At 46.9% G+C, this 57,671-nt stretch carries 52 protein-coding genes, 2 tRNA genes and 1 pseudogene; 47 read left to right on the top strand and 8 right to left on the bottom strand.

Annotated elements, in window-relative coordinates:
* Positions 1 to 324 precede the first annotated feature (324 nt).
* Positions 325 to 1,152 (bottom strand): C39 family peptidase, encoded by an 828-nt coding sequence (locus tag ARB69_RS14645; RefSeq protein WP_050641678.1) that lies wholly within the window; start codon positions 1,150 to 1,152, stop codon positions 325 to 327.
* Between the two features lie 115 nt (positions 1,153 to 1,267).
* The gene (locus ARB69_RS14640) at positions 1,268 to 2,287 is read right to left on the bottom strand and encodes an NAD-dependent epimerase/dehydratase family protein (RefSeq protein ID WP_055153923.1); all 1,020 of its coding nucleotides are present in this window, start codon (positions 2,285 to 2,287) and stop codon (positions 1,268 to 1,270) included.
* Between the two features lie 383 nt (positions 2,288 to 2,670).
* On the opposite strand from ARB69_RS14640, the gene ARB69_RS14635 reads away from it, so the two are divergent.
* The 9 genes from ARB69_RS14635 (at position 2,671) to ARB69_RS14595 (ending at position 9,135) form a co-directional block, all read left to right on the top strand.
* Positions 2,671 to 3,255, top strand: a complete 585-nt coding sequence (locus tag ARB69_RS14635; RefSeq protein WP_050641676.1) for a TetR/AcrR family transcriptional regulator — start codon at positions 2,671 to 2,673, stop codon at positions 3,253 to 3,255.
* A 78-nt stretch (positions 3,256 to 3,333) separates the two neighbouring features.
* Entirely contained in the window at positions 3,334 to 4,095 is a 762-nt protein-coding gene (locus tag ARB69_RS14630; protein ID WP_050641675.1) for a polysaccharide deacetylase family protein, read from the top strand.
* A gap of 139 nt (positions 4,096 to 4,234) precedes the next feature.
* A complete protein-coding gene (locus tag ARB69_RS14625; protein ID WP_050641674.1) occupies positions 4,235 to 4,483 on the top strand; it encodes an HPr family phosphocarrier protein in 249 nt (82 codons plus the stop codon).
* A gap of 212 nt (positions 4,484 to 4,695) precedes the next feature.
* Positions 4,696 to 6,027: a glutamine synthetase family protein gene (locus ARB69_RS14620; protein WP_050641673.1), complete on the top strand. Its 1,332-nt coding sequence runs from the start codon at positions 4,696 to 4,698 to the stop codon at positions 6,025 to 6,027.
* Between the two features lie 66 nt (positions 6,028 to 6,093).
* Positions 6,094 to 6,642 (top strand): ANTAR domain-containing response regulator, encoded by a 549-nt coding sequence (locus ARB69_RS14615; RefSeq protein ID WP_050641672.1) that lies wholly within the window; start codon positions 6,094 to 6,096, stop codon positions 6,640 to 6,642.
* Positions 6,643 to 6,666: 24 nt separating this feature from the next.
* Positions 6,667 to 7,518, top strand: coding sequence for a diaminopimelate epimerase (gene dapF, locus ARB69_RS14610; protein WP_050641671.1), 852 nt, complete (start codon positions 6,667 to 6,669; stop codon positions 7,516 to 7,518).
* Position 7,519: 1 nt separating this feature from the next.
* Positions 7,520 to 8,734: an LL-diaminopimelate aminotransferase gene (locus tag ARB69_RS14605; protein ID WP_050641670.1), complete on the top strand. Its 1,215-nt coding sequence runs from the start codon at positions 7,520 to 7,522 to the stop codon at positions 8,732 to 8,734.
* A 193-nt stretch (positions 8,735 to 8,927) separates the two neighbouring features.
* Positions 8,928 to 8,998 (top strand) — tRNA-Gln (locus ARB69_RS14600).
* A gap of 63 nt (positions 8,999 to 9,061) precedes the next feature.
* A tRNA-Pro gene (locus ARB69_RS14595) sits at positions 9,062 to 9,135 on the top strand.
* Between the two features lie 409 nt (positions 9,136 to 9,544).
* Here the strand turns inward: ARB69_RS14595 and ARB69_RS27735 are convergent.
* Positions 9,545 to 9,640: a putative holin-like toxin gene (locus ARB69_RS27735; RefSeq protein ID WP_242843882.1), complete on the bottom strand. Its 96-nt coding sequence runs from the start codon at positions 9,638 to 9,640 to the stop codon at positions 9,545 to 9,547.
* 205 nt (positions 9,641 to 9,845) lie between these two features.
* On the opposite strand from ARB69_RS27735, the gene ARB69_RS14590 reads away from it, so the two are divergent.
* From ARB69_RS14590 to ARB69_RS14520, 15 genes are all read left to right on the top strand, one after another.
* Positions 9,846 to 10,715, top strand: a complete 870-nt coding sequence (locus ARB69_RS14590) for an aminoglycoside 6-adenylyltransferase (protein WP_055153921.1) — start codon at positions 9,846 to 9,848, stop codon at positions 10,713 to 10,715.
* 51 nt (positions 10,716 to 10,766) lie between these two features.
* Positions 10,767 to 11,396: a DUF4317 family protein gene (locus ARB69_RS14585; RefSeq protein ID WP_050642734.1), complete on the top strand. Its 630-nt coding sequence runs from the start codon at positions 10,767 to 10,769 to the stop codon at positions 11,394 to 11,396.
* A gap of 74 nt (positions 11,397 to 11,470) precedes the next feature.
* On the top strand, positions 11,471 to 11,965 hold the full coding sequence (locus ARB69_RS14580; protein WP_242857608.1) for an 8-oxo-dGTP diphosphatase: 495 nt from the start codon (positions 11,471 to 11,473) through the stop codon (positions 11,963 to 11,965).
* Between the two features lie 308 nt (positions 11,966 to 12,273).
* The gene (locus tag ARB69_RS14575) at positions 12,274 to 13,758 is read left to right on the top strand and encodes a rhamnulokinase (RefSeq protein ID WP_055153917.1); all 1,485 of its coding nucleotides are present in this window, start codon (positions 12,274 to 12,276) and stop codon (positions 13,756 to 13,758) included.
* Between the two features lie 41 nt (positions 13,759 to 13,799).
* Positions 13,800 to 14,498: a class II aldolase/adducin family protein gene (locus ARB69_RS14570; RefSeq protein WP_242857607.1), complete on the top strand. Its 699-nt coding sequence runs from the start codon at positions 13,800 to 13,802 to the stop codon at positions 14,496 to 14,498.
* Positions 14,499 to 14,637: 139 nt separating this feature from the next.
* A complete protein-coding gene (locus ARB69_RS14565; protein WP_055153915.1) occupies positions 14,638 to 15,978 on the top strand; it encodes an ABC transporter substrate-binding protein in 1,341 nt (446 codons plus the stop codon).
* Between the two features lie 152 nt (positions 15,979 to 16,130).
* Positions 16,131 to 17,045: a carbohydrate ABC transporter permease gene (locus ARB69_RS14560; RefSeq protein WP_055153913.1), complete on the top strand. Its 915-nt coding sequence runs from the start codon at positions 16,131 to 16,133 to the stop codon at positions 17,043 to 17,045.
* Between the two features lie 3 nt (positions 17,046 to 17,048).
* Positions 17,049 to 17,879 carry a carbohydrate ABC transporter permease gene (locus ARB69_RS14555; protein WP_025654909.1) on the top strand — a complete coding sequence of 277 codons (831 nt, stop codon included), beginning with the start codon at positions 17,049 to 17,051 and terminating at the stop codon, positions 17,877 to 17,879.
* 158 nt (positions 17,880 to 18,037) lie between these two features.
* The gene (locus ARB69_RS14550) at positions 18,038 to 19,243 is read left to right on the top strand and encodes an ROK family protein (protein ID WP_157355648.1); all 1,206 of its coding nucleotides are present in this window, start codon (positions 18,038 to 18,040) and stop codon (positions 19,241 to 19,243) included.
* A gap of 177 nt (positions 19,244 to 19,420) precedes the next feature.
* A complete protein-coding gene (locus ARB69_RS14545) occupies positions 19,421 to 20,698 on the top strand; it encodes a uroporphyrinogen decarboxylase family protein (protein ID WP_055153909.1) in 1,278 nt (425 codons plus the stop codon).
* Positions 20,699 to 20,712: 14 nt separating this feature from the next.
* Complete coding sequence (locus tag ARB69_RS14540; protein WP_055153907.1) at positions 20,713 to 21,702, top strand: ABC transporter permease; 990 nt, start codon at positions 20,713 to 20,715, stop codon at positions 21,700 to 21,702.
* A gap of 18 nt (positions 21,703 to 21,720) precedes the next feature.
* The gene (locus ARB69_RS14535) at positions 21,721 to 22,812 is read left to right on the top strand and encodes a sugar ABC transporter substrate-binding protein (protein ID WP_055153905.1); all 1,092 of its coding nucleotides are present in this window, start codon (positions 21,721 to 21,723) and stop codon (positions 22,810 to 22,812) included.
* A 47-nt stretch (positions 22,813 to 22,859) separates the two neighbouring features.
* On the top strand, positions 22,860 to 24,374 hold the full coding sequence (locus ARB69_RS14530; protein WP_055153903.1) for a sugar ABC transporter ATP-binding protein: 1,515 nt from the start codon (positions 22,860 to 22,862) through the stop codon (positions 24,372 to 24,374).
* 70 nt (positions 24,375 to 24,444) lie between these two features.
* Positions 24,445 to 25,479 carry an NAD(P)-dependent alcohol dehydrogenase gene (locus ARB69_RS14525; protein ID WP_055153901.1) on the top strand — a complete coding sequence of 345 codons (1,035 nt, stop codon included), beginning with the start codon at positions 24,445 to 24,447 and terminating at the stop codon, positions 25,477 to 25,479.
* Between the two features lie 483 nt (positions 25,480 to 25,962).
* Positions 25,963 to 27,087: an ROK family protein gene (locus ARB69_RS14520; RefSeq protein ID WP_055153899.1), complete on the top strand. Its 1,125-nt coding sequence runs from the start codon at positions 25,963 to 25,965 to the stop codon at positions 27,085 to 27,087.
* Positions 27,088 to 27,673: 586 nt separating this feature from the next.
* Here the strand turns inward: ARB69_RS14520 and ARB69_RS14515 are convergent.
* Entirely contained in the window at positions 27,674 to 28,384 is a 711-nt protein-coding gene (locus ARB69_RS14515; protein WP_050641658.1) for a FadR/GntR family transcriptional regulator, read from the bottom strand.
* A gap of 290 nt (positions 28,385 to 28,674) precedes the next feature.
* Here ARB69_RS14515 and ARB69_RS14510 point away from each other — a divergent pair, with 290 nt between their 5' ends.
* From ARB69_RS14510 to ARB69_RS14490, 5 genes are read left to right on the top strand one after another with little or no spacing between them, the layout of a single operon-like run.
* The gene (locus ARB69_RS14510; RefSeq protein WP_050641657.1) at positions 28,675 to 29,280 is read left to right on the top strand and encodes a class II aldolase/adducin family protein; all 606 of its coding nucleotides are present in this window, start codon (positions 28,675 to 28,677) and stop codon (positions 29,278 to 29,280) included.
* Between the two features lie 21 nt (positions 29,281 to 29,301).
* Complete coding sequence (locus ARB69_RS14505) at positions 29,302 to 30,099, top strand: N-acyl homoserine lactonase family protein (RefSeq protein WP_050641656.1); 798 nt, start codon at positions 29,302 to 29,304, stop codon at positions 30,097 to 30,099.
* Positions 30,100 to 30,112: 13 nt separating this feature from the next.
* Complete coding sequence (locus ARB69_RS14500; protein WP_055153897.1) at positions 30,113 to 31,327, top strand: Tm-1-like ATP-binding domain-containing protein; 1,215 nt, start codon at positions 30,113 to 30,115, stop codon at positions 31,325 to 31,327.
* Positions 31,328 to 31,331: 4 nt separating this feature from the next.
* Positions 31,332 to 32,732: a GntP family permease gene (locus ARB69_RS14495; RefSeq protein ID WP_082203041.1), complete on the top strand. Its 1,401-nt coding sequence runs from the start codon at positions 31,332 to 31,334 to the stop codon at positions 32,730 to 32,732.
* 11 nt (positions 32,733 to 32,743) lie between these two features.
* Positions 32,744 to 33,766: a uroporphyrinogen decarboxylase family protein gene (locus ARB69_RS14490; protein ID WP_055153895.1), complete on the top strand. Its 1,023-nt coding sequence runs from the start codon at positions 32,744 to 32,746 to the stop codon at positions 33,764 to 33,766.
* Positions 33,767 to 33,874: 108 nt separating this feature from the next.
* On the opposite strand, the gene ARB69_RS14485 is transcribed toward ARB69_RS14490, so the two are convergent.
* Entirely contained in the window at positions 33,875 to 34,267 is a 393-nt protein-coding gene (locus ARB69_RS14485) for an L-serine ammonia-lyase, iron-sulfur-dependent, subunit alpha (protein ID WP_055153893.1), read from the bottom strand.
* Positions 34,268 to 34,296: 29 nt separating this feature from the next.
* On the opposite strand from ARB69_RS14485, the pseudogene ARB69_RS27730 reads away from it, so the two are divergent.
* Together ARB69_RS27730 and ARB69_RS14470 are read left to right on the top strand one after the other, a co-directional pair.
* Positions 34,297 to 34,758: pseudogene (locus ARB69_RS27730) on the top strand (trimethylamine methyltransferase family protein).
* Positions 34,759 to 34,802: 44 nt separating this feature from the next.
* Entirely contained in the window at positions 34,803 to 35,591 is a 789-nt protein-coding gene (locus tag ARB69_RS14470) for an aspartate/glutamate racemase family protein (RefSeq protein ID WP_050641653.1), read from the top strand.
* A gap of 127 nt (positions 35,592 to 35,718) precedes the next feature.
* Here the strand turns inward: ARB69_RS14470 and ARB69_RS14465 are convergent, their stop codons facing one another.
* Positions 35,719 to 36,480, bottom strand: a complete 762-nt coding sequence (locus ARB69_RS14465) for a 4Fe-4S binding protein (protein WP_055153887.1) — start codon at positions 36,478 to 36,480, stop codon at positions 35,719 to 35,721.
* Between the two features lie 311 nt (positions 36,481 to 36,791).
* Here ARB69_RS14465 and ARB69_RS14460 point away from each other — a divergent pair, with 311 nt between their 5' ends.
* The 6 genes from ARB69_RS14460 to ARB69_RS14435 all read left to right on the top strand — a co-directional run bounded on the left by ARB69_RS14460 (position 36,792) and on the right by ARB69_RS14435 (position 43,306).
* Complete coding sequence (locus ARB69_RS14460; RefSeq protein ID WP_055153885.1) at positions 36,792 to 37,826, top strand: cell wall hydrolase; 1,035 nt, start codon at positions 36,792 to 36,794, stop codon at positions 37,824 to 37,826.
* Positions 37,827 to 38,084: 258 nt separating this feature from the next.
* The gene (locus ARB69_RS14455) at positions 38,085 to 38,981 is read left to right on the top strand and encodes a helix-turn-helix transcriptional regulator (protein WP_055153883.1); all 897 of its coding nucleotides are present in this window, start codon (positions 38,085 to 38,087) and stop codon (positions 38,979 to 38,981) included.
* A gap of 238 nt (positions 38,982 to 39,219) precedes the next feature.
* Positions 39,220 to 39,609 carry an RrF2 family transcriptional regulator gene (locus ARB69_RS14450; RefSeq protein ID WP_050641649.1) on the top strand — a complete coding sequence of 130 codons (390 nt, stop codon included), beginning with the start codon at positions 39,220 to 39,222 and terminating at the stop codon, positions 39,607 to 39,609.
* Between the two features lie 119 nt (positions 39,610 to 39,728).
* A complete protein-coding gene (gene cooS / locus ARB69_RS14445; RefSeq protein ID WP_050641648.1) occupies positions 39,729 to 41,612 on the top strand; it encodes an anaerobic carbon-monoxide dehydrogenase catalytic subunit in 1,884 nt (627 codons plus the stop codon).
* A gap of 17 nt (positions 41,613 to 41,629) precedes the next feature.
* Positions 41,630 to 42,076 carry a 4Fe-4S dicluster domain-containing protein gene (locus ARB69_RS14440; protein ID WP_055153881.1) on the top strand — a complete coding sequence of 149 codons (447 nt, stop codon included), beginning with the start codon at positions 41,630 to 41,632 and terminating at the stop codon, positions 42,074 to 42,076.
* Between the two features lie 3 nt (positions 42,077 to 42,079).
* Positions 42,080 to 43,306 (top strand): NAD(P)/FAD-dependent oxidoreductase, encoded by a 1,227-nt coding sequence (locus tag ARB69_RS14435; protein WP_050641646.1) that lies wholly within the window; start codon positions 42,080 to 42,082, stop codon positions 43,304 to 43,306.
* A gap of 54 nt (positions 43,307 to 43,360) precedes the next feature.
* Here ARB69_RS14435 and ARB69_RS14430 read toward each other — a convergent pair whose 3' ends face one another.
* Entirely contained in the window at positions 43,361 to 44,842 is a 1,482-nt protein-coding gene (locus ARB69_RS14430) for a GntR family transcriptional regulator (RefSeq protein WP_055153879.1), read from the bottom strand.
* Between the two features lie 169 nt (positions 44,843 to 45,011).
* Between ARB69_RS14430 and ARB69_RS28120 the strand changes: the two genes are divergently transcribed.
* The 7 genes from ARB69_RS28120 to ARB69_RS14400 all read left to right on the top strand — a co-directional run bounded on the left by ARB69_RS28120 (position 45,012) and on the right by ARB69_RS14400 (position 53,419).
* Positions 45,012 to 46,103 (top strand): cache domain-containing protein, encoded by a 1,092-nt coding sequence (locus tag ARB69_RS28120; RefSeq protein WP_330377688.1) that lies wholly within the window; start codon positions 45,012 to 45,014, stop codon positions 46,101 to 46,103.
* A complete protein-coding gene (locus ARB69_RS28115) occupies positions 46,085 to 47,299 on the top strand; it encodes a GGDEF domain-containing phosphodiesterase (RefSeq protein ID WP_330377687.1) in 1,215 nt (404 codons plus the stop codon). Before ARB69_RS28120 ends, ARB69_RS28115 begins: the two co-directional genes overlap by 19 nt.
* A 184-nt stretch (positions 47,300 to 47,483) precedes the next feature.
* Positions 47,484 to 48,503 (top strand): LacI family DNA-binding transcriptional regulator, encoded by a 1,020-nt coding sequence (locus ARB69_RS14420; protein ID WP_055153877.1) that lies wholly within the window; start codon positions 47,484 to 47,486, stop codon positions 48,501 to 48,503.
* 55 nt (positions 48,504 to 48,558) lie between these two features.
* Entirely contained in the window at positions 48,559 to 49,791 is a 1,233-nt protein-coding gene (locus ARB69_RS14415) for an anhydro-N-acetylmuramic acid kinase (RefSeq protein ID WP_055153875.1), read from the top strand.
* 65 nt (positions 49,792 to 49,856) lie between these two features.
* Positions 49,857 to 50,864, top strand: a complete 1,008-nt coding sequence (locus ARB69_RS14410) for a sugar ABC transporter substrate-binding protein (protein ID WP_050641641.1) — start codon at positions 49,857 to 49,859, stop codon at positions 50,862 to 50,864.
* A 97-nt stretch (positions 50,865 to 50,961) separates the two neighbouring features.
* A complete protein-coding gene (locus tag ARB69_RS14405) occupies positions 50,962 to 52,485 on the top strand; it encodes a sugar ABC transporter ATP-binding protein (protein ID WP_055153873.1) in 1,524 nt (507 codons plus the stop codon).
* Positions 52,478 to 53,419, top strand: a complete 942-nt coding sequence (locus tag ARB69_RS14400; RefSeq protein WP_055153871.1) for an ABC transporter permease — start codon at positions 52,478 to 52,480, stop codon at positions 53,417 to 53,419. The genes ARB69_RS14405 and ARB69_RS14400 overlap by 8 nt, the downstream gene beginning before the upstream one ends.
* An 857-nt stretch (positions 53,420 to 54,276) precedes the next feature.
* Here the strand turns inward: ARB69_RS14400 and ARB69_RS14395 are convergent.
* Positions 54,277 to 54,462, bottom strand: a complete 186-nt coding sequence (locus ARB69_RS14395) for a ferredoxin (protein ID WP_050641638.1) — start codon at positions 54,460 to 54,462, stop codon at positions 54,277 to 54,279.
* Between the two features lie 388 nt (positions 54,463 to 54,850).
* On the opposite strand from ARB69_RS14395, the gene ARB69_RS14390 reads away from it, so the two are divergent.
* From ARB69_RS14390 to ARB69_RS14380, 3 genes are all read left to right on the top strand, one after another.
* Complete coding sequence (locus ARB69_RS14390; RefSeq protein ID WP_055153869.1) at positions 54,851 to 55,645, top strand: nitroreductase family protein; 795 nt, start codon at positions 54,851 to 54,853, stop codon at positions 55,643 to 55,645.
* A gap of 243 nt (positions 55,646 to 55,888) precedes the next feature.
* Entirely contained in the window at positions 55,889 to 56,764 is an 876-nt protein-coding gene (locus ARB69_RS14385; RefSeq protein ID WP_055153867.1) for a carbohydrate ABC transporter permease, read from the top strand.
* Entirely contained in the window at positions 56,764 to 57,597 is an 834-nt protein-coding gene (locus ARB69_RS14380; RefSeq protein WP_055153865.1) for a carbohydrate ABC transporter permease, read from the top strand. The genes ARB69_RS14385 and ARB69_RS14380 overlap by 1 nt, the downstream gene beginning before the upstream one ends.
* Positions 57,598 to 57,671 lie beyond the last annotated feature (74 nt).

The following is a 57,671-nucleotide window of genomic DNA, read 5'->3' as shown; positions in this document are numbered from 1 at the left end:
CTTTCGCGGCTGGCTGCTTCTAAGAATTTCTAAGGCCTGCTTTAGCAATTCGGAACGGCATGTGTGCCCTTAGGAGGCTGACGGCTATCCCTTCATTTTGCTGGGTGCATCCAATCGGCAGTAAAGGTTGTCAACTGGGGGTGGCTTCGTAACGGGGGCAGCGTATTGAGTCGTTTGGTGTTATAGAATAGCAACGGTACATAGAAAAAGAAAGTTATATTTTATTCTGCAGCTCTGCTGCAGACCTGCCCCGAAGGGGCAGGTATTACGGGGTGCCCTTTGGGTATAGTTAATTCCACATTAGGTTCCGCTCGCAGAGCAGGATTACTTTTCCGGGCTGCCGCTGTCCGCAGGCAGCACAGCCAGCGCCTGGCTTCCCATCTCGAGATAACGCTGTTCTGCCACCGCCTTCTCATATCCTGTCACACCCCCGTCCTGGTTTGGATCGTTAAAATAGTAGTACTCCTCATCCCATCCCACCAGCAGCAGACAATGTTCCTCCGCCGGCCACGTAAAATACTTCCCCGTTTCCAGTATGGTCCACCCATTTCCTTCGTAGGTTGGCTGCATATCAATGGTCGCCCAGATGATCACCGGTATCTCCTGTCCGATGTATTTCTCCGTAATCTGCTTAAGGCGCGTTCCGGTCAGATCTTTCACCCGGTCCGCTCCTGCTGCCGCTGCAAGCGCATCATGAATCACCGGTGCAAAACAGCCAAATCCACTGCCGGTCCTTGGATCTCCGATAAAATAATAGTAGGGGCTGTTGCCGTAATACTCGCCGTCCTTTTCATAATAAGTCCCGATTCTCAGGTACTTGTCAATAAAGTCATCCACAGAAACATCAACCCCGGCATATTGAAGCGCCATGACAGCGGTCACGCTCTCACAGCCCGTTGGATAATCGTTCTGGCTCAGAAATGGAACTGGCAGGATCTTTTTCTCTGGCTGTGTTTCTAAAGAGCCGGACGGATCCTGCTTATCGCTTTCTCCCGCCCGGCTCTCCTCGATTGCCGTTTCTTCATTTCCTGCAGCAGCCGTGCCCCTTTGCCCTGCCTTTGTATACAAAATGCTGGCGGCCGCAATGCCTCCGATCAGTATGATTCTGAGCCGCTGCCTCCTATATCTGCTGTCTCTGCCATTTTCTGCCATTGTACACCGCTGTGTTTGCTTCTTATATATATTATAATCACCAGGGATTGTCCTATATTCTGAAGGATCTAAAAAAACGGAATACAATTCTTTACTGTTGACACCCCAGCCGGTTCTATTTTTTGACGGAATGTTCCCGGAGCTGCCGTATCATATCAGCGATGGTCTGATGCAGAGGCCTGGGGTGGTATCCAAGTTCACGGCTGGCCTTCTCATGTGAAAAGTTTCCGTTGGAAGTCAGGGTATACATGGCATAGGGGGTGAACACGGGGGTTTTCTTCCAGCATTTATAGTGGAGCTGTGCAAAAGGGGCCGCACATTTGGCAGTCCAGGCTGGCAGGAAGAGACGGGGTTTTTTCTGTCCGGCTGCTTTTGACATTTCTGTGAATAATTCTTTCAGTGAGATAAAGCGGTTGGAGAGTATATAGCATTCCCCGCTTCTGCCTTTTTGGGCGGCCTTAATGGCCCCGGAAGCCACATCTCTTACGTCCACGAAGTCGTACCCGCCGTGTACGGCCACCGGCATGCCCTTTTTCGTATAATTGGATATCATATGCATCAGGCTTCCCGCCGGGCGCTCTGCGGGGCCTATAATCCCGGACGGATGTACGACGACTGCATCCAGCCCGCGTGCGGCACTGTCCAGAACATACTGGGTGGCCTCTGCCTTGGTCTTTGCGTAATATCCCGTGACGTGTCCGGGGGAAAAGGTCCGGATCTCGGAAATAACCTTATGCTGCGGCGCCTCGGGGATTGCATGGACGCTGCTTACATATACCAGGCGTTTGATATGGTGTCGGATACAGGCGTCCACCACATTTTTCGTGCCCTCCACATTGGCGGCGTATACACCCGGTGTTTTCCCGCCGTAGATGGAGATCAGGCCGGCACAGTGGATCAGGATGAGATCCTCTGCCGGGCCGGAATCTTCCTGCAGAAAAAGAGGTTCCAGCGTATCCGGGAGGCAGACGTCCCCTGTGATCCAGGTGAGGTTTGGGGAAGAAGTACGGATCAGTCCGGCTTCGGAGGGCAGTATAAATGCCCGCACTGTATTCCCCTCTCTGACCAGTTCCGAAACGATATGGCTGCCAAGATGGCCGGCGGCTCCGGTAACGATATATATTGTATTTTTCATAATCAACACCTCCCGATCATGATGGAACATCCCTGATGTTCAGCCGTGAAATACATACCGCCAGGGGCAGGAATATTCTGCTGTCTGGGTGTTACTATTCACGGGGCCGTGCACCCCGCTGCACGGCATCCGAGCCATTAAAGTAATGGAGCCGGGCATCTGGGCCCTCGCCCCAGGCGACTTTAAATGGCCCAGATGCCGTTATTATGCGCGGCCCCTGGGCCGTGAATAGTAACGTCTGGGTAAATCCGGTGAAAGATATACGACACAGCGTTGCTTTTTGTTCTTATTTTAAATATAATAGAGGTATCAGAAAATGGCAACCACCAGATTAGGTGTATCTGTAAGTAATACAACAAAAACGAAAGAAGTGTTGATTGTTTATGAAAAATTCAAATTTAGACCGCAGGATCAAGTATACAAGAAAAATGATCAGGCACAGTTTTCTGCAGCTGCTGGAGGAAAAACCGCTGGGAAAAATCACAGTTAAGGAGATCTGCGAAAAGGCCGACATCAACAGGGCCACTTTTTATGCTCATTATGAGGACGTGTATGACCTTCTCTGCAAGATTGAGGAGGAATTTTATCAGGAGGTACTCTCATTTGCGGGGGATATGGGTCAGGAAAATCTTACAGGAATTCTGCCGGCTGAAATATTAAAAAAAATCAGAGAGAATGAAGAGCTGTGCAAAGCTATGTTCAGCAAATATGGAGATAAAGAATTTCTTGCCAGGATGATGTATTTTGCAAAGGCAGATTCTCTCGTCGCCTGGAAAAGGCTGTATCCGGGAATGGAAGAGGAACGGCTGGAGTGGCTGTATGAATTTATCGTAAATGGCTGTGAGGGAATTATACGGAAATGGGCATTGAACGGATTTGAGGCAGAACCGGAAGAGATCGCAGAGTTCATGGCCCGGATGTTCCGGAGCTGTGTACAGGGGATGGAAACGGGGGAGAGAGGTGCATAGGGGGCTGACCCCTTTGCTTCTATTTTTGTGCCCACACAGCATATACTTATTTTAAGCAAATATACTCTGGAGTTTTTTATGAGACAAAGGCTGTTCAAGGTCAGTTTTAGTGCGTTTCTGGTTATTATGATTTTAGGATGTTCGGTGAAGTATATGGCGGGTCATGCCAAGGTGGCGAGTAATGTAAGCGGAAGGGAGCTTCCCATCTATTCCGTGGACACACCTGAGAAGAAGGCTGCGCTCACCTTTGATGCCGCATGGGGCAATGAGTCTATGCAGAAGCTTCTGGAGATTCTGGCAAAATACAAGATCCATGCGACTTTCTTTACGACGGGGGGATGGGTGGAGAAATACCCGGAGGATGTGAAAGCCATACTGGCGGCGGGACATGACCTGGGAAACCACAGTGAGACACACCCGAATATGAGCCAGCTTTCCGAGGCGGAACAGGAAGCGGAAATCATGGGCGTGCACGACAAGGTAAAGAAGCTTACAGGCTATGATATGCAGCTGTTCCGCGCTCCCTACGGGGATTACAATGATACGGTGATCCGGACTGCCGCGAAATGCGGATATTATGCGATTCAGTGGGACGTGGACAGTCTGGACTGGAAGGATTATGGCGAACAGAACATCATTGATACAGTTCTGGATAACAAATCCCTGCAGAACGGCTCCATTATCCTCTGCCATAATGGCGCAAAGTATACGGCGGACGCGTTGGAAAAGGTGATTACAGGACTTCAGGAAAAAGGGTACCAGATTGTACCGGTTTCGGAGCTGATCTATAAGGAAGACTATCATATGGATGCATCCGGAAGGCAGATTAAAAGCAGATAAAAATTTAACATTAGGACTTTCCTTTTTGTACAAGATAGTGTACAATATTGAATTGGTGATGAAATATTGCCACGTAACAAGCGGTTCCATCAAATGTCAATGGATGGGTGTACTCTATAGCAATCAGGAGGTAAGAACCATGGCGGGGGAAATATTAACAGCGAACGCAGTAAGAGTGGGATTTGCAACTGTTAACGAGATTCAGGAATTTGTACAGCTTATCAAGGAATATAAAGGAGATCTTGATATGGCGCAGGGAAGAATGACCGTGGATGCCAAGTCAATTTTAGGAATCTGCAGCCTTAATATGCATGACGAAATGGAACTCCAGGTACACAGCGGAGAGTTTGAAAAACTCAAAAGTAAAATACGCAAATTCATAAAATAAAAAAATGAAAAAAGTCGGATAAGAAAGTTTGACATTTTTTCACAGGGTCGTTATAATAAGACGAAACAAGGGCGTTTTCTTCAGGGGAGAGAACGCCCATTTTTAAATTCCAGAAAACTTTTCCGCAGGCAAGCCTGTAAACAGAAACAAAATAAGCACGTGAGAAGTATAAAAGATATAAATATGTCAGATAACAGTCAGGAGGGTAATTTATGAATGATTACACGAGAGAAGATATTTTAGAAATGGTAGAGGAAGAGGACGTCGGCTTTATCCGCCTTCAGTTTACAGACATCTACGGCACCATGAAAAATATGGCCGTTACGGTGAGCCAGCTGGAGAAGGTGCTGAATAACGAGTGCATGTTTGACGGCTCATCTATTGAGGGGTTTTCCAGGACAGAAGAATCAGATATGTACTTATATCCTGATTTAAATACGTTTGAGATCTTCCCCTGGAGGCCGCAGCAGGGAAAGGTGGCGCGGTTCATATGCGACGTATACCGCCCGGACGGCACACCCTATGAAAGTGATCCCCGCTGCGTGCTGAAAAAAGTCATACGTGAAGCCCGGGAAATGGGATATACTATGAATGCCGGCCCGGAGTGCGAGTTTTTCCTTTTTCATACGGATGATGACGGTCTTCCGACCACGATCACACATGAAAGAGGAAGTTATTTTGATGTCGGGCCGCTGGACTACGGTGAAAATGCGCGGCGGGATATGGTGCTTACCCTGGAGGAAATGGGATTTGAGATTGAGACATCCCACCACGAAATCGCCCCTGCGCAGCATGAAATTGATTTCCGGTATGATGAAGCCCTGGCCACGGCGGATAATATTATGACATTTAAGCTGGTTGTGAAGACCATTGCAAAACGCCACGGACTGCATGCTACATTTATGCCTAAACCCAAATCCGAAACCTATGGATCCGGAATGCATCTGAACCTGTCACTTTCAAAAGACGGCACGAATATATTCCAGGATAGCAATGATAAAAACGGCCTGAGCCGGGACGGGTATTATTTTATGGGCGGCCTGCTGAAACATATGAAGGCCATTACCTGCATCACGAACCCGACTGTGAATTCCTACAAACGCTTTGTGCCGGGATATGAGGCGCCGGTATATATATCCTGGTCAGCAAGAACAAGGGGGCCGCTGATCCGCATTCCGTCTGTCCGCGGGGAGAAGACGCGGATAGAGCTCAGAAGCCCCGACCCTTCTGCGAATCCGTACCTGGCACTGGCAGTTCTGCTTGCTGCCGGGCTGGACGGCATTAAAAATCAGATTCTGCCGCCGGACAGTGTGGATGAAGACATTCAGGCAATGTCAGAGGAACAGCGCCGTGAGCTCCATATTGAAGCTCTTCCATGGAACCTGATGGAGGCGGTTCGCGAACTGGAGGGAGACGCACTCATCCGTGAAGTGCTGGGAGCGGACCTGACAGCTAAAACGATTGCCTCACATAAAAAGGAATACCATGATTATTGTATGCAGGTGACGGACTGGGAACTTGCGAATTATCTTCATAAAATGTAAACGTCCTGTATGGGGAACGAAAACAGTGTGGCTTGGAATGAAAATGGGCAGGAGGTGTAAGCGGGTATGAGCAGTATTGTGGTAGTATTTCCCAAAAAAGAGACTGCGGCAAATATTCGCAACCTGTTAGTACGGGGCGGCATTGACATATCCGGTATCTGTACCACCGGGGCCCAGGCGCTTCAATATGCAGATAATTTTGGGGAAGGCATTATGATCTGTGGATATAAAATGCAGGATATGTTATATTCAGAACTAAGGGAATGCCTGCCCGAATCCTTCGAAATGCTCCTGATTGCCTCGCCTGATAAGTGGAGCCAGGATCTGGTGAAGGGCGTGATAGGGCTTCCGACGCCGGTCAAAGGCTATGATCTGCTGAACACATTGCAAATGATGATGCAGACCATGCAGAGAAGACGCAGGAAGAGAAGAGAGGCAGCCAGGAACAGGGATCCCGGGCAGCGGGCGCTCATAGGGCAGGCAAAAGCGCTTTTGATGGAGCGCAATCATATGACGGAAGAAGAGGCGCACCGCTATCTGCAGAAGTGCAGCATGGACAGCGGGAACAATATGCTGGAGACTGCGCAGATGGTACTGACGATCATGTCAGAATAGAAGATGCGAAAAGGAGAGACAAGAATGAAGTTTACAAAGATGCAGGGACTGGGAAATGATTATGTTTATGTAAATGGCTTTACCGAGAAAATAGAAAATCCGTCCGAAGTGGCCGTACAGGTCAGCGACAGGCATTTTGGAATCGGTTCTGACGGTCTGATTCTGATCAATCCGTCTGCAGTGGCTGATTTTGAGATGGAAATGTACAATGCGGACGGCTCCAGGGGGGAGATGTGCGGAAATGGTATCCGCTGCGTGGGAAAATATGTTTACGATTACGGGCTCACGGACAAGACTGCGATATCGGTGGAGACGCTGGGCGGCATCAAATATCTGGAGCTTTCCGTGGAGGACGGAAAAGTAGTGCAGGTGAAGGTAGACATGGGAAAACCAGAGCTTAAGGCCGCATTGATTCCGATTATCTCAGAGGAAGAGCTGGTAATCAATGAACCGATTATAGTAGACGGAACAGAATATAAGATGACGGGTGTGTCTATGGGCAATCCCCATACGGTTGTCTACATGGAGGATATCGAGCATCTGGATATAGAAAAGACAGGTCCCAAATTTGAACACCATGAGCGTTTCCCCAAACGGATCAATACAGAGTTTGCGGCTGTCCTCGACAGACATACGGTCAGCATGCGCGTGTGGGAACGGGGTTCCGGGGAGACGCTTGCCTGCGGTACGGGAGCATGCGCAGTAGCTGTTTCCAGTATCTTAAACGGCCTGACAGAGGACGAAGTGACAGTCAGGCTGCTGGGAGGCGACCTGCTGATCAAATGGGACCGGGAAAAGGATACCGTATATATGACGGGCCCCGCGGAAGTTGTTTTTGACGGGGAATGGAATCAATCATCAGCAAAGGAGAACTAGCATGTTCAAAATAAACGACAATTATTTAAAACTGCCGGGAAGCTATTTATTTTCTACAATTGCGAAAAAGGTGAATGCCTTTACCGAAGAGCACCCGGAAAAAACGATCATACGCCTTGGCATCGGGGATGTCACACAGCCATTGGCTCCGGCCATCATCGAATCCCTGCACAGCGCTGTGGATGAGATGGGAAAAGCAGAGACATTTCACGGGTATGCACCGGATCTGGGCTATGAATTCCTGCGGAAAGCCATGGCGGAAGACGACTATCAGGCCCGCGGCTGCGATATTTCCGCGGATGAAGTCTTCATTTCGGACGGTGCAAAATGCGATTCCGGAAATATCCAGGAAATCTTCAGCACAGACAACAAAATCGCTGTATGTGACCCCGTATATCCGGTCTATGTAGACACCAATGTCATGGCCGGCAGGACAGGCGTCTATGATGCGAAGACAGAGACATGGAGCGATGTGATCTACATGCCCTGCACAGCAGAAACGAACTTTGCACCGGAGCTCCCAAAAGAGACACCCGATATCATCTATCTGTGTTTCCCCAACAACCCGACCGGTTCAACGATAACCAGGGCGCAGCTCCAGGATTGGGTAGACTATGCAAACAAGGCAGGGGCAGTCATCATTTACGATGCTGCTTATGAGGCTTATATCTCAGAGGAGGACGTCCCACATACAATCTATGAATGTGAAGGCGCCAGAACCTGTGCAATCGAACTCAGAAGCTTCTCCAAAAACGCGGGCTTCACAGGCGTGCGTCTCGGAGCGGCGATCATACCGAAAGACATAAAATGCGATGGGGTAACCCTGCATTCACTGTGGGCCAGACGCCACGGCACAAAATACAACGGAGCACCTTACATTGTACAGCGTGCCGGGGAAGCCGTATACTCCGAAGCAGGCAAAGAACAGCTGAAAAAACAGGTCGCATATTACATGAACAATGCGAAAGTCATATATCAGGGCCTGAAGGATGCCGGATACACCGTGTCCGGGGGAGTAAACGCGCCATATATATGGCTGCAGACCCCGAAAGGAATGAGCTCCTGGGATTTCTTTGATCATCTGCTTGAGAAGGCAGGTGTAGTCGGAACACCGGGATCAGGGTTTGGTCCAAGCGGAGAAGGATACTTCCGTCTGACTGCGTTCGGCAGTCATGAGAAAACGGTGGAGGCAATAGAAAGAATAAAAGCATTGTAAAATGGTAAGGGGGCAGTGCAATGGGGTCAGACCCCTCTTCAGAGGGGTCTGACCCCATTGCACACCGTATTCAGAATATTCAGAAAAAAGAGTCTCAAAAAACTTTTTGATGGAAATTACAAAAAGGGCTTGATTTTTCCGGGGAGTCTGCTATAATAACCATGTTGCGTCTGACAAGGACAAGACAGGATAATGCGGATTGGTGTAATGGCAGCACAACAGACTCTGACTCTGTTTGTGAAGGTTCGAGTCCTTCATCCGTAGTTGAGAATCTGCGAAAGCAGATTCTTAATTTTCTCTTTAAGAGAAGCAGAGGTTTATACATATCGGAGTGTGGCTCAGCTTGGTAGAGCGCTACGTTCGGGACGTAGAGGTCGCGTGTTCGAATCACGTCACTCCGATTGGTTACAAGGCTGGAGACATAAGGGATTGCAGATTTCTGCGGTCTCTTTCTTTTTAATGAAAATACCGATAATTAAGAATTTTGTTAAGAATTTTTTTGTGACAGGTGATACTGGGGGATAATAATTTTGAAAGAATTTAGAAAAATTTAAAATAGGAGATAGTGTATTTTTTTATGTTTTATCTTTAAGTATGGTTTGGTTGATATTTAGGACTGGGGCTTAGAAAGGTTTCATAGATTGTCTTTTGTGGATTTTTAAGGAATAGAAACTTGATATCAGATGTAAGATGTGTTATATTTAGAAATAAGGAGAGCACCGCCCACAGTGGTGGGAGCCTCACAGTTTAGGATTACGTCCTACATAAGGACGCGCCTACCCCGTTATTGCCGAACAGGGTAGGCATTTTTTATTTTCGCTTATTATGCCTATCTATGTAGGTAAGTAATGCGAGCAGAAAACCGCCGCCTAAAAACAGCAACGACAACACTTCATAAGCGTCCATCCGCACCACCTCCCCTCTTCTGTGAAGTTGGGAGGATCCTACCCTGTACACGGTACTCTTGAACGATTATATCATTATCAGACTGATTCGGCAATAAACAAGAAACTGCTTTTGTCAGGGTGTTCTGTCTGGGAGCAATGGTTATAGTTTAGACCGTGCCGTACACATCTTTAATAAAATGGAAAAGGAAAATCGAACGATACCTATGCGAAACGAACAGGAAATGTACCAACTCTTTTTAGACATAGCAAACAATGATGACAGAATATTAGCGGTATATATGAACGGCTCTCGCACAAATAAAAATGCGCCGAAGGATATCTTTCAGGACTATGATATCGTATATGTTGTAGAAAAAACTGCCGATTTCATAAATGACCTCCTGTGGATAACCCAATTTGGGGATATCATGTACATGCAGTATCCGGATGAAAGCCCGGATTACCCTAACGATAAGGAAAATTTTTATGGCTGGCTTATGCAGTTCAAAGATGGCATCCGCGTGGACTTACACGTCGAATCAACAGAACATGCACTGCAGAATATTGAAAAAGACAAGCTGTGTCAAATCTTATTAGATAAAAAGGGTATACTGCCGCTGATAGGGGAACCCACCGATCAGCAGTATTGGGTACAAAAACCCACAGCAGAACAATATACTGCGTGCTGTAATGAATTCTGGTGGTGCAGTAATAATATAGCAAAGGGGTTATGGCGCAAAGAAATTCCTTATGTGCAGGATATGGCAAATTACGTTGTGCGTAAGCAGCTGGAAAAGATGCTGTCCTGGAAAATAGGATATATGACGGATTATCAGGTAAGCGTGGGAAAATCAGCAAAATACATGTACCGGTGGCTTTCGGGCGAAGAATATCAGCTATACTTAGATACCTATTTCGGGGGGCGTGTTGATGAAGCGTGGAAATCTGTTATGTTAATGTGTGATCTTTTCGAAAACACAGCTCTTTGGGTAGCAGAACATAGCGGTTACGTTTATAATCAGGATGAAGGCAAAGCTGCAAGAGCATTCTTGGTGCATATAAGAAACCTGCCCCCGGATTCAACAGAAATATAGTGACTAATCAAAGCGAGAATAATAATGATAAAAACAAAAAACACAAATAGCATAATAAACAGAGAAGACATGTTGGAACTGACCAGACGTATGACCCTCGCCCGTAATTCGGTTACAAGAATTGCCGGGTGCTATGCAGACAGAGAAGGAATATTCGACGGAAGTTTTAATATAAATTTTTTAAAACTGTCCCCGGCGGAGCGGACAAATAAGCTGGCGCTGGCGAAGGCAATTCCTTACTCCCCTACGAATGTAAATCTGAAAAAATATGAATTTCCGCAGGAACAGCAAAAACCAGGCAGTATGTGGCAGATGCTTATGGCAATAAAAGAATGCGGGTTGAAAAATGATGCCCTGCTGGACACATTTTATGAAACTGTGATGGAACAATACCACGCAAAATCGGATTACGCTGTTCTACTATTTCATGACCGCTATGACATTCCGGCAAAGGCATCTGATCATGAACGCCTGTGGGAGTCCGAGGAAGTATTTGAATATATTATCTGCGCTGTATGCCCGCTTCTTGGGGAATACAATCCCGGGAATCCGGAGTGCGGCTTCTTATTCCCTGCGTTCACAGACAGATGCGGGGATCTGAATCATATTGATGTGTTCCAGGCGGACGCAGACGCCCCACATGATGAAATACTGGAGCTGCTGGGGGTACAATTATTTTAGTATATACAATTTGTTGAAGGAAGGAGATGATCCCGGTGCCACAAAAAAATCATAAAATGTTAGGGGGGAAATTGTTGCAGACAAAGAGAGTAAAGCGATCACTGAATGTAAAATCGGAAAATAAGACAGAAACCGTTTGTTTTATGAATATGTGCATGATCCAGGATGGAAAAGGGAATGTACTTGCGTTGGATAAAGTCAATGACAGTTATACAGGAACAACCTTTCCAGGAGGGCATGTTGAACAGGAAGAAAATTTTCATGATTCTATAGTTCGTGAGATTCATGAGGAAACGGGATTGGATATAGAAAATCCCCGTCTCTGTGGAGTCTATCATTGGAAGAAAGCGGGGATTCGTAATGTGATTTTCCTGTATAAGGCAGATAAATATGCAGGAGAATTAAAAAGCTCAGAAGAAGGCCGGGTCTACTGGATCCCGATGGACGAATTAAAGGAGAAAGAACTTGCAGCAGGGATGGAGTATGCACTGAAGATCATAGAATCGAGTCAGTTCTGCGAATGTTATATGCAGCAGAAAGCAGATGGATATGTGGGGACTTTGTACTGAACAGATATGTTTTAAGTCCTTTACCAAAGAATAGGAATATGCCGTGGAATTGAGTGCTTTCCAGCACATGATTTATCACGGCATATTCCTATTTTTTAATGCCATTTATATTTGGCCGCAAAAGGGCATTGTATCATTTGTGCGTTTTTATAGAGAAATAATAAGATTTTAGAGGGTATTTGTATCGAAAACAATAATAATATTGGGCGAAAATACTAAAAATAATCCATACAGAATTTAAATATTGACATTTAAGTTGTTATTAGCTAGAATAATATTATCGAAAAAGAAAAAATGGGAGGAAAGCAATGAAGAAGCAGATATCTATTGCGGCAGACCTGGGAGCCAGCGGAGGTAAGATGGCAAAAGGATATTTTGACGGGGATCACGTCGAGATTGGAGACTATTTTGACTTTCCAAACCAGCCTTTATCCTTGAACGGAAATCTATACTGGGATTTGTTTGCGCTTTACAATAGCATATTAAAAGGTCTTGACTTTTACTCCGGGGAGCAGGGGGCAGCCACGATTGGTATTGATACGTGGGGGGCAAGCTACGGATTTCTGGATAAAAGAGGAAGGCTTTTGGAGCCGGTTTATCATTACCGGGATCTGCGCACAGAACAGTCTTTGGAGAAATCTTACGAAGTGCTTCCAAAGAGAAAACTGTTTGAACTCACCGGATGCCAGCCTAATCGTTCTTATACATTGCCTCAGCTTTACTCGTACATAGAACATGGGGATAAGATCATAGAGTTGGCAGATAAGATGCTTTTTCTGCCGGATCTGCTGGCATATTTTCTCTGTGGGGAGATGTCAACCGAGCGTTCGATTGCGGGAACATCAGGGCTCATGAAGCCGGAGCAGGATGACTGGGCGCGGGAGGTGTTCCGAAGGCTTGGCATACAGGAAAGGATGCTGACGGGCATTGTGGATACAGGGTCGGTAAAAGGCTGCGTTCTCCCTGAGATTGCTTCTGTCACAAGAAACGGGGATACGAAGGTTATTGCAGTTCCGGGACATGATACAGCGTCGGCGGTGGTTGGAATCCCGGGCTTCGGCATAAACCAGGTTTACATGAGCATTGGAACCAATATTAATATGGGAATCGAACTTTCCCGCTGCATTGTCAGTGATAAGGCCTATGAAGGCGGATTTAAAAATGCGGGAATCATAGAAGACCGGAAGATACTATATCGGGATTTTGCAGCATTCTGGCTCCTGAATGAACTGAGAAGAACCTGGAAGGCCGAGGGACATGATTATGAGTATGACACAATTATGGAAATGGCTCTTTCATGTAAATCAAAGCGTGTGTATGTGGATGCCGATGATACACATCTAAATAATGCGGGCGGCAATGCAAAAGAAAAAATAAATGCCTATCTGGAACGGACCGGGCAGCAGACACTACAAACGGATGCAGAATTTGTCCGCTGTATATTGGAAAGCATTGCGTTGAAAGTCATGTATTGTGTTGAGTACTTGAAAAAGGAGCTTGCGATTCCGGTAGAGAAGGTGTCGGGAGTAAATGGCGGGAGCAGAAATTATGTGCTGATGCAGTTTATCAGCGATGCGCTGGGAATGCCTGTCTATGGGGGGATGCCATATGCAACACTGGCCGGTAATGTGATGACACAGATGTATTCGATGAGGGAGGTGGCATCGGTTAGCCAGATCAGGGAATTAGCCACAAATTCATTCGAAATGAAGGAATACCAGCCTCATACAGAAGAAAAAGAAAGATGGAAAGCGGATTTGCAGAAAATGACAGAAAAAGGGATCTGCAAGTAGTACGGAAAGTATTGTACATGTAAATAAAAAGGAGGAGAAAGATGAGCGAAAATTACATGGAAAAAATGAAAGAACTGGGAATATCTGAGGAGGTGGTAAATCAGGTGCTGGCTGTAGCTAAGCGCATGGACGACAAAGGGCTGGTCAATTCCTTTGCAGGGAATATTTCTGCAAAAGTGGATGGCAAAATTTATATTACGCCAACCGGACAAAATAAAGGCCTTCTCACACCGGAGAAGATTGCTGTTGTGAATCAGGATGGGGAGCGCATCTTTGGGATGAAGGAAACTTCGGAAATAATCATGCACAGTATGGCCTATGATATCTGCGAAGAGAATGGCTGGGATGTGGGAGGCGTTGTTCACAGCCACTCGAAAGTACTTACTGCATTTTCTATGGCGGGGCTGGATGTTGAGACAACAGCGCTTCCGGAGATGATGGGAAACTTCCATAAGATCCCATGTGCGCCATATGGGGCGCCGGGAACAAAGTTCATTATGACGATGGCAGAGCCTTATTTTGCGGAGGGATACAGAATCGTACTCCTGGGAAACCACGGAAGCCTTGCGGTAGGCAGGACTGTGGAGGAAGCCATGAATGTAGTGGAAGCATCCGAATCAATAGCAGAACAGATTTTGATTACAAAATATATTCTTGGCGGAGAAGCTTCATTGGATGTGGATGAAATAGCAAGATTCTTTGACATATATAAGGAGAACCGTTTAGGCAGAGTGAAATAACAGGGCAGAATCCTACTTCCACTAGTGGGAGAGTAATATAACCGAAGGGCAAACGGACATTAAAGCCCGGAGGGAACCGTTTTGCGGTAAAGCAGCAAAACAAAGTGAAAACACGTAGAAAAAGATGGAGGAAAACAGTATGAAGTTGAAAAAAGTGGTAAGTGTAGTATTAGCATTGACAATGGCTGCAGGCCTGGCAGCCTGCGGCAGCTCTTCAGACGGAGACAGTAAGAGCGGTGATGCAAAAACCAGTGAAAGCAGTGGAAACGGAACAGAAAAGACGACATTGACCATGTGGTCATGGTCACCGATCACACGTACATGTGACAAGATGATTGAGGCTTTTGAAAAAGAAAATCCGGATATTAAGATTGAGTTTACCTATTATAATTATGATCCGGAATATCTCTCAGCATTGTCTGCAGCAGCCGCATCGGACAATCTTCCGGACATTATTGGCCTTCAGCCAGGTTCCCTGACCGCGCAGTATGCGGATTACCTTATGGATTATTCTTCTTATGCACAGGAGGAGTGGGGCGATAACTGGAAAGATAATTACCCGGATATGATTGCAGACCAGATTCAGATGGGGAATAAGCCGGGAGATGAAGGCAATTACATACTTCCCGTAGAGGCACAGGTGATTTCTATAGTTTACAATAAGAACGTATTCAAAAAATACGGCCTTGATATTCCGAAAACATATGACGAATTTAAAGCGGTTTGCAAGACACTTAATGATAATGGCGTGGCGCCTTTGTTCTTTGGCGGAGCCAATGGATGGCAGTGTGTAAATCTCTTTACTATGCTGTGTTCACAGCTGGACACAACGATATTTGACAAAGCACAATCCGGCGAAATTAAATGGACAGATCCTGCTATGGTGGAGGCAATGAGCAACTTTAAACTGATGTTTGATGATGGGATCGTTCAGACGGGAGCGATGTCTGCAGATGCAAATACGAACGGAACTCCTGCTTTTGTATCTGATTCAGCGGCGATGATGGCGCTTGGTTCCTGGTGGTGTCAGGAATTTACCGCGGAAGATCCGGCAACAACGATTGCTGACTGGGATTTTGGGTTCTTCTATCTGCCGGCTGTAGGAACGGCTAAAAATCCGGCAACTCCTGTAGGCGGTATAGACTTTGGTTATGGAATCACAAAGAATTGTAAAAATCCGGATGCTGCATGGAAAGCACTCAAATCATTCAGCGCAGGTGCAGGTATCCAGGCATGTGTGGATGATGTAAACAACCTTCCGGCGTTCAAAGGGATTGAACCTAAGAATACAGAACTGAACAAAGACCTGGTTGAACAGTATAACAGCTTCTCAGAAGATTTGAACAGCGCAATGAATCAAAGAATCGGCGAGCCTACGATTGAAACAGCACTGCAGAATGCACTTGCAGGCGTTGGTTCCGGCGAACTTACGCCAGAGCAGGGATGCCAGGCAGTACAGGATGCGCAGGACGCATTATAGGCGGCGGAGACAATGTTTATAATCCCAAACAGATAAGTCTTAGGTGAACTTAACTGGGAGAACCAACCCCTTTTTATGAGGCAGAGGTTCTCCCATATTTGAACACGGCAGTGTGAACATATACAGTAATGCGGCTGGAAGGAGGATAAAAGATGAGTAACATAGCAGTAAAGGCAAAGGGAAAGAAAAAACATAATATCCCAGGGTATTTGTTTATTCTTCCGTCTGTACTGTTCTTCCTGTTTTATATTTTATATCCGATAGGGTTTGTAGGCTGGAGCAGTTTGTTCAGTTGGTCTACTCTGAAAAATATGACTTTTGTCGGAATGGAGAATTATATCAGAATTTTTCAGGATAAAGTATTCCTCACGACTATGAGAAATTCTCTTTTCTGGATTATCACGACAGTGCCGATTCAGGCAGGAGTCGGATTTTTCCTGGCATATATAATAGAAGAGCAGCTTCAAAAAGGAAAAGGTATATTCAGGACAGTATTTTTCCTTCCGGTAGTTACGTCTGTAGTAGTTGTAGCTATTGTTTGGGGAAAAATGCTGCAGCCATATCAGGGGATCATTACACATTATTTGTCGTCTCTTGGTATCGGAGGACAGGTAAATATCCTGGGAATGCCCAATACTGCAATTTTTGGATGTATTATCGCAAACATATGGGAATGGACGGGATGGTCCATGATCATGTATGTGGCAGGAATGTCCCAAATCCCGGAGGATATGAAAGAAGCGGCAAAAATAGACGGGGCGACGCGGTGGAAGGAAATTTTATATATTTATATTCCCTCACTGTCATCCACACATAAATCCCTTTTGATGCTCGGCATCATCGGCTCACTTCAGACATTCGGGCTGATCTATACCATGACAGGAGGAGGGCCGAATCATGCGTCAGAGATGCCGGGAACTTACATTTTCCAGTCTGGGTTCACAAATCAGCAGATGGGATATGCGTCCGCCTTATCCGTGGTAATATTACTATTCGCACTGGTGCTTACTGTATTCCAGGTGAAGGGGCTTGGAGCGGGCGATTTTATGAGGAAGGAGGCAGACTAAACCATGACAGCCAAAGAGAAGCAAAAGCAGATAATCTGGAGTATAGTTCTCATAATCGTGACATTGATTTTTATGGTTCCGCTGATCTTCATGGTAAGCATGTCTCTACGGACACCGGATACAATCGGGTTACCGCAGCTGTTTATTTCGGACGTGACGTTTAAAAACTATGCAAACGTGCTGAGACAGAATCCTGATCTATGGAAGAATTTTATGGGAAGTGTGATCGTTACGGTCACATCGGTGGCACTTGTTACAATTTGTGCCAGTATGGCTGTGTTCGGCTTTTCCAGAAAGAATGTGCATGGAAAGGTTCTGATATACAATATTCTTTTATGTACTCTGATGGTGCCGATAGCGGGGCTTGTTGTTCCGATTACGCAGCTGAACAGCAGACTGGGCTGGATTAATAATTACTTAGGGTTGATTTTTCCATATGCAGCGCTCGGAATCCCTTTTGCCATTACGATTCTTCAAGGCTTTATGGTAGGAATTCCGGAAGAATTGGAGGAAGCCGCGGTGATTGACGGGTGCGGGATTATCCGGCTATTCCTGCAGATTGTATGTCCTCTTCTGAAGCCGGGTATTGTGGTCATTGTCATCTGGCAGTTTCTGACTTCATGGAATGAGTTCTTCCTTGCCATGTGTACGCTGACCAAGGAGTCTGTGAAAACACTGCCGCTGATCGCACAGCAGTACAATGGAGCTTATTTCAGCCAGCCGGGGACTTTATTTGCGGCGCTGACTTTGATTACGATACCAATGCTTGTATTCTATATTATCGTTCAGAAACAATTTGTTAAGGGGCTGACCGCAGGGGCAGTAAAGGGGTAACAGTCCAGACGGGACCGAACTGTTTGCAAAAGGATAGGAAAGCCCCTGAAAATGGGCGCCAAAGCTTGCATGCCGGATGGATTAAGAGTATGATATATGAAGAATATATATAAAATTCATGAATCCGAGAGGTTAAGGCTATGAGCAGGGAATCCATCATGGAAAGTCGAAAATACTATCAGCGAAATAAAATGCTGAGTATTATTCGGTATCAGAAGGATGTTTCCAGATATGATGTGAAAAAAGCAACAGCATATAGTATGACGACCGTATTGAATACGATTGAAGAGATGCTTGGCGAAGGTTTGATTTATGAGGAAGAATGCGCGGAAGCAAGAGTGGGGAGAAAACCGGTGTGGCTGCGGATCAATCCGGATGGCGGGTATTTTATCGGCCTGGAATTCAACGGTCGGATTATGCATTGTGTTGTTCTGGATTTTGCCGGCAATGTTGTATACTCAAGAGAAAGTGTAATAGCAGAGTCACAAACCCATGCGGATGCAGTTCTGACAATGTTGAAAGAGAATATTTACCGTGCTATGGATATTTTGCATGGAAAAAAGGGGAAAGTGCTGGGTATTGGTTTGGGTGTACCCGGGTACAGCAATAAAAAGAAGGGAATCGCCATTTCGTACAGCCACATCAGGGATTGGGATAATATACCCCTGAAGAGGATGATCGAAGAGGAGTTTGGGCTTCCGTGTTACATGGAGAACAATGTAAGCGGTATGATTTATGCATATAAATGTCTGGTATACAATGGGAAATGTGAAGATATGCTGTTTTTTTCTGTCCGTACCGGTGCACGGGTTATGCCGATTATCAATAATATGCCGGTCAGCAGCATTAATGGCTTTCCGGGGGAGATTGGCCATGTAAAGGTAAGCGGAGGGAGCCGGATCTGTTCATGCGGGCGTTACGGCTGCCTGAACACAGAAGTATCGGACTTTGCAATCGTGAGTAAGATTAAAGATGGTATCAAAGTAGGTCGGTTTCGGGAAATTGTGGATATGGTGAACGGCGATCTGAGTGAAATTACAATCGTGACCTTTGTGGATTCCGTACTTTTGAAGCATCCTGATTCACAGAATCTGATGAAACAGGTGGCAGGGTATTTGGGCGAGACGTTCAGTATGCTTGTGAATATATTTGCCCCCAGGAAAATTGTATTCTACGGCGAGATGGTCAGGATTGGTGAGCCATTTTTTGAAATATTGCGAAAATGTGTAAAAGAAAACTCGTTAAAAGAAAATTACAAAGGGCTGCAGATACTTGGTTCTGAGTTTGGCCCGGATCTGGGTGCCATAGGTGCGGCGGCGCTGGTTATGCAGGAAGAATTTGAGTTTGTGGAAAAAACGATATAAAGAAAAGCTTTGAAGTGTCATTCGATTTTTATCGAATGGCATTTTTTTTGGTAGAAATAGCAAAAAATCAAAAGAAAAGATTAGTAAAAAACACGAATTGACAAATCTACACTTATTCAATATAATACATTTATAAAATAATTTAAATAAAGTATTTTACTTTATTCGGAGTGCAAAATGGGCGGTACATCGAGAGAAAGATTTATTCAAACGATTCATCATCAGGACCCTGGACAAGTAGTGGTGGACCTGGGTGCTGCTTCTACAACCGGCATTCATGCAGAAGCTCTGTCTAATCTGCGCAATTATCTGGGTTTGACTCCTAAAAGGGAGCGGATCAGCGAACCCTTTCAGCTGCTGGGCGAGGTAGATGAGGAGATCAGGAAGGCTCTTGGAATTGATATTGTGGGAATCGGCACAAACACGACGATCTATGGTTTCGAAAATGCAGGCTGGAAGTCCTGGCATCTTCCTCAGGGACTGGAGGTAGAGGTGCCGGCCGGTTTTGTCTGCTCAGTTGACGAAAAGAATAATACATACATGTACCCGTGCGGAGACAGACACGCAAAGCCTGTCGCTAAGCTGCCGGCTGGGGGGTTTTTTTTCGACAACGTGGATCACACAGTGGGAGAGTTCGACGAAGATAATGCCAATGCCAGAGAAGATTATAAGAACGATTATCAGGTCTACACAGACAAACAGCTTCGCTTCATGGAAGAACAGATTGATTATTATTACAACAATACGGATTACGCAATCTTTGGTGCGGCTGCACTGACGGCTATGGGGGATATGGCTTATATACCGGGACCGGCACAGAAGCTTCCAAAGGGAATCCGTTCTCCGGAAGACTGGCTGGTAGCGCATTACACGGTTCCGGAATATGTCCATGAATGCTATGAGATGCAGTTAGAAACAGCGATGAAAAACGTGAAGCTCTTAAAAGAAATAGCGGGGAATAAAATCCAGGCCGTATTTGTCAGCGGTACAGATCTGGGGACACAGCGGTCACAGTATATATCCAACGATATGTACCGCGAATTTTACCTTCCCCGCCATAAAAAACTGAATGACTGGATCCACCGGAATACAGACTGGAAAGTCTTTTTCCACTCTTGCGGGGCGATCGAAAAACTAATGCCCGAACTATATGAGGCGGGCGTTGATATCCTGAATCCGGTACAATGTTCCGCGGACGGCATGGATCCAAGGATGCTGAAAGAAAAATGGGGAGACAAGTTTGTTTTCTGGGGCGGGGGAGTAGATACGCAGAGGACGCTTCCTTTCGGGACACCGGAAGAGGTTTATACGGAAGTGCTGGAACGTCTGAAAATATTTGCGCCGGGCGGAGGCTTTGTATTTAATGCAATCCATAACATCCAGGGTCCGACCAAACCAGAAAATATAAATGCGATGTTTGAGGCTGTCCGGGATTATAACCGGATGGCAAAATAGGGAGGGGACGGCGCATGGGAGAGCAGGCAAAGGTTCAAAATAAAGAATCCATCAATAAGTTTACAAGTACCAGCGAGTTTGGCGTGATCATTGCACTGGCATTATTGTGTATAGCGATGTCATTCCTAAGTCCCTATTTTTTAAAAAGCTCTAACATTATAAATATCCTGTATCAGGTTTCCCAGTATGCCATATTGGCAATCGGCATGGGCTTTGTCATACTGACCGGCGGAATTGACCTGTCGGTCGGTTACACGGTAGGGATCTGCGGCTGTATGCTTGCAAGCATGATAAGTAAGGGCAGCAATATGTGGCTGACGTTTATCGGTGTCCTGCTGATGGGGGTTTTTATTGGTGCAGTGAACGGTGTGCTGGTTACATATATGAAACTTGCCCCATTTATTGTCACATTGGGCACAGGGAAGATTATGCAGGGGTTAATCCTGCTGATTACAAATGGAATGCCGATCAGTGTAAATACGCCCCTGAACTGGCTGGGAAATGGAAAAGTAGGACAGATCCCGGTTGCCGTTATTATTATGGCGCTGGTGATTATAATAGGAACAGTCTTTTCCAAGTATACATTGTCCGGAAGGAACATCTATGCCGTGGGAAATAACGAAAGATCAGCAAAGATCTCGGGAATCAAAGTAGAGCGTATTAAGGTGCTGGTCTATGTTATCCAGGGGTTTCTGGCCGCATTATGCGGGGTGATTGCGACAGGTAAACTCAGAAGCGCGGATTCCCAGCTTGGAAACGGGTATGAGATGGATGTCATTGCTGCCGTTGTAATCGGAGGCTTCAGTATGAGCGGAGGTGAAGGAAAGATCTGGAGCGTCATGGTCGGGGCGGCAATCATGGGGGTACTGAAAAATGCTTTTGTGCTCCTGGGGTTACCTTCTTACTGGCAGACGGCAAGCATTGGAATCGTAATCATTATTGCGGTGTCAATTGATCCGGTCAAGGCATTTTTTAAACAGCGGAAAATCAACAAAGGAATTTAAAAAGGGAGGAATTATTTTATGAAAAAAAGAGTGTTGGGATTTATTTTAAGTGCAGCAATGGTAATCTGCCTTTGTGCAGGATGCGGAGCAGACAATGCGCCAGAAGAAAAGGCGGCGAAAACGGAGACAACCGGGGAAACGAAGCAGGATGATGCAGAGGAAGAGGCTGGAGACGACAATATTCTGGACGATGTCGTGGTGGATACCTCCAGAATCACGGTGAAACCGGCTGAAAATACTTCCGGGGAAGAGATCAGAATTGCAGCTTTATGTGTACCTTACGGCCCATTCTGGCTGGAAGTCGTAAACGGAATGGAATCCGCAAAGAAACTGCTTGCGGACTATAATTGTACGGTAGACCTGATCCCGTTGGAATCCCTGGACGGCCAGCTGTTCTATGACGCAATCCAGACCTGTATCGTAAAGGAATACGATGTGATCAGCACATTCGGCGTATCCGATTCCATCTGCCCCATCGTAGACGAAGCAACGGACGCTGGTATTGCGGTTTATTACTACAATTCAGACACGGCCCAGGAATGTTCAAGAGTAGCGTTTATCGGCCAGGATTTATATGCAGCGGGACAGAAAGCGGCTGACCTGATGACAGATATACTTGGCGGAAAAGGCACGGTGGGTATCATTACAGGTCTCTTCAGCGTCAATGCCCATGAACTGCGCAGGACAGGAAGCGAAGACCAGTTTAAAGAAAAATACCCGGATATCAAATTACTGGAAACCATAGAGTGCAGTGATAATGACCAGGTAGCCTATAATGTGGCAACAGACCTTCTGACCGGCAATCCCGATCTGAGCGGGATTATCTGTACTGCAAACGGCCAGATTGGAACGGCTCAGGCAATTGAAGACTTAGGGCTGGAAGGAAAAGTGAAAATTGTCTGCTACGACTATATGGATGAAGTCATTGAATTTCTCAGAAAGGGAACAATCAATGCAACTATAAGCCAGGGACCATTTGACCAGGGCGCAAATCCGATCGTTTATGGATACAATCAGGTGATTACAGGAAAGCCGGAAGTAACCGGTAATGTGTTTACTGCTTTAGACGTGATAACACCAGAAAATGTAAATGAATATTTTCCGGAATAAATAATGACTGCAGGTGATAAGAATGCTGCAAGGCAAAAGGAGCGCATATGGAGCGGAAAGCAATCTATAAATTTCAGAATATCTGCAAATATTTTCCAGGTGTCAAGGCATTGGATGATGTCAGCTTCGATATCATGGAGGGGGAGATTCACGCAATTGTCGGAGAAAATGGGGCGGGTAAGTCTACACTGATGAATATCATATCAGGCGTTTACCAGCCCTCATCGGGCAGCCTGGTGTTCGAAGGGGAGAGGCTTGAGCTAAAGAGTGTAAGTCACGCACAGGATATGGGGATTTCGATGATTCATCAGGAACTTTCCCTGTCCCCGGCGCTGGATATTGCCGAAAATATATTTGCGGGCAGACTTCCAAAAGGGAAGGGCGGCTTCCTGAATATCCGGAAACTGTATGCTAAAACGGAGGAGGCGCTGAAAGAAGTTGGGCTGGATTATTTAAATGCCCATACACTGATCCGGGATATCAGCACTTCTCAGCAGCAGTTAGTGGAGATTGCAAAGGCGCTGGCACTGAAATCAAAACTGATTATTATGGATGAACCCACAAGTTCTCTTACGGCCAGTGAAGCAAACTTTCTGGAAGAGATCATATTGGGACTGAAAAAATCAGGAGTGACAATTCTTTACATTTCGCACAAACTCGATGAAATCATGCGGCTGGCGGATAAAATCACGGTGCTGAGAGACGGCTGCCATATTGTGACTGACGACAAAAGCAATATGACAATTGAGAAGATGATTTCCTATATGGTGGGCAGGGAATACAGCAAGATAACGGTGAGAGAAAGCTTCCTTGATGATTATGAGAACCGCCGTGTGATACTGGAAGTGGAGGATTTGTGCGTGGGCAACAAAGTGAAACATGTAGGATTTAAACTGTACGAGGGGGAAATTCTGGGTATTACAGGGCTTGTAGGGGCAGGCAGAAGTGAAGTGCTGCAGGCAGTGTATGGTGCTGACCCAAGACAGAGCGGAACTATAAAAATCCTGGGAAAAGAATGCCATCTGCAGAGGACAGGAGAGGCGATTGAACAGGGAATGGGGCTGGTGCCGGAAGGACGGAAGACCCAGGGGCTGTTCCTGAAGCTGAGTGTCCGGGATAATGCATCGGTCATGTATCTCAGGAAACTGAGGTCTAAGGCGGGGCTTTTAAACACCCGCAAATGCAGGAGCCTGACGGAGCAGTATATTAAGAAGCTGAACATCAAGACTCCTTCACAGGGACAGCTGATTGAAAACTTAAGCGGCGGTAACCAGCAGAAAGTTGTAATTGCAAGATGTCTGATGAACCATCCTAAAATATTATTCATGGATGAGCCGACCCAGGGGATAGACGTGGGAGCCAAAGAAGAGATCTATCAGATTATGAATGAGCTTGTAAAAGAGGGCGTCAGTATCGTAATGGTATCGTCCGAGATGCAGGAGACTATCTCGCTCTGCGACAGAGTGATTGTCATGTATGAGGGGCAGATCACCGGTGAGCTTATGCATAAGGATGTCAGCGATGAAAAAATTCTTGCCCTGGCATCAAACAAGAGGGAATAGGGGTTACTATGCACGCCCATAGGCCGTGAATAGTAACGAATAGGGTAACTGATCAGGATAGGAGGCAGCTATGAAGGCAGCGGTAATGACGAAAATAAAAGAAGTTGTGATGGAAGAGAGGGATATTCCGCAGATCGGGGATGACGAGGTTCTGATTAAAGTAAAACACTGCGGGATCTGCGGTTCCGACATCCATTATTATGAGCATGGAAGAATCGGGGATTTTGTAGTGAACCAGCCGATGGTATTAGGCCATGAATGCGCAGGGGAAATCTGTAAAGTCGGATCTTCGGTAAAGAATCTGGAAAGCGGGGATATCGTGGCTGTGGAACCTGGTTATACATGCGGAAAGTGCGAATTCTGTAAAAGCGGAAGATATAATTTATGCCCGGATGTCGTGTTTCTGGCAACGCCTCCTTATGACGGGGCCTTTGCGGAGTATATAAAATATCCGTCTGATATGGTTTTTAAACTTCCAAAAGGGATGGATACAATAGAGGGAGCGCTGATCGAACCGTTCTGTGTGGGAATGCATGCAGCCATGCAGGCGGAAGCCAGAGTGGGACAGAGTGCAGTGATCCTGGGGGCCGGATGCATAGGTTTGTGTACACTGATGGCGCTGTCGACGATGGGCGTGAAAAACGTATACATGGTGGATGTGATCCAAAGCCGTCTTGACATGGCAAAAGAACTGGGAGCAGTGAAAGTGATCCGGGCTGATCAGGAAGATGCGGTACAGGCAGTCATGGATGCCACAAACGGCAGAGGTGCGGATTTGGTCTTTGAAACTGCAGGGAGCCAGCAGACAGCACAGCAGACATCGGAACTGGTGGCAAGAGGCGGGACTATAGTTATGGTAGGGATGGCGGCAGATCCGGTTTTCCAGTATGATTTCGGGAAGATTATGAATAAAGAAGTAAAGCTGCATACGGTGTTCCGTTATCAAAATCTGTACGAGGCGGCGATACATACGGTATCCGATTACCACCTGCCGCTGAAAAAGATTGTAACAAATACGTATACTTTTGAGCAGACGAGCCAGGCTCTCGATGACAGCATCAACCATAAGTCCGAAATGGTGAAGTCTGTGATTGCATTTTCGTAGTAGATGGGGGCGGGGCGCAAAAGGAAGGGATAGCCGCAAGCCGCCCAAGTGCAGCTATGCCGTTGTGATATGCGGACACGAACCTAAGAAATTCTAGGAATCCGACAGCCGTGAAAGTGGGGCACGGGCTGACACATCACGAGAAATCGGATGATTTCTCGCGCTGGGTCAGCCGATTTTGTGATTCGGAGATCACAAAATCTCCCCACTTTCCCGGCTGTCGGCTTCCAAGAATTACTAAGGTCCGCTTTAGCGTTTCACAACGGCATAGCTGCACTTGGGCGGCTTGCGGCTATCCCTTCCTTTTGCTGGTATGGCATAGTCCCGGGACACAGAAGGAGCCTTGTTTTTTGCAAAAGGAGATCATTATGTGCTTACAGCGTAATTGTGAATGGTTCTGTTGTGGGAAAATGATTGTATTGGTAAGGAATATGTGTTAAAATTAATACATTAATAAAATACTTTTATAAAACGAGGGAAGATATGACGGAAAATAAGCTGAATAATATGGATGTTAAGCGGAATAACAGGAGCAGGGTTTATCACCTCCTTTATGAACATGGGCCAGAATCACTAAAGAATATTGCGGGAATATTGGACATGAGTATGCCGACGCTGCTGCAGAATGTGAAAGAGCTGAAGGCAGAGAATCTGATCATGGATTCAGGGGTTAAAGAATCTACAGGAGGGCGGAGGCCAAAGGTTATTGGCTGTAATTTTGCTGCGAAGGTCTCGGTTGGTCTGGACATTACAAGGAATCACGCAGTATTCATGTTGATTGACCTGAAGGGCAATATACTTCAATACAGAAGAATACGTTATACATTTAAAAACGAAAAAGAATATTTTGACAATCTTGTGATCAAATTAGAAGATTTTTTGGAAGAATGGGATGTAGAGCGCAGCACAATTCTCGGGGTGGGAATCTCTCTGCCGGGCATCATTGATGCGGACTCAAAGTACATGATGGTCGGCAAGGTGCTGGACTTTGACGGCGGAGACCTGGATGAATTCCGGAGCAGGATTCCCTATCCCTGCCTGTTCAGCAATGACGCTAATGCGGGTGGATTTGCAGAGCTTTGGCGGGCCGGTAATTTGGAAAATGTGATTTACCTATCGCTTAGTAATACGGTGGGTGGGGCGATTCTGATCAACGGGCAGAATTACTACGGAGAGACGCAAAAAGGCGGTGAATTCGGACATCTCATCATAAAGCCGGGGGGGAAGGCGTGCTACTGCGGACGCAGGGGCTGTGTGAATGCATATTGCTCTGCTACGAACCTGCGCTTGGGGGAGGAGACTCTGGAAGATTTTTTCAGAAAGCTTGCAAAAGGCGAAGAGATACAAAAGAAAGTGTGGGATGAATATAAAGAATATCTGGTACTGACTATATTAAACCTTAGGACATCCTTTGACTGCGATATCATTCTGGGCGGATATGTGGGAAGTTTTCTCGGAGATTATGTGGAGGAAATAGCGGCTGAGGTGCAAAAGAACAGCCTGTTTTGCGAAGAAGTGAACTTTATCAAAACCTGCTATTATCAGTATGAATCCTCTGCGGTCGGGGCGGCGCTCATGCATGTAAAAGAGTTTGTATCGGGGATTTAGGCAGCAAGCTTTAGACTTGTCGACGGACGGGGACGCTCCATGAAGGGATAGCCGAAAGCCTTCCGGAGAACATCCATGTCCTTTCAAAAATGCGGCCATGGGCCTAAGAAATTCTAGGCGGGAAACAGCCGCAAAAATGGAGCACAGCTGACACATCACGAGAAATCCGATGATTTCTCGCGCTGGGTCAGCCGATTTTTGGATTCGGTATCCAAAAATCTCTCCATTTTTGCGGCTGTTTCCCACCAAGAATTTCTAAGCCCCGCTTTGAGCGTTTTTGAAAGGACATGGATGTTCTCCGGAAGGCTTTCGGCTATCCCTTCATGGAGCTGGCGCATCCGGCCGGTAGGTAAAGTTCGTCCCTAAGGTAGAGCTTCATACGGGGGGCAGCGTATGGTATTGAATTGGCGGTACTTTCATACGTCCGCTGCCCCGGTCAGGGATCCTCCCTGTCATGAAGCGTCCCCGTCCGTCGACAAGGATAAAGCTTGCATACTTTGTTATATAAGGGGAAAGAACTTTTCTTTTATAGAAAAAGCCTTCCCGTTGGGATTCGCACTTTGTCCTATAATGTTTTTGGATACCTTTATTTGCCTGTGTTTTCCGGGGTCTTGCTGGTCAGAAGCTTTTTCACCCTGCTCAGATGCTGGTACATTGCCTCATATGCCCGGTCGGGATTTTTTGTCAGTATAGCCTCAAATATCGAGGTATGATAGGAAACAACTTCATCCATAGGCGTCGTGTTTTTCAGGCTCCAATACTGATGATTAGATATGATCTGGGGCATGGCGGAAAGGCAGTTGGTAAAAAAGTCTGAATGTGAAGCATTAGCCACGGCCAGATGGAAGTCGGCGTCCGCCTGAAAAAAATAATGATCCTGCCCTGCCTTTAATTTACGGATTTCATCAATGGATCGGAACAGGCTTTCCTGTATCTGGATAATATCTTCTGCATTGGCATGGACAGCGGCCTGCCGGCTCCCCTCGGATTCAATCAGGCAGCGGAGCTGCACGGACTCCTGTAAGATTACTTCATTTTTCAGATAGGGCGTATTTTTTCCGGAAGAGATAAAAGATGGCGGGACATTGGTTACAAATATGCCAGAACTTCTTTTGACAGAAACGATATCTTCCTGGGTAAGCAAAGAAATTGCCTCTCTTACCGGTACACGGCTGACTTTATAATATTCTGCAAGCTCCCGCTCAGTGGGCAGTTTGTCTCCGGCCTGATATTTGCCGGATATAATCTCTTTTTTTATATCTTCTGAAATGATTTCTCCAAGGGATTTCTTCTTCATGTCTCTTCCTCCGCAAATATATCTTGTAAATAAATTATACCAAAAGCAAGAACATAAAGCAATGGTTTTGAAAAAATGGTATATAAAAATACCAATATGGAATAAAAAATAAACCTATTGTATAAAAACAACTGTTGAAAATAGTGCATATTAAACGAATAATAAAAAGAAATGAAAGTGATATTGACTAAAAGAGATAAAGGTTATACTATTTTAATATAAACAGGGCCTGTTAAAAGAAAAATAGTTGGTATAAAAAATAACCAAAAACAATGAGGAAAGGAAAATTTATGTATCTTAATTTTATAGAAAAAAAGAACGATTTCCTCCGTGCAGCCAGACGTACATATGAAAGCGGCATACAAACCGGAACGGGTGGAAACCTGAGCGTGAGACTGGATGATCATTGTATGCTCGTAAAGCCGAGCGGTTTTTCGTACGGAGCGTGTTCGGAAGAAAATTTGACAGTTACAGATTTTAGCGGAAAACTCATGCATGGTATCTATCAGCCCACAAGAGAATCTGTTCTGCATGGAAATCTATATAACAGGTTTCCGGATATTGGGGGGATTGTCCATGTCCATTCTCCATATGCAATCCTGGCATCGCTGCATTATGACCAGGTTGAGCTCGTCACGATGCACTCAGCCTTGAAACTGAGGGAGTCCATCCCTGTCATTGATGTAAAAACACAGGCGGTAGAAGCACAGGAGCTATATAAAGTGTTTCACGCTTTTGAAAACAATCCGTCCCTGTCCGCTTTTATTCTCAGGGGACACGGGATCGTTGCAATCGGGAAAACCGCGGAAAAAGCGGGACAGACTGCAGAACTTATTGAAGAAACCGCGATGATTTTCTGGGAAGACGAAAAAATGAAATATATGAAAAACAGTTGAATTAAAATCAGGAGGATACCTATGCAGAACTATACAATTACCCCAATTATTACAGGTTATACACATACAAACAAGGCTACATACCTCTACCATCACAGTATACATAAGTACTATGATACAGAGGGGTTTGTAGATTTGCCGGTTACCATTTTTCTGGTGCAGGGAAACGGCCGCAAGATCCTGATTGATACGGGAATGTCTGATACAGACAGGGCGGGAAAATATCATCACCCGGGATCTGTGCAGCCGGAAGGGCATGCAGTATACGAACAGCTGGATAAGCTGGGGATTGGATGCGGGGAGATTGATACTATCATTTTTACACATTTACATTGGGATCATGTCTATTATACGGACCGGTTTACAAATGCGAAGATGTATGCACAGCGAAAAGAATATGAATTTGCCATGAACCCGATCCCGCTTTACTATAAGTCTTACGAGTACCCGGCGCTGGGAATCCGGCCCCAGTTTGCGGATATGGAAATTACGCTTCTGGACGGGGAATGTGAGGTTATGGACGGAATCTATGTGTACCCGAGCACAGGACATTCCGTTGGCCATCAGACGGTGGTGGTCAATACGAAAGACGGGGAGTACCATTGCTGCGGTGACCTGATCTTTACTTATGACAATATAAAAGAGGTGCCGGAAGCGCATTATGACATCACCCCTCCCGGCAGATTCCTGGACATAGTTGATTCCTGGAACAGCATTGTTGAATTGAAAAGAAGAGCGAAATCACCGGACTTTATTCTGCCGACCCATGCGCCGGAAATGATTGAACTGGTAGAATCGGGAAAAATACTTGGCGTATAGGCGGGGATAAAATATGAAGACAATAGCGCTGATTTCTTCACTGGATACAAAAGAAGAGGAAATACTGTATGCAAAAGAACTGATAGAAAAACGAGGCCTGTTTACCTTTCTAATTGATCTGAGCACGCGCAGGCTGGAGAATGCCCATGCTGATTTAAAAGCGAAGGAGATTCTGGGAGCCGCAGGGATTGGGGAGGAACAAATCCGGGCTATGGATAAGGCGGACTGTATCAGTGCCATGGAGAATGCGGCCAAAACTGCCGTTCAAACGGCATATGCTGATGGCCGGTTCCAGGGGATTCTCTGTATTGGGGGAGGTCAAAATGCCAGGATGGCGGCAGAGGTAATGAGAGAACTGCCCCTTGGGGTGCCTAAGATGATCGTATCGCCTCTCATATCGGGGAAAAGAACGATCGAACAGTTTATGGGGGCGAGCGATATTATTCTCAGGCATTCCGTGGTAGATTTCTCCGGGCTGAACTCGATCAGCAGGAAGGTGATTTATCAATGTGTGCAGGCTGTGGTTGGGATGGTAGTGCATCCTTATAGCAGAGAGGATGCAGGGGGGGTTAAAATTGGCATGACAATGCTTGGCGTTACCACCAGATTTGCGGATGGAATTGTGAAGGGCATGGGGGAAGAGGTTGTCTGCTTTCATGCCAACGGCACCGGTGGAAGATGCTATGAGGAGATGATGAGGCAGGGCGTATTTGATGTGTCTTTGGATGCGAATCTCCACGAACTTACCTGTGAAATGCTGGGCGGCTTTTGCGAAGGGGCGCCAGGGCGTCTTCGTGCGGCTGCTGATTCAGGGATTCCGATACTCTGCGTTCCAGGGGCGGTTGATGTCATTGATTATTATTTTGAGGATGGAGTGACTGAGCGTCCTGAAAGATTTCTGGAACGGAAGCATGTATTTCATAATGCGAATATATGCCATACAAAAGCATTTCCCGAAGAAATGCGGCAGCTGGGGGAAGAGACTGCGAAGCGGCTGAACCGTGCGAAGGGAAAGGTGACCGTAGTGCTTCCGGATGATGGCTTCTGCGAGGCGGGGAGAAAAGGGCAGGCGCTCTGTGATCCGGCTGCAGATCAGGCGTTTACGGAAGCGCTGAAGTCGAAACTGGATAAAAACATCCGTGTGCTGGAGGTGGAAGGAAATATTAATGATGACGCCTGTATTGGCCTTTGCATACGGGAGGTTCAAAAATTAATAGAAAAGAGGTAGATTTATGACGATTTCAGCAGTTATAGGTTTGATAGCGGTACTGATATTTCTGATTTATTTCTCTTATAAAGGCGCACCGATCGTGATTATAGCTCCTATAGGCGCGATCATATTGATATTGTTTGCAAGCGGGCTGGATGCCAAAGTAATGGCTGCATATACGGAAGTATATATGAAAGGCTTTGGGAATTTCGCTAAAAATTTCTTCCCGTTGTTTGTTACGGGTGCATTATTTGCCAAAATGATGGACAGTGTAGGTTATACCAAATCAATTGCCAGGTTTGTGGCACGGCGGCTGGGAAAAGGCAAGGCAATCATGTCCGTAGTGCTTGCGGGAGCGATCCTGACATATGGAGGCGTGTCACTGTTTGTTGTGGCATTTGTCGTGTATCCGATTGCGATTTCTTTGTTCCGGGAAGCGGACATCCCTAAAAGGCTGATACCAGGAACTATCGCTCTGGGTGCGTTTACATTTACCATGACGGCTCTGCCGGGCACGCCGCAGGTACAGAATACCATTCCCATGTCCGTATTCGGCACGGATTCCTTCGCGGCTCCGGGTCTGGGAATCATAGCAAGTATCCTGCTCTTCGGACTGGGGTATCTGTGGCTGTCGGCAAGGGCGAAAAAGGCAAAGGCGCTGGGAGAAGGGTATGGAGAACACCAGGATGAAGCATCTGCAGTCGATATGGCTGATAGCACGGATGTGCCTCCGGTCTGTCTGGCGGTACTTCCGATTGTCCTGATGTTCGGATTGAATCTGTTTTTATCAAAAGTGTATTACCCACGGGTAAACGGTGGATATCTGGAGGAGTACGGAACCAGCTTGCCGGCGGTTGCCGGAAATTGGAGCGTAATTATTGCCATTGTAATCTCCATCGTTGTGATTTTACTAATGAATATTAAAAAACTAAAGGGGATGGGGATTAATACCGTCTTAAAAGACGGCGTGACAACAACTTTCGGTCCAATCGTAAATGCCTGTGCGATTGTTGGATTCGGAACAGTCATTACTTCTCTGCCGCTTTACACCGGACTTCAGCAGCTTTTGGTCGGAAGTTCACAGAATCCACTGATATCGGAGGCTCTGTCGGTAAATATACTCTGTGGAATTACCGGCTCGGCTTCGGGCGGTCTGGGTGCGGCGATCAGCGGATTTGCAGACAATTATATGCAGATGGCTGCATCCGCCGGCATATCACCGGAGGTGCTGCACAGAATTGCCTCGCTTGCATCCGGGGGACTGGATACGCTTCCGTTTAACGGAGCGGTACTCACTACGCTTGCGTTATGCGGGATGACCCATAAGCAATCCTATAAAGATATGTGTGTAGTATCTGTTATTATTCCGATGTGTGTAACTGTAATCATGGTAATATTGGCTAGTTTGGGGCTTCAGTTTTAGGAGGTGGAAATATGTTGTCAAGAGAAAGAATGGAAAGGGTGCTCGAAGGAAAAGAACCGGATTACATCCCGATTTTCCCAAAGATCAGCCACGCAACGTGCCGTGCGGTGGAGGGAATGACGATGCGGGATTATATGACGGATCCGGAAAATATGGCGAAAGCGATTATTGCAGCAGCTGAAAAGTACCAGTGGGATGCAGTCGGAATTACCACGGATATTGCAAATGAAGGCATGGCGATAGGCAGTAACTATATCAGGCCGGAGGAGGAAACGTCCAAGCTGATCGAATATTATCTGGAAGAGCTGGATGATTATGAGCGGGTTCGGGTAACGAATCCATGGGATACTGAGCCGACGAAAACAATTCTGCGCGCGTCAGAGATTGTAAAGAGTGAGGTTGGGGACCGGATTTACGTAACCGCGTGGTGCAACGCCCCGCTGAACGTGGCAAGTCAGCTGATCCCCATGGAAGAGCTGCTGATAGGGATGCTGACAGACCCTGAAACGGTGCATGAACTGCTGGAACGGTGTCTGGCCTATACGGTGAACTATGTGAAATATCTGGCGGAGACAGGGGTGGATGCCATTTCCTTTGGGCATGCAATGGCTTCTAATACGGTGATTTCTGCACAAAATTACAAAGATTTTGCGCTGCCGTATGAAACCAGGCTCGTATCTGCGATTCATGAAAACGGGGTCAGGGCAATTACACATATCTGCGGGGACATCCATGGGATTGTGGAACTTATTACAAGAAACGGCAGCGATATCATTGACTTTGACCATTTGTGTGATGTCAGCAGACTGAAAACACAGACGGATAAGGTACTCAGGGGCAACATTGATCCCTCGCTGCTGGCGAACGGAACACCGCAGGAGGTCTATGACCAGACGGCAAAAGTTGTACAGGAAGGGAAAAAGGGCGGAAACTTTATCCTGGGAAGCGGGTGCGAGGTGACGGCAACGACTCCTCCGGAGAACCTGAAGGCTTTTGTACAGGCCGGAAGGGACTTTGGAAAATGCGATGAATAGAAAGGCTGCATAGAAACATGAAGGAAGGATTTCGTTTTTAGGAAATCCTTCCTTCATGCTGTCTGGTAAAATTCTTTTAAGCTGATTATATACGTGGATGCGGCTTCATTAACTTCCGTCCATCAGGAAAACCAGTGCGGCGGCCATGGCTGAGGCGGCTTCCGGTTCCACCTGGCAGCCGTATAATTCCGCTGAGTAATTGCAGTCTTTGGACATCACAATTCCGATAACCGAGGTGGTCAGCATCAATTCCACTTTCTTCTCCATATCCAATGCTTTTTTGTTATACTTCAAGTGAGCTTCCACTTTTCCAGCGGTTGGGTAGATAATCCCGTTCATATCTATATCGCCCTTCAAGTCCTTCCTGGCGCTCTGCTCCATGATTTCTATTACATGGGTCATATAATCAATGACCTCATTTCTGCTCCAGCCGCTTCGTGCCATCTCATAATCGATTCCATATTCCCATAAAGGTCTGCCCGTCTGCTGGCAAAGAGACAAAAGCTCCTCGGCGCTTGTGAATTGAGACAATGGAACAGCAGGGAATACTTTTCGAGAGCGAGAGAGCATTGGATATCTTTCGGGAAAATGGCTTTTATATAGAAGGAAAAATTGTACATTTTAAAGAGGACGATGTGCGCAAGGCACTTCAGCTTGTCCCGGAACGTTTCGTAATACGGGGAAGTGACCGAAAGAATGATGTCGAGGTGGGCTGAGGAACGACTGTATTCTGCCCGGCGTACGGCCCGGTATATGTGCAGGAAAATAATGTGCGGCGTGAGGCGAAGCTGGAAGATATGGTGAAATGCGTCAAGCTGCTTCAAACCAGCGATACGATTCAGATGCTGAATCCATATGTAATCCCCCCCTTTGATGTGCCTGGCGAGAAGGTACTGATGTATCAGCTTGCAACATGCCTCAAATATGGCAGTAAGCCGACGATGTGCCCAAGCGGCGGTTATCTTAGGATGCGGTGCATTGCCAGAGGATAAACTGAAACGATTGGATTCATACTTAAAAGTATAGGAGGGAAAATATGTACTATTTGCCACATGATACAAATATAGAGCTGATACGTGCAAGAAAGCAGCACAGCTGTTACGGGATGGGGCTTGGGATCATGATTCTGGATGAAGTCTATCCGGGGTTCCCGGGAGATGTCAGAAACGCGAGTGCTTTTCCGTATCCTATACAATATGACATTGTTCAGGATATAGATATTTATAAGCTGGTGTGGGAGGAAGATAAAACACAGTGCAGGGAGCCGATATTGGCGGCGGCGAAACGGCTGGAAAAAATGGGGTGCCGCGCAATCGCAGCGGAATGCGGATATTTTGCATATTTCCAGCAGGAGGTTGCCGGCTATGTGGATATCCCGGTATTCATGTCAAGTCTGCTGCAGGTTCCAATGATCCAGCAGACGATCGGCAAGAATAGAAGCGTGGGGATTGTTGCCGCTATGGGCAAATTCCTGACAGAGACACATCTGAAAAATGTGGGCATTGCCCCGGACAGTAATTATTTTATCGCCGGTGCACAGGACGAATATGGCTGCACGGAATTTGATAATCTCTGGAATGCACAGGTGCGCAAGGAGGTTCCGGAGGCGTATTATTCAAAAGCAGAGAAGCAGATGATTGCCATGTGCAGGGACCTGGTGGATAAACATCCGGATATGGGAGCCATTATGCTGGAATGTACGGGGATGCAGCCTTTTGCCAGAGCAATTCAGCGGGAGCTGGATCTGCCGGTATATAGCTGGGGGACATTGCTGGATTATGCTTACTCTGTTGTAAACCATAGAGATTACTATGGGCATGTTTAAGAACACTTAGGGACAAAAGGAAAGGGATATGAAAAGAAGTACATGGTGTTATCTGATGCAGAAGCAGCTATGCTGCATTCGTAAAATGGCTCAGGGGCAAAGCCCCCGGAGCCATTTTATATACTGCTTAAATAAATAATTCGTTTTTCTTCGGTACTTCCAACATTTTTTGCATCTTTTGTACGAGCCCATTTACCATATCCGGGTTTACCTGCCTTGCATTCTCAGGACAGACCTGGATACAGCGCATACATGAGAAACACTTTATCGGATCCGTGGTATACGGAGCTTCTGCTGAGATGGCTTCTGCCGGACAGGCTTTTACACATGTGCCGCAATTATTGCATGCTTCGGTCGTGAAAGGTTTCATCGGCGAACCGTTGAATACTTTATAAGGACGGTTTCCCGGTACCTGAATCTCTTCACCGCCTTTTGGGCCGGCTAATTTTTCGGAAAGCTCTCTTGAAAATTCTTCTAATTCTGCTATGTCCTGTTCATCGGGCCTGCCTGCAGCAAACTGGCGCATAATGGAATGTTCCGCGATTGCAGCAACGGCGCCGACGCATCGAAAACCGCATTCTTTTAAGGTATCGTATAATTCGATGAGCGTATCTTCATAGGCTCTGTTGCCATATACAGCCGCTAATACCGCCCTTGCTTGATGGCCCTCCAGCTTTTTAATCTGTTCAATTGCAAACGCCGGCACTCTTCCCCCAAAAGCAGGAGCTCCAATAATACACACATCCTGTTCCGTAAATGCAGGCAGCAAGCTGCCGTCATCTGCCTTGCATAATTCAATCTCCTTATAGTCCTCGAAGGCGCTGGCTAATGCATTTGTAACCTTTTTGGTTCCCTGTGTGGGGCTGAAATAAATAGAATATGTACTCATAACAGTATCCTTTCCTTTCTAATCTCTCTACATAGTTACAAAGTCTTTTTTAATAGTATTCTAGTTTCACGTTGTGGTATGTTAATTATTATAAACCTTTCCAATAATCAAAACAACATTGTTTTGGAACTTCCATATGCAAAATCCTTTAAAACATCCCGCCCGACATGAAAAAAATTTGCGGCAGCAACCCACAGAAACACTGCATTCGAATCGCCTCGCAGAAGATTGTGGAAAATCTTAAATTGCGAAATAAGACATTATATAGTATAATGTCTGAACAGATACTATTCCAGGAGGGAATTAAGATTATGAATTTGTACTTAAGACGAAGGTTACATAAGGGACTTGCAATTGCATGCGCTCTTGCAGTGGTATGTCCTCTGATCCCTGTCCGGGCGGAAGATTCCGCATCTTTAAGCCAGAAGACCGCTGAGCTGCAGACCGAGCTGGAGGGGATCAACCAGGAGATGCTGTCGATCAGCGATGAGATTCAGTCCATCGAGATGCAGTCAGCCATTATGTCAGGCGAGATCCTCCGTACGGAAGAAGCTCTTTCTAGTGCGAAAGCCAACGAGGAACAGCAGTACGAGGATATGAAAGCGCGCATTAAGTATTTATATGAGACAGGCAATGCGTCCTTGTTGGAATTGCTTTTCTCAGCAGAGAGCATGACCGACTTCCTGAACAAAGCGGAATTTATCCAGAATATCAGTGATTATGACAGAGAGATGCTGGAATCCTTAAGCGCAGTCAGGGAAGACATTGCCACAAAGCAGGAGACACTGCAGAACCAGCAGAAGGCGTTGGGCGATCTCCAGGGCAGGCTGACGGCGCAGCAGGATGAGCTGAGGATGAAAGCGGAAGCTACGTCAACGGATCTGGAGGCATATACAGTAAGGCTTCAGCAGGTGCGCGCCCAGGAGACGGCGGCACTGGGGTACCCGAGCGGTACGGACGGATCAACCGTGCGTGCGGAGGCGCTTCAGGTATCCGAGGATGAGGAAAGGCTGCTGGCGGCGATTATAGAGTGTGAAGCGTATCAGGATTACAATTCATTGCTGGCGGTTGCCACGGTGATTCTGAACCGGGTGAATGATCCCCGCTTCCCCAATAGCATTACAGAAGTAGTTTATGCATCCAATCAGTTTGAACCGGTAACTAAGGGGAGCCTGGATGCGGCCCTGTCCAGGGGGCCGAGGGCGCTTTCCTGTCAGGTGGCAAAAGAAGCGCTGAGCGGAGTCAGGCTGGCAGCGGTGGCGGATTGTTATTATTTCCTCTATGCCGGATCAACGGACAGGCCCGGGGTGAATATCGGCAATAACTTATTCTTCCGGAGCTGGTAAATACAACTGAATATAGAAAAGAGATGCCTCAGAGCCATCAAGAAGGCTTTGAGGTATTTTTATGCTCAAAAGATTTAGCGGGCATATGTGGAGGCAGCAGATATTATTTTGAGTAAGGCGTTTTAATGGACAGCTGCCGGTTATAATATTTATAGAAAGAACTGAATAGGGCTTTTTAAGTAAAAATCATGTCCGGATTTATCAAGACAGATTCCTTATAGACACAGTATGATAATGAAGTAAAGGATACAGCATAGTATGGATGAAATTGAGGCAGTAAGAAGCATGCAGGATTATATAAAGGAACATTTTCAGGAGGACGGCTTTACCGTGGAAAAGGTATGCAGGGCAGCCGGATATTCCAGGCGCCATGCCGACCGTATTTTCAAGCATCAGACAGGCAGGACGCTGCAGGAATATGTGAATGCGGTATGTCTGACCGAGAGCGCCAACGAACTGGCAGGCACAGGTAACAGTGTGCTTCAGGTTGCGCTGAACAGCCATTTCTCCTCACATGAAGGCTTTACCCGCTCTTTCAGCAGGCGTTTTCACGTAACTCCCTCTGAATACAGGGAAAGATTGATCCCGATTCCTCTGTTTGTCCAATACCCGGTTAATCATTACTATGCATTACTGAAATATATGGAGGAAACAATTATGAGTAAAGATCTGAGTCTGTGCATGATAACTGCGAAAGAAAGGCCCCAAAGGAAATTGATCTGGCTTCCCTCCCGAAGCGCAGAAGACTATTTTTCTTACTGCGAAGAAATGGGATGTGAGTGGGAAGGGCTGTTAAACAGCATCGGAGAGAAATTCGATACAGCCGCCCTGATGGAACTGCCCGGTTTTTTGGTAGAGGAAGGCTTTTCGAAAATGGCGGCTGGAATAGAAGTTCCCCTGGACTTTAACAAACCGCTGCCTGCGGAGTATAAAACCGCAGTGCTGGAGCCATGTGTTATGCTGTATTTCCAGACGGAGCCATATGAGGATGAGGAAGACTTCTGCGCGGCAATCGAGAGTGCATATGCGGCGGTGGAAAGATATCATCCTGAAGTATACGGCTACAGGATGGCTTATGATAAAGCGCCCAGCTTTAATTTTGGAGCTGATACAGATATGGGGGCAAAACTTTCCGTTCCCGCAGTAAAAATCTGAGGATGCTGCTGCGGATATCAGGAGTAAAGAGGAAAGCCGGCATTGCAACCCTCCGGGGGATGCACACGGCGCGATAAGGTAAATAGCCGCAAGGCGGCATTGCGGCGGCGCCAAAGTGTGCAAGCCCCTCATGAGTGAGGGGGAGTTGAAGTGGGCCTGGCCGCTTTTTTCTTTAATTTTAAACTTGACTTTTTTACTCCAGTATGTTAGTCTATCACTATAGAAAAGAGGTGTTGCAATGCTTATCACAAAGGAAGCTGATTATGCGATTCGTATTATGCGTTCTCTGAAGGATAAGGAGAAGCATACAGTGAAGGATATATGCCAGGCGGAGGAAGTGCCGGAGTCATTTGCATACAAGATTATCGGCAAGCTGCAGAGGGCCGGATATATTATCGTGGAACGGGGCGTGGCCGGAGGGTGTCGGCTGGCAGTGGAATTGAAAGCCCTTACGCTCTATGATGTAGTGACAGCAGTGGATGAGGAACCTATGATTACGCCGTGTATGAGCCAGTCATGCAGCAGGAATACAGGCGGAGATGCCTGCAGAGTACATGCGGAACTGAGAAAAGTGCAGAAAGTACTTGTTGATGCGCTCAAATCAACCACATTGTATGATTTATTCTGATATATCAGGTAACTAGAATCTTTAGATATACTCTGAAAAATATTCCTTTCAGAAGGAAAGGGATTTTTTTATAAAACAAAACTAGACTAAAATAGTCATGTATTAAGGAGGAAAAGATTATGAATCAATGTTATGGATGCAATACCTGCAAAAGTGCTGACAAGCCGCTGGAGGACTTTATTGCAAAACTGCCCGTGGAGACATCCCATCACAGAGTGGATGCACAGAGCACAAAGTGTGGCTTCGGACTGCAGGGTGTGTGCTGCCGCCTGTGTGCGAACGGCCCCTGCCGTATTACACCAAAAGCGCCGCGCGGAATCTGCGGAGCGAACGCAGATACGATCGTAACGAGAAATCTTTTAAGGGCCGTAGCTTCCGGTTCCGGCTGCTACATCCATGTGGTGGAGAATACAGCTCTGAACGTGAAGAATGTGGCAAAGAGCAAAGGCGAGATCAAAGGTGTTGAGACACTGGACCGTCTGGCTACCCTTTTCGGCATTGAGGAGACAGACGTACATAAAAAGGCAGAAGCAGTCGCAGACGCGGTTCTGAGAGATCTATACCTGCCGGAGTATGAAAAGATGCAGCTTACAGAGAAGATGGCATATAAACCACGCTTTGAGAAATGGAAAGAGCTGGGAATTCTTCCCGGAGGCGCGAAGTCTGAAGTGTTCCACGGAGTCGTAAAATGTTCAACCAATCTGAATTCCGACCCTGTCAATATGCTCCTTGACTGTCTCAAGCTGGGGATATCCACAGGAATGTACGGGCTTGTGCTTACGAATTTACTCAACGATATTGTGCTCGGAGAACCGGAAATCCGTTTTGCACCTGTGGGGCTTAGAGTCATTGACCCGGATTATATCAATATCATGATTACCGGACATCAGCACTCCATGTTTACCTTCCTGCAGAACAGGCTGACCGATGAGGACGTGATTGCAAAAGCAAAAAAAGCCGGCGCAAAAGGATTCAAGCTGGTTGGATGTACCTGCGTGGGGCAGGATCTGCAGCTGAGGGGCGCACACTACACGGAGATCTTTGACGGCCATGCCGGCAATAACTTCACAAGTGAAGCTATTCTGGCAACCGGAGGAATTGATGCCGTTATCTCAGAGTTTAACTGTACTCTGCCGGGAATCGAGCCGATCTGTGATGAACTGCAGATTAAGCAGATCTGCATTGATAATATAGCGAAAAAAGCCAATGCGGAATTAAAAGAATTTGATTTTGAAAACCGTCCGGCTGTTACGGAAGAGATTATTGACGAAGTAATCGAGGCTTACAGTGCACGCAGAGGCAATGTGCCTATGAATCTGATGGAAGAACACGGTTACGAGAATACACTGACCGGAGTCAGCGAAGTTTCCCTGAAAAAATTCCTCGGCGGAAGCTGGAAACCATTGATCGATCTGATCGTATCAGGCGATATCAAGGGAGTTGCAGGAGTAGTCGGATGTTCAAACCTGACTGCAGGAGGCCATGACATACTTACAGTCGACCTGGTAAAAGAACTGATTTCAAGAGATATCATCGTACTGACTGCAGGATGTTCTTCAGGCGGTATCGAAAACTGCGGGCTGATGACACCGGAAGCAGCCAAATATGCAGGCCCGAAACTGCGTGCAGTCTGTGAATCACTGGGAATTCCGCCGGTGCTGAACTTTGGACCGTGTCTGGCAATCGGACGTCTGGAAATCGTGGCAACCGAGCTGGCAGAGGCACTGGGAGTCGACCTGCCTCAGCTTCCGCTTGTGCTTTCTGCGGCACAGTGGCTGGAAGAACAGGCGCTGGCAGACGGATGCTACGGCCTGGCTTTAGGACTTCCGCTTCATCTGGGACTGCCGCCGTTTGTAACCGGAAGCCCGGTAGCGGTTCAGGTACTGACAGAAGATATGAAGACTCTGACCGGAGGACAGGTCATCATCAACGGAGATGCAAAAGAATCCGCAGACATTTTAGAGAAGATTGTACTGGAAAAACGCCAGGGACTGAATATTTAAGAGAGGAGCCTTATTTTATGAAGCGTATCATGATTGAGTATGAAAAATGCGATGGATGTAAGAACTGCTCCGTAGCCTGCATGCAGGCTCACAGAGAAGGCGAGGGTACGGTCTATGACTTGAATCTGACAGACCCGGAAAATGAGTCCAGAAACTTTATATTGAAGGATTCCAAAGGAAGATATAAACCGCTGTTCTGCCGTCACTGTGACAACCCGGAGTGCGTCAAATCCTGTATGAGTGGTGCGCTCAGAAAAGATCCCGAAAGCGGTCATGTGTTCTATGACGAGGACCGTTGCGGTTCCTGTTTCATGTGCGTGATGAACTGTCCTTTTGGAGTACTGAAGCCTGACAGTGTTACGAACAGCAAAGTCATCAAGTGCGATTTCTGTGTAAATGCAGGGGGCGAGCCATCCTGTGTGGCGGCCTGTCCAACGAAGGCGATTTATGTGGAGGAGGTATAGCGGATGAAGTATGTAATAATCGGCGCCGGAGTTGCAGGCGTAGAAGCTGCAAAGGTCATAAGAGCGCAGGAAGAATCAGCGGAGATTGTCATGATTTCTGCAGACACACAGATTCATTCCCGCTGTATGCTGCATAAATATATTGCCGGGGAAAGAGACGAGAAGGGTCTGGATTTTACAGAGGAAGACTTCTTTGCCAAATACAACGTCCGTTGGATGAGCGGCGTGAGGCTGTCCAAAGTCTGTCCGAACCAAAAGGAAGCCGTTCTGGATAACGGAGAAACCGTCCGTTACGACAAACTTTTGCTTGCAACCGGGGCGAACAGCCTGATTCCTCCTGTCGGGGAACTCAGAAAAGCGTCCAATGTATTCGGGCTCAGAGATCTGCCGGATGCGCGGGCGATTGTGAGGGAAGCGGCGCAGGCGCAGGAAATCCTGATTATCGGTTCCGGCCTGGTAGGCCTGGATGCAGCATATGGACTTCTGGAACTGGGAAAGAAAGTGACCATCGTAGAGATGGCGCCTCAGATCCTGCCGGTTCAGCTGGATGAACACGGGGCGGCTGCTTATCAGGAATTATTTGAAAAGGCAGGGGTACGTTTTCTCCTTGGAAGAAAGGCGGACCAGGCTGTATGTGAAGCCGATGGCAGGATTCATAAGGTGACACTCGATAACGGGGAAGAAGTGGCCTGCGACATGATTATTGCTGCGGCGGGTGTGCGCCCATGTACAGCATATCTGGAAGGCAGCGGCATTGCCTGTGAACGGGGGATCGTGGTAGACAGCTATCTGCAGACCACTGCGGCGGATGTCTATGCGGCAGGAGACATGACGGGTCTCTCAGGAATCTGGCCAAATGCGGCGGACCAGGGGCGTATAGCCGGAAAAAATATGTGCGGCATTGAAACAGAATATACGGATACATATGCGGCTAAAAATACAATCAATTTCTTTGGGCTTGTCACGCTCTGCATCGGGAAAATCCGTGCAGAAGAGGGAGACGAAGTTCAGGTCAGAGAAGACCGCGGGCATTATAACAGAGTGATTCTGCGGGATGGCAAAATAGAGGGGATTCTCCTTCAGGGGGACATCTCCAACGCGGGAATCTGGCAGTATCTGATCAAGAATAAGGCGGATATAAGCGGAATAGAAAAAGATGTATTCCATATTAACTATGGGGATTTCTATCAGGTTGGAGAACGCGGAAAGTACCTCTGGGCAGGTATATAGAAGATAAGGCTGATGGACGGGAGGAACCGTCCATCAGCCTTGATTTTGTATCTTTCATTTATATATGGTGCACTGCAAAAACCGTTTTTTGGGTGTTACAATCTCTGCGGCCTCCGGCAGTCCGCACGTGACCATGAATTCCCGGACCACATTCAGGACATGGCAGTAACATTGGGCAAGATGCATAGAGAAGGCCTCGCAGTCCTGGGCCTCCAGGCCTTCAAATGCTTTTAATCCCATCTGGTTTAACGGATTGGATAATTGATTTCCCTCAGGATAAAAGGAAAAATAATAGCCCCAGTGGAGGATGCTGCGGACTTCCTGCAGAATAATTCTGTGGGGACGAAGAGGCAGCAGGCTTATCACCTCGTCCATGATAATGTCCAGGGGAATCGCCCCTGGCTCACGGAACCTGCTGCGCATACGGTCCTGTACAGAGGGCGTAATGTTGGGAAATGCCAGGGCTGCGGCGGATGGCGCGGCGAGGGCCATGAACTGCAGGCCGCTTAAGTAGAGCAGGGTATCTCGTTTGTACATTTTTGTTTTCATACAGGCATAAGTCGCCTCATCCGTAGCAAGTATGACACGGGTGCCTTTGGGGGTGAATGTCTGTCCGAAACCAAGCTGGTTCAGGGTGGCAATGGCTTTGCGGATTGTGGAGCGGGAAGCGCCGTACTGGTCTGCAAGCACTTTTTTGGAGGGCAGATAATCCCCGTCTTTGTATGTCCCCAGGCCGATTTTGTCAATCAGATCCCGGACAATCTGCATATAATAGTGGTCCCTGCCAAGCTCGGCACGCCATGTGTAGATATCCTCACTGTGGTCCGAAACCATCGGATATTCTCTGGCAAGCTGGTCAAGGTACTGGCTGATGATCTCTGCCGACAGCCGGTAGGAATGGGTAAAATGACGGCATATTTCTTCGTGATTTCTGGTTTTTAAAGTTTCTATGTCCCAGAATTTGCGTCTGCAGGCCTCATATGCAGGGGTGGTTGGGAATTCTGCCCTGTGCTCCCAGAAGAAGGGAACCTGTGCATAGATTTCGAGACTGGTGTACAGATCTCTGAATAGCAGGTGGTGCGAAGCTGCCAGCAGACCATGGAGAAAGTCCGAATGGCTCTGCCACAATTCCCGCTTCTCACGACGCTCATGGATAAGCGGCCAGAAGCACTGCTCCAGTTTCCGGGGGCTGCACAGGCTGGCTGAAAATGAAAGAAGCAGCGGCATCAGTATGGACATGGTTTGATAAACCGTGAGAATAGAGCTGCGCTGTCCCAGGATAGCATAGATGGGATTGTCTGTGGCGGCCTGCGGATGACGGTATATCACAATAGACGGGCGCCTTTGCTCTGTATGGATCAGCCCCTCCTTCTTCAGGGCCTTGACCACATCTTTTGCGGTTCTTACGCCGACATTGTATATATCGCAGAGCTGCGTTATGGAAGGAATATGAGCGCCGTAAGTCAGGATACCTGTCAGTATCTGCTCCCTTAGGTTCTGATATAAGTAATCATATAACGTCTTTTTCTGCTCCATAGCCGGGACTCCTTTTTAATTTTTGCAACAGTATATCATAAATCATATTATTTCTTAAAGCCACTATCTGTATACGTACACAAATATTGGTTTGCACGGTAAAAATGCTTCATAGTAAAATGAATAACAAAGGTACAAATATTTATTTTTGTAAACAGGAGCATTTGCCATGAAGAAAAAAGTGAAAGCTGTTCCGAATTATCGGCGGCCGTTGATGTTAAGAGGAGTCCAGATCGTTTTTATCTCTGCTGTTGTTATCATTACATTACTTATTTCCATATGGAATGCAGCAGATCTGAGGAGCGTATTGGACCGCAGTACGAAGCAGTATCTATACGATGTAACCATACAGACAACAAGAGAAATTAGCGATACCATGAATCATAGAATGGAGGATCTGAAAGCAGTCGCAGATTCCGCAGCCAGGCTGCAGGAGGATGCCGGGATTGCAAAATTGCCGGAACTTTTAAAGAGAAAGGCGGACATACTCGAATTTTCTTCTCTTTTTGTCATTGGCAATGAGGGAAAACTGGTCTCATCCAGCCAGAGCCGCAGTCTCAATGAGCAGGAAGAGAAACGGCTCAGCCGCCTTCCTGTCGTAAAGGAAGCATTTGAAGGCAAGGCAGGGGCAAGTTACCTTGGCGGACAGGAGATCATCTATACGGTGCCGGTTACCATCAATCAAGAGATACAGGAAGTGGCAGTAGGCATCAGGAATAAGGAAAAGATGCAGGAAATGATTGCCTCCAAAAGCTTTAGCGGAAACAGTCTTAGCTGCATTATCGACAGCAGCGGGGAGGTGATTCTCTCCCCAACTGATGTAGAGACCTTTATGCAGCTGGATGATATCTTCAAAAACGACAGGGACTCCGAGGTTGTCGATGATATTTACGAGATGAAGGCCGATTTAAAGAGCGGTAAAAACGGGATGCTGGAATTTACGTCCATCAAGCAAGAGGAGCTGTATCTGTCATACAATTCTCTGAATATAAACGACTGGTTTCTTCTCACGCTGATACCGGCAGACATCATATCAGAGGGGCTGGACCGGTATGTATTCCGTTCATTTCTGATCCTGGGGTTTGTCGCCGCCGCCTGTTTCGTGCTTTTGCTGAATGTTTACCGTCTGTTTCATGAGAGCAGAAGGAAGCTGGAGCGTTTTGCATTTATGGATGAAGTGACCGGCGGCATGAATCAGGCGGCTCTTCGCTTGAAATTTACCGAAATAGGGCCGGACATAGGTTGTCTGATTACTACTTAGTGCAGCTGAACGTGAAGGGATTTAAATTGATTAACGAGCGTTATGGCAGTGAAGAGGCGGACGAGATACTCCGTTATATATATCGGGTTCTGGACAGGAACATTGACAGGCATAAGAATGAGTTTGCCGCCAGAAGCGGATCCGATCACTTTACGCTCTGCCTGAAAGAAAGCCGTCGTGAAGATGTACAAATGCGGCTTGATAAAATACTCGAAGATATTCATTCCTTTAAAGACACAGATGTACCGCACTGCGAGCTGATCTTTCAGCAGGGTGCCTGTATGTTAGACGATCCGTTCATGGATATTACGATTCTGCAGGACCGTGCCCGCCTGGCATATCAATATGCAGAGCAGGGATCGGAGAATGTCTGTGCGTTTTACAGCGGCGCTATTGTAAAACAGGTGAAGAGAGAGCAGGAGCTGAACGCTTTGTTTCAAGAGTCCTTGATCAATCATGATTTTCAGGTGTATCTTCAACCCAAAGCAGGGCTTGAAAGCGGACGGATTGAGGGCGCAGAGGCTCTGGTGCGCTGGAACCATCCAAAGAAGGGGATGATTTTTCCATCGGACTTCATCCCGCTGTTTGAAAAAAATGGCAGGATCTGCCAGCTGGATCTGTATATGTTTGAAGAAGTCTGTAAATTGCTGAAGCAATGGACCGCAGAGGGGAAGAATCCGGTGCCGGTTTCGGTGAATCTTTCCAGGCTCCATTTTCAGGGCAGCCAATGTTTGGAGCCTTTTATTGAAACTGCAGATAAATATGGCATTGCACATGAGATGATCGAATTCGAACTCACGGAATCTATTTTCTTTGACGACGGACAGATCAGCAGGGTTATAAATGTGATACGCCAGATGCATGAGCACGGCTTCAGCTGCTCCCTGGATGATTTCGGTTCCGGATTCTCTTCACTTGGGCTGTTGAAAGAATTTGATGTGGACGTGATCAAGCTGGACCGCCTGTTCTTCCTGGATATGTCCAGTGACAAGGCAAAGGCTGTAATTGCCTGCCTGCTTGAACTAGCCAAAAGGCTGCATGTGAAAACGGTGGCGGAGGGGATTGAAGATACTGCACAGCTGGAATATCTGCGCTCACTTCACTGCGATATGGTGCAGGGATACGTGATTTCCAGGCCTTTGCCAGCGGAAGAATTTGGGAAATGGTTTCAGCGATATGAAAATAAAACTTTGTGAAATACTGATAAAAATAGCTAACAATAATTAGTGAAAACTAATAAAATAAAGCATGTTGACCAAAAGCAATTGACAAATAGAAAATGGTGTGAGTATAATACAGTTACAACTTGAGAACGTTCTCAAGTTTTTAAATTCACAGAAATGAGATCGTTCTCAAAAATGTGAGAGCGGAGGTGGAAGGATGGAACAGAATATTACGATTACAGATGTGGCGAAGCTGGCAGGCGTGTCCAGAGCAACGGCGGGGCGTGTGGTCGGCGGTTACGGCAACGTATCGGAAAAGAGCAGGGAAAAAGTCATGCAGGCTGTGGAAGCTTTAAACTACAGGCCCAATCTGGTAGCGCAGGGACTAAGGGGCCAGAGCACAAAGACAATTGCCGTAATACTGGGCAGCATTAAAAATAATTACTGCAATAAACTGATCTATGCAGTTGAAAAAGAAGCACAAAAGCAGGGGTACAATGTCATTGTCTGCAACACCCATGAGAATGTGGCGCAGGAAATCGGGCATCTCCAGAACATGTATGGCAGACAGGTGGACGGCGTGATCCTGATGTCTACGGTAAAAAGGGAAGAGGAGATCCGGGAACAATACAGAGAACTGTATCAGGGCAGCGTACCGGTTGTGTTTGTGGACAGAAGAATCCGCGGACTGGATTCCAGGGTAATTCAGAGCAATAACGCGGAGGCATCCTGTCAGGCGGCCAGGTATCTTCTGGAATTGGGACACAGAAAGATCGGGGTGCTCGCAACTGACGATTATTCTACTGTAAATGAAAGAATCAAAGGCTATAAAAAAGCACTGGAAGAGTACGGCGCCGAATACCGGGAAGACCTGGTGATGTTTGCCGCACATAATGATAAGGAAAAGATCCGGGAGAAGACGGCGGAGCTGCTGGACGTGGAAGGCCCCACAGCTCTTTATGTGCTGAATAACAGCCTGTGCATCGGTGTGCTCATGGAACTGAAGAAAAGAAAGATGCACATTCCCCAGGATATTTCGCTTCTCGTATGGGATGATGAAGAACTAAATGAATTGCTGGATATTACAACCGTGGTTCAGCCCATCGAAGCGATCGGAAAGGCAGCGGTGCAGGAGCTGATCGCACAAAAAGAAAAAGCCCCCGGAGAGCAGGGGGAGAAACGAGAGGTACTGGAGGCCTCCATTGTATTTCGGAAATCCTGCAGAAAAGCCGACTAAACTGGTAGCAGCACCGGAGGGTGTTCTATAAATATCAATTCAAGGAGGGAACAAAATGGATTTAATTATGGGTATGAACAGTGGTTCGTCCTTTGACGGAATCGACGTGATTCTGGCAGAGATCGAGATGGACAGCGATGGTTTTCCCAAAGCGCCCCGCTTTATCTGCGGAGGTTCCTACGACTGGCCCGAGGAGGTAACGCCGATCGTGAGGGATGCCTTTGAGAACCGCGTGGATATGGTGGGGATCAACAGGCTCAATTATATCTGCGGAGCAGTATTTGCTGAAAAAGCAGTACAGTTTATGAAAGAGAATCATATCAATCCGCTGGATATCAAAGTGCTGGGGCTGGATACACAGACCATATACCAGGAGCAGCCTGACCACGCGAAGATCGCGTCCATGTCTGAGGAGGAAAAGGGGGATTGGCTCCACAGATGGCTGGACGGGCCGTATCCGGCCGGACTTCAGATGGGCGAGAGCTCTGTAATCGCAAACCTGACGAATATTGACACGGTGACACATTTCCGTCCCGCAGATCACGTATGGGGAGGTGCGGCGGCTCCGTTGATGCCATATCTGGATTACATTTTATTCCGGAACGAGGAGAAGCCGGTCATGACGCTGAATATCGGCGGAATTGCAAACCTGCATGTGGCAGGTAAAGACAGAAGAGACATGTTTGGATTTGACACTGGTCCGGGGAATGCGGTATCCAACTACCTGTGCAAGAAACTGACCGGGAAGGATTACGACAAAGACGGTGAGCTTGCCTCCAGAGGAAACATCAATGAAGAGATGCTGGACTTCTTTATGCAGCATCCGTTCTGGGACAGGCCGGTACCAAGATCAGGATGGGTAGGAGATTACAACGAACAGTACATAGACAGTGTTTTGGACAAATTCGGACATCTGCCGGCGGAAGATATTCTTGCAACGTCATGCGCATTTACAGGGGAGGCTGTTGCGAAAAGTATGATTGACAATATACCTTCGGAGATCATAGAGAAGACGGACAAGCTGTATGCAAGCGGCGGGGGAGTAAAGAATCCTCAGATTATGAAAGAGATCCGGGAACGAATTCCGGGAAATATCAAAGTGACGACCTCTGCTGAAATCGGCATCCCGCCGGAATATAAAGAAGCGATTAAGTTTGCGACCATCGCTTATTCAACTATCCACCGGATACCGGGAAATATTCCAGCAGCAGGTCATGCGTCACAGTACTCAATCCTTGGCAAGATTGCTCTGGCTCCCCGCAATATAGCAGGCGGCCCGCAGATCTAATTGAATACGATATAAATATACCATGAAAACATATAAAATGCCAGTTATAATGGAGGGAATAGATTATGAAAAAAAGAATAGCAGCTCTGCTTTGCGCAGCAATGATGGCAGTCACACTGGCTGCATGTACAAGTGAGGGACCAGGGAAAGAAGCTTCTGAACCGGCCGCAGATTCCGGGCAGGCAAAAACAGAGGAAGGAAAGTCAGCGGAAGAAATCACACTTGGAGTTTCATTCGGACAGAATGTGCACCCCTTCTTCGTAGCAATGCAAAAGGGGATTGAGAAGGCATGTGAAGATTACAACGTGAAAAAATGTAACGTCCTGTCAGCCGACAGTTCTCTGGAAACGCAGAATTCCCAGCTCGAGAACCTGGTGACTATGGGATGCGATGCAATCCTGCTGAACCCTTATGATTCGGAGGGCGTGGTCAATGCCGTCAGCGATGCCGTGAATGGAGGCGTCGGCGTATTTACAATGGATGTGGACTGCGAAGGTTCCCTTGCATTCGTTGCCTCCGATAATAAAGAAATCGGAAAAATGCTGGCAGAATACGTAATAGAAAAACTCGACGGCAAAGGGAAAATCGCTATCATCGATGGGATTACGGTCAGCTCATTGAAGGACAGGACCGAAGGTTTCATGGAAGTAATCAAAGAGAGCGGGATTGAAATTGTGGCAGAGCAGCAGACTGCGCATGCAAGAGATACGGCCCTGGCTTCCGCAGAGAATATTCTGCAGGCAAATCCGGACATCGATGCGTTTGTAGGAATTAATGAAAATTCAGGTATGGCAATCTTAAGCGCGGCTACCTCCGCGAATCTGAAAGACCTATTGATTACCACTGTGGATGCAACATCCGAGAATATGGCGGCTATCCGGGACGGGAAAGTGGCAGTAGGCGTATCACAGGATCCATATCAGATGGGATACAAGGCTGTAGAACAGGCATTGGCATGGTGTGAAGGAAAAGACGTTGAGAAATTTATTGAAGTTCCTGTTGAGTACATGGACAAAGACAATATCCAGGAATTTATCGACAGAGAAAAAGGATATGGCGTTGAGGTAGAATAAGTATTAACCTTGAAAGCCGCAGGTACGCCCTGGCGTACCTGAATTGGAACCATCTGCGTATGTGGATGGTTCCTATCATAAATGAAGAGGTGAAGATATGTCCGATGTAATAGTAAAAATGGAAGGAATATCGAAGGCATTTGCAGGAATTAAGGCACTGGATCATGTACAGATCGAGCTGCGAAAAGGAGAAGTCCATGCACTCATGGGAGAGAATGGGGCAGGGAAATCTACTTTGATGAAAATCATGACAGGGGTATACTCAAAAGACGAAGGCAGCATGTATCTTTTGAACGAAGAAAACGGACAGATGGAAGAGGCAGAGATGAAATCACCGCTAATGGCACAGAAAGCAGGATTAAGCATGGTTTTTCAGGAACTGAACCTCTTGGAAAATATGAATATAGCAGAAAATATTTTCATCGGCAGAGAGCCGGTCGGAAAAAGCAGGCTGCTGGACAGGGACACACTGAATAAAAAGGCAAAGGCAGAACTTCAAAAGGTAAACCTGGACATCGATCCGGGCACCCCGGTATCCGAGCTGAGCTGCGGACAGATGCAGTGCGTGGAGATTGCGAAGGCATTGTCCTTTCAGGCCAGAGTGGTGGTGTTTGACGAACCTACGGCCAGTCTGTCGGAAAAGGAATCTCAGGTGCTGTTCCAGATCATAGAGGATCTGAGAAAACAGGGCGTGTGCATCGTATACATTTCCCACAGAATGGAAGAGGTGTTCCAGCTATCCGATCGTATTACGGTTTTTCGAAATGGTACATACATAGATACGGTAGAGACAAAGCGGGTGACAGAACCCGACCTGATTAAAATGATGATAGGGCATGAGTTAGATGGGCGCAAGGCATGCGGAAGTGAATTTGTGAATCGGGAGCATGTAATCATGGAAGTGAAGAACGTGCAGGTATATCCCAAAAGCAGCCCGGTTAGTTTTAAGCTCTATGAAAAGGAGATTCTGGGATTCTTTGGCCTGGTAGGCGCGGGGAGAACGGAATTGATGAGGAAGCTGTTTGGCATTGACCCCATTGGGGAAGGTGAAATATATATAAAAGGGGGAAAAGTCTGCGTCTCTTCTCCAAAGGATGCAATCGGCGCAGGAATCGGCCTTGTCCCCGAGGACAGAAAGGGGCTGGGCCTCATCCTGGGAATGAGTATCCGGGATAATATGCTCATCTCCAAGCTTGGACAGCTGAAAAGCTTCTGGCTGAATCGCCGGGTGCTTAAGCAGATCACGGGAAACTACATCAGCGATCTTGGCATATCCCTGAGAAACGAGGAGCAGGAGGTCAAAGAGCTGAGCGGAGGCAACCAGCAGAAAGTGGTGATTGCAAAGTGGCTGGCCATGACGCCGGATATCCTGATTATGGATGAGCCCACAAGAGGAATTGACATCGGCGCAAAGAGTGAGATCTATGCATTGATGCGTAAGCTGACCCAGTCAGGAAAAAGCATCATCATGATTTCATCGGAAATCGCAGAAGTCATGCAGGTAAGCGACAGGATTATCGTCATGCATGAGGGCAGCATTTCCGGCGAAATCGCTGCGGAGGAAGTTTCAAAGAATAGCATAATGCAGGCTGCATTTGGCGGAGGTATGGAAAATGAATAAAACAAAAAAGATAAATCTCAGATCCTTCAGGGAACTGCTTTTAGTTGGCGTAGTAATCGTATTATGTATGATCTGGACGATCATGAACTCACAGTTTCTGTCCGCCAACAATATATCTAATATTCTGAGGCAGGCTTCCTATACGGCGATCGCGGCGGTGGGGATGACCATGGTTATCATCATAGGTGAGATTGACCTATCGGCAGGTTCCCTCGTATGTGCCGCAGGCCTGGTAGGAGCCGTAGTCTGCAAGAATACGGACAATGTATTCTTTTCCGTGATTACGGCAATTGCAGTTGGCGCGGTAATCGGAACCGTTAACGGAGTGCTCTGCGCAATAGGAAAGCTGCCGGGATTCATCGCATCCCTTGCAAGCATGACCGTACTGCGGGGCCTGGCCTACATCGTCACCGGCGGTAATTCCGTAGTATGGAGCAATGAAAGTTTTACGATGATAGGAACCGGATACATCGCTGGAATTCCCGTCCCCGTCATCATTATGGTAATCGTTATCATATTCGGCGTCATTCTGACATCGAAGACCCGTTTCGGACGCTACATCTACTCCGTAGGCGGAAATATGGAGGCAAGCCGCTGGTCAGGAATCGCAGTAGAAAAAGTAAAAATCCTTGTCTATATGATCATGGGAGTCCTGACCGCCATAGCAGGTCTGATCATCACCACCCGCCTCGGTTCCGGACAGCCCTCAGCCGGCCTGAACTTCGAGATGGACTGCATCACGGCAGCCGTAGTCGGGGGAACAAGCATGTCCGGCGGACGGGGAAAAGTCATGGGGACAATCGTGGGAGTACTTCTGCTTACCGTTCTGACAAATGGAATGACACTGGTGGGAATGAATACATATTGGCAGCAGGTGTTCAAGGGAGTCATAATCGTAATATCTGTACTTGCAGATACACATAGCAAGAAGTAGGAATTTTTGGGGCAGTGGGGGAGCGGATGAGGGGCGCCTGCCGGAAGGTGGATGCTCCGATGCCGTCCGGGGAGGCTTATGCTGATTTTGGAAACCGGCCGCTTAGCCTACAATTTCTAACTGCGAAAAAGCCGCATCTTATGGAACCGAGCGTATTCACTTAGAAAGCCGATGCTTTCTAAGCTCAGACGCTCTGGAAAACTGATTCGGAATCAGTTTTCCTCCATAAGATGCGGCTTTTTCGCAGTAAGAAATTGTACGGCACGCTAAAGGCTTCCAAAATCAGCATAAGCCTCCCCGGACGGCATCGGAGCATCCACCTTCCGGCAGGCTGGGCGCATCAAGACGGTCACGATACTGCCTCGGTGGGGATTCCGACGGGTGAGGCGGATGGGAACTGGCTGGGCCGGGATGAGATTATAAACAGGTTAATTTAATGTTCTGACTTAAAGGCAGTGTCTGTTATTACGAAAGGGATTGTTCTGGAGCAACCTTTGTATCACCAGTACTGTTTCATACGCTGCTCCCGCCTTGATTCCTCACGTGAGGGAGTTTTTGACTTCTGACTGGATGAGTCCAGCTGTGCGGAATTGGAACAGGCATCTCCTGGATGCGTCTTTTAGGGCATTAGCGCCGCTTCATCAAAATCGGAGCTGGCATGTGAACTTCCTTCAGGCCTACAAGGCCTGAAGGCAAGCAGACCCGCAGCGAGAATTCATCAGAATTCTCGTGAGTGTCTGCGGTGTTCACCATGCCGGCTCCGATTTTGATTAGCGGCGCTTATGCCCTAATTCCGTATCCAGGAGATGCCTGTTCCAATTCCGCACAGCGTCCCCCCTGCCAAAACAACCTCCCCCCTAATCAACCTTGATAACGCTGACGGGGCAGTTTTCTGCCGCTTCTTCTGCGGTATCTTCTGTTTCCGGGGTTATTTCGCTATAGACTTCTGCCAGGTCGTCATCTGCCATGCGGAATACCTCCGGGCAGGTAGCGGCGCAGAGTCCGCATGATATACATCCTTCTCTGTCAATTTCTGCTTTCATGTAAATAAGGCTCCTTTCATTGTCAGTCTGCATGGCGCCCTCTGGAATAATGGTGGGGTAGTCCAGCGGACGTGCATGAATATAGTATTGCCCTGTTATTGGAAGTAATACAGTGTTTGCAGGAAAATTATTACAGAAAAGTGCGGTTTTTGGATACCGTCCGGGATGGTGTCTAGTACCTCGAATAATAATTAACTTACTGTTAAACTGACCTAAATTTCCGATAGCACTACTCCACAAGCCTCAGCGTAGCCCGCTACGCCTACGTTTGTGAAGCAGCACTCTCGAAAATTTATCTCAGTTTAACAGCAAATTACTTATTATTTGATGTACTAGTTTTTATTTGGTGTATAATACAAGAAAATAAAAGGATGAAAGGAGATAAAATATGGTAAAAATAAATCGTGATTTGTGTATTGGGTGCGGGGAATGTGCGGCTGACTGCCCGGTGAATGTGCTGCATATTATAGAAGGAAAAGCAGACGTTTCGGGACCGTGCTTCCAGTGCGGACACTGTGTGGCGGTCTGTCCGGTTCGCGCTGCTGCGATACCGGAATATGATATGGACGATGTGGAGGATTATGTGCCAAAGACATTTGATGTGAATCCTGAAAATATGCTGCATGCAATCAAATTCAGGAGAAGCATCCGCAATTTCAGGCCGGAAAAAATCGAACGGGAAAAGGTGGAGGATATCCTGAATGCTGGCCGTTATACTGCTACAGCAAGAAATAAACAGGCATGCACATTTATCTTTATACAGGATCAGTTAGAGGAATTCAAGACATTGGTATGGAAAAATATGCCGGATATTATCCGTACATTGCAAAAAGATGTGCCCCGGTATGCCGGAATCTTTGAACGTTTTTACGAAAAGTGGAAAGCGGATTCCACGGACGATAATTTCTTTTACAACACCCCGGCCTTCCTGGTAATATCAGCGGACAACCACCCGCTGGACGGAGGCCTGGCTGCCGCCAACATCGAGAACATGGCCGTTGCCCATGGTCTGGGCGCCCTTTACAGCGGTTACATGATGCGCGTAATCAGCACAAGCCCGATTCTGAAAAAATGGCTTGGAATCGAAGAAAAAGGAGTAGCAGGCTGCATGCTCCTGGGCTATCCCGCAGTTACATACAGAAGAACCGCACCAAGGCTTGACGGACATATCATAATAAAATAACTCATCAAACACAAAAGAATGGCAGGAGACCTCCGCATCCCGGAATCTCCTGCCGTTTTTGTCTCCCCCGCAGCGGTACAGCTCCCTCTTTGGACAGGCGTCCCCCCTCTTCCACAAAAAGTTACTTACTTGAAAAGAAAAAGTTACTTCCCCTATGCTAGGATTATCTTACAAAAGGCTACTGCAAATGACAAGTTCATATGAAATGCGGGCCAAATTTCATATAGGAAGGGGTTTCAAGAGGTGAAAAGAAAAACAAACAGAACTTTATACTATTTTCTTATACCGGCACTTTTATTGTACGTGATTTTCTGGGTACTGCCGGTTCTGATGTCATTTTTTTACGGACTTACGGATTGGTCCGGTGTGGGGGATTACAATTTTGTGGGACTGAAGAATTTTAAGTACCTATTAAAAGACGGAACGCTGATCAATACGTTGAAAAATACGGGGGTTTATACGATTTTTACGGTGGTGTTTGGCAACGTCCTGGCGTTGACGCTGGCATTTATTCTGAACATGAAGATGCGTATGAAGGGGGCTTTCCGGACGGTGTTCTACATACCCGCGCTATTTAGTACGGTGGTTGTGGCTTTTATATGGAGTTATGTTTACGCGCCATATTATGGAATGATTTACAATGTTTTTGATATCTTCGGAGCAGCGGAAGCAGCGCCAAATCTGCTGGGAAGTACAAAGACGGCGTTGATTGCCTGTGCATTTGTGGAACAGTGGAAGACTTCCGGAACCATGACCCTGATCTATCTGGCGGGACTTCAGAACCTTCCGGGTGAAGTGATTGAGTCCTGTAAGATCGACGGATGCAAATGGCATCAGGAAATGTTCCGTGTGAAGATCCCCATGCTGGCGAATACGATTGCTGTTAATGTGATGCTTGGGCTAATCAATGGATTTAAATCTTTCGACTATGTATTTACATTGACGGGAGGCGGACCGGGCTCATCGACGAGCACTTTGATGTACAGTGTCTACAAACTGGCATTTGTGGAATACCAGTACGGCCTGGCGGAAGCGCTGGCGGCCTCGGCCTTTGTCCTGATTCTGGTTATATCGTGCGTGGTTCTGTTTTTCTTTAAGAAGAGGGAGGTGGAAGCATAATGAAAAAGTCAGTAAAAAAAGAAATTATATTCAGCATAATCATAGTAATATTCTTTGCCATTATGTTGTCTCCGCTTTTAATAGCACTGTCCGGGTCTTTTCGTTCACCGGATAATGGAACGTCTTTCTTACAGCTGTTTAATGAGTTCTCTCTGGAGAGTTACAAAGAAGCCTTTGAGAAGATGCATTATTTCCGTTCCCTGAAGAACAGCGTGATTACGACCTTCAGCAGCGTGGCAATCCTGCTTGTAGTGGCGGCTCTGGCGGGATATGCACTGGCACGCCTTAAGACGAGAATAGGAGGGTTCCTGCAGATCTTCTTCCTTGCAGGGATGATGATTTCCGCGCAGATGTCCATTATACCGATTTATAATATCATGCGCTATTTTAAAATTAACAACAGCTATATAGCACCGATTGTAATGTACGTTACCATTTCGATACCGTTTTCCATCTTTGTTTATACAAATTTCGTGAAATCGGGAGTGCCTATAGCACTGGAGGAAGCCGCCAGAATCGATGGGGCGGGCAGGCTTGGAACATTCTTTAAGATCGTGATACCGCTGACCAAACCGGTATTGGCATCCATTATTATTACCCAGGGTGTGCCGATCTGGAATGACTTTTTCTTATCTATGCTGTTTTTATCCTCATCCACGAAAAAGACGCTGCCACTGGTGATGCTGTCTTTCCTCGGGGATATGCAGAAGCCGACGCAGTGGACCATGCTGTTTGCCGCATGTTTCCTGAGCGCTCTACCGATGCTGCTTGCCTACGCTTTCCTGCAGAAGCAGTTTGTGGGCGGACTGACGGTGGGCGCGGTAAAAGGGTAAGCGCGTCCAGAAAAGGGCGGTTGGTTTAGTGGGTGGAAATCCCATACGGCAAGGTGTAGCGAGCCACCGTTAGC

The organism is Faecalicatena contorta (assembly GCF_001404335.1).
GTDB lineage: Bacteria > Bacillota > Clostridia > Lachnospirales > Lachnospiraceae > Faecalicatena > Faecalicatena contortus_B.
This window is presented reverse-complemented; position numbering and strand designations above follow the sequence as displayed.

Bases quoted from the DNA above. Each gene is read 5' to 3' on its own strand.
- ARB69_RS14645 (WP_050641678.1), bottom strand. From the start codon at position 1,152: ATGGCAGAAAATGGCAGAGACAGCAGATATAGGAGGCAGCGGCTCAGA.
- ARB69_RS14640 (WP_055153923.1), bottom strand. From the start codon at position 2,287: ATGAAAAATACAATATATATCGTTACCGGAGCCGCCGGCCATCTTGGC.
- ARB69_RS14635 (WP_050641676.1), top strand. From the start codon at position 2,671: ATGAAAAATTCAAATTTAGACCGCAGGATCAAGTATACAAGAAAAATG.
- ARB69_RS14630 (WP_050641675.1), top strand. From the start codon at position 3,334: ATGAGACAAAGGCTGTTCAAGGTCAGTTTTAGTGCGTTTCTGGTTATT.
- ARB69_RS14625 (WP_050641674.1), top strand. From the start codon at position 4,235: ATGGCGGGGGAAATATTAACAGCGAACGCAGTAAGAGTGGGATTTGCA.
- ARB69_RS14620 (WP_050641673.1), top strand. From the start codon at position 4,696: ATGAATGATTACACGAGAGAAGATATTTTAGAAATGGTAGAGGAAGAG.
- ARB69_RS14615 (WP_050641672.1), top strand. From the start codon at position 6,094: ATGAGCAGTATTGTGGTAGTATTTCCCAAAAAAGAGACTGCGGCAAAT.
- dapF (WP_050641671.1), top strand. From the start codon at position 6,667: ATGAAGTTTACAAAGATGCAGGGACTGGGAAATGATTATGTTTATGTA.
- ARB69_RS14605 (WP_050641670.1), top strand. From the start codon at position 7,520: ATGTTCAAAATAAACGACAATTATTTAAAACTGCCGGGAAGCTATTTA.
- ARB69_RS27735 (WP_242843882.1), bottom strand. From the start codon at position 9,640: ATGGACGCTTATGAAGTGTTGTCGTTGCTGTTTTTAGGCGGCGGTTTT.
- ARB69_RS14590 (WP_055153921.1), top strand. From the start codon at position 9,846: ATGCGAAACGAACAGGAAATGTACCAACTCTTTTTAGACATAGCAAAC.
- ARB69_RS14575 (WP_055153917.1), top strand. From the start codon at position 12,274: ATGAAGAAGCAGATATCTATTGCGGCAGACCTGGGAGCCAGCGGAGGT.
- ARB69_RS14570 (WP_242857607.1), top strand. From the start codon at position 13,800: ATGAGCGAAAATTACATGGAAAAAATGAAAGAACTGGGAATATCTGAG.
- ARB69_RS14565 (WP_055153915.1), top strand. From the start codon at position 14,638: ATGAAGTTGAAAAAAGTGGTAAGTGTAGTATTAGCATTGACAATGGCT.
- ARB69_RS14560 (WP_055153913.1), top strand. From the start codon at position 16,131: ATGAGTAACATAGCAGTAAAGGCAAAGGGAAAGAAAAAACATAATATC.
- ARB69_RS14555 (WP_025654909.1), top strand. From the start codon at position 17,049: ATGACAGCCAAAGAGAAGCAAAAGCAGATAATCTGGAGTATAGTTCTC.
- ARB69_RS14550 (WP_157355648.1), top strand. From the start codon at position 18,038: ATGGAAAGTCGAAAATACTATCAGCGAAATAAAATGCTGAGTATTATT.
- ARB69_RS14545 (WP_055153909.1), top strand. From the start codon at position 19,421: ATGGGCGGTACATCGAGAGAAAGATTTATTCAAACGATTCATCATCAG.
- ARB69_RS14540 (WP_055153907.1), top strand. From the start codon at position 20,713: ATGGGAGAGCAGGCAAAGGTTCAAAATAAAGAATCCATCAATAAGTTT.
- ARB69_RS14535 (WP_055153905.1), top strand. From the start codon at position 21,721: ATGAAAAAAAGAGTGTTGGGATTTATTTTAAGTGCAGCAATGGTAATC.
- ARB69_RS14530 (WP_055153903.1), top strand. From the start codon at position 22,860: ATGGAGCGGAAAGCAATCTATAAATTTCAGAATATCTGCAAATATTTT.
- ARB69_RS14525 (WP_055153901.1), top strand. From the start codon at position 24,445: ATGAAGGCAGCGGTAATGACGAAAATAAAAGAAGTTGTGATGGAAGAG.
- ARB69_RS14520 (WP_055153899.1), top strand. From the start codon at position 25,963: ATGACGGAAAATAAGCTGAATAATATGGATGTTAAGCGGAATAACAGG.
- ARB69_RS14515 (WP_050641658.1), bottom strand. From the start codon at position 28,384: ATGAAGAAGAAATCCCTTGGAGAAATCATTTCAGAAGATATAAAAAAA.
- ARB69_RS14510 (WP_050641657.1), top strand. From the start codon at position 28,675: ATGTATCTTAATTTTATAGAAAAAAAGAACGATTTCCTCCGTGCAGCC.
- ARB69_RS14505 (WP_050641656.1), top strand. From the start codon at position 29,302: ATGCAGAACTATACAATTACCCCAATTATTACAGGTTATACACATACA.
- ARB69_RS14500 (WP_055153897.1), top strand. From the start codon at position 30,113: ATGAAGACAATAGCGCTGATTTCTTCACTGGATACAAAAGAAGAGGAA.
- ARB69_RS14495 (WP_082203041.1), top strand. From the start codon at position 31,332: ATGACGATTTCAGCAGTTATAGGTTTGATAGCGGTACTGATATTTCTG.
- ARB69_RS14490 (WP_055153895.1), top strand. From the start codon at position 32,744: ATGTTGTCAAGAGAAAGAATGGAAAGGGTGCTCGAAGGAAAAGAACCG.
- ARB69_RS14470 (WP_050641653.1), top strand. From the start codon at position 34,803: ATGTACTATTTGCCACATGATACAAATATAGAGCTGATACGTGCAAGA.
- ARB69_RS14465 (WP_055153887.1), bottom strand. From the start codon at position 36,480: ATGAGTACATATTCTATTTATTTCAGCCCCACACAGGGAACCAAAAAG.
- ARB69_RS14460 (WP_055153885.1), top strand. From the start codon at position 36,792: ATGAATTTGTACTTAAGACGAAGGTTACATAAGGGACTTGCAATTGCA.
- ARB69_RS14455 (WP_055153883.1), top strand. From the start codon at position 38,085: ATGGATGAAATTGAGGCAGTAAGAAGCATGCAGGATTATATAAAGGAA.
- ARB69_RS14450 (WP_050641649.1), top strand. From the start codon at position 39,220: ATGCTTATCACAAAGGAAGCTGATTATGCGATTCGTATTATGCGTTCT.
- cooS (WP_050641648.1), top strand. From the start codon at position 39,729: ATGAATCAATGTTATGGATGCAATACCTGCAAAAGTGCTGACAAGCCG.
- ARB69_RS14440 (WP_055153881.1), top strand. From the start codon at position 41,630: ATGAAGCGTATCATGATTGAGTATGAAAAATGCGATGGATGTAAGAAC.
- ARB69_RS14435 (WP_050641646.1), top strand. From the start codon at position 42,080: ATGAAGTATGTAATAATCGGCGCCGGAGTTGCAGGCGTAGAAGCTGCA.
- ARB69_RS14430 (WP_055153879.1), bottom strand. From the start codon at position 44,842: ATGGAGCAGAAAAAGACGTTATATGATTACTTATATCAGAACCTAAGG.
- ARB69_RS28120 (WP_330377688.1), top strand. From the start codon at position 45,012: ATGAAGAAAAAAGTGAAAGCTGTTCCGAATTATCGGCGGCCGTTGATG.
- ARB69_RS14420 (WP_055153877.1), top strand. From the start codon at position 47,484: ATGGAACAGAATATTACGATTACAGATGTGGCGAAGCTGGCAGGCGTG.
- ARB69_RS14415 (WP_055153875.1), top strand. From the start codon at position 48,559: ATGGATTTAATTATGGGTATGAACAGTGGTTCGTCCTTTGACGGAATC.
- ARB69_RS14410 (WP_050641641.1), top strand. From the start codon at position 49,857: ATGAAAAAAAGAATAGCAGCTCTGCTTTGCGCAGCAATGATGGCAGTC.
- ARB69_RS14405 (WP_055153873.1), top strand. From the start codon at position 50,962: ATGTCCGATGTAATAGTAAAAATGGAAGGAATATCGAAGGCATTTGCA.
- ARB69_RS14400 (WP_055153871.1), top strand. From the start codon at position 52,478: ATGAATAAAACAAAAAAGATAAATCTCAGATCCTTCAGGGAACTGCTT.
- ARB69_RS14395 (WP_050641638.1), bottom strand. From the start codon at position 54,462: ATGAAAGCAGAAATTGACAGAGAAGGATGTATATCATGCGGACTCTGC.
- ARB69_RS14390 (WP_055153869.1), top strand. From the start codon at position 54,851: ATGGTAAAAATAAATCGTGATTTGTGTATTGGGTGCGGGGAATGTGCG.
- ARB69_RS14380 (WP_055153865.1), top strand. From the start codon at position 56,764: ATGAAAAAGTCAGTAAAAAAAGAAATTATATTCAGCATAATCATAGTA.